The following is a 57,303-nucleotide window of genomic DNA, read 5'->3' as shown; positions in this document are numbered from 1 at the left end:
TTCATTGCGTTAATTTACCGGGCGTTTCTCCGGGATACTCCGGGGTGTCCCATTCACGGCCGGCTCCGGCGTGCAGTTCTCGTCGGCGATCTCGCGCATCGTCGACGAGAACTGCGCATCGGCCGGCGGATCGCCGCTCAGCTGCCGGTGGCGATCTCCCGCTTCGGGTCCGCCGACCACTGCGACCACGAGCCCGGGTACAGCGCGGCGGCGATGCCCGCGATCTCGAGCGCAGCGATCTCGTGTGCGGCGTTGATTCCCGATCCGCAGTACACGGCGACGTCGGTGCGCTTCACGCCCAGCTTCGAGAAGCGGTACGCGATCTGATCCGCGGGCAGGAACGACCCGTCCTGACGGAGGTTCTCGGTGGTCGGCGCGCTGACCGCCCCGGGGATGTGGCCCGCCCGGCGGTCCACCGGCTCCTCGTCGCCGCGGTACCGCGCGTGGGCGCGCGCATCGAGCAGAACTCCGTGGGACGCGTAGGTCGCGGCCTCGTCGGGACCGATCGTGGGCATGTGGCCGGGGCTCAACGTCACGTTGCCGGGCTTCTTCTCGCCGCCCGGTCCTGCGGCGAGAGGGTGCCCACCGGCGATCCACGCCTGCAGTCCGCCGTCGAGCAGCCGCACCTCGGAGTGACCGGCCCAGCGCAACAGCCACCACGCGCGGGCTGCGGCCAGATCGCCGCTGTCGTCGTATGCGACGACGAGAGCACCGTCGTCGATCCCCCACCGGCGTGCGATGGCCTGGAAACGGTCGATGTCGGGCAGCGGATGACGGCCGAGCTCGGGCGCGGGCGGATCGGCGAGATCCTCGTCCAGGTCGACGTAGACCGCGCCGCTGATGTGTCCTTCGAGGAATCGGTCCCGCCCGTGTCTGTCACCGAGCGCCCAGCGGACGTCGAGTATCACCGGCGACCGGCCCTGCTCGATCATCTCGGCGAGTTCGACGGTGGAGAGGAGAACGGGAGTATCGGACATGATCCGATCCTGACACGAACGGCACACGCCGTTCCGGCTTTGGGGCGACACGCCGTGCGTGCCGGGACGACCCCGGCAAGCGGACACGCCCTGTGCACGTCCGATTCGAGGGTTTTGCGTCTCGGTTCGGGATTGGCGTGGGGGTTGGTCTGATTTGACGTGCGGAGAGCACTATCGTCGAGACGTGAGCAACCGCCAACCGACGAGCCCAGCCGCCCCGCCTGAGCCGGAGCAGTTCCCGGTGTTGTGGCCCATGCAGACGCGTTGGGCCGACAACGACCATTACGGCCACGTCAACAACGTCACGTACTACTCGTACTTCGACTCGGCGGTCAACGGGTGGCTCATCTCCACCACCGGTGTCGACATCCGCGAACTCGACGCGATCGGGGTCGTGGCCGAGACCTCCTGCCGCTATCTCGCCGAATTGTCCTTCCCCGACCGCCTGCAGGTCGGACTGGCGGTCGAACGTCTGGGCACACAGTCGATCACCTATTCGCTCGCAATCTTCCGGGAGGCCGACGACACCCTGATCCCGGCGGCGACCGGCCGGTTCGTCCACGTCTACGTCGATCCGCAGACGCGCCGCCCCGTCCCGATCCCCGATCAGATCCGCAAGGCCGCCGCCCAACTGGCCACGCCGAACGCGGGCCGCTGACGCCCTACGTCGCGTCGTCTCCGCTGCGCCCGGCCGCCCGGGCCAGCAGCGGAGCCGTCCGCTGCGGGACGAGGTCCTGCATGACCAGCGACATGTCCGTGCGCTCGACGCCGCGAATCTTCAGGATCCGGCCCGCGAGCCGATAGAGGTCGTCGGCGTCACGGGCGACCACCTTCACCGACAGGTCGATCTGCCCGGTCAGCCCGTAGACCTCGGTGACCTCGGGGATCTGTGCGAGTTCGTCGACGACCTCGTCGAGACGGTGCTGATCGACCCGGGTGGCCACGTAGGCGGCGAGCGGATAACCCAGGCTGACGGGATCCACCCGCCGGTCGAACGAGGCGAGCACGCCCTCGGCCTCCCATCGGGCGAGACGCGCCTGGACGGTGTTGCGGGACAACCCGAGACGCTGCGCGAGTTCCACTCCCGTGGCCCGTGGTGTGCGCGTGAGTTCGAGCAGCAGACGCGCATCGGTGGCATCCAGACTGGTCATTCTTCGCAGTCTGCCAGCTGAACGCACCCTGAAACCGTGCTTTCTGCACGGTCGGGGGCGGATCGATTGCGCACGCGCGATTTGCCCGGATGATGTGATGTACGGCACACATCATCCGGTCGGGCCTCACGAGGGCACGCCGGATCCGCACCGACGAGGTGATCAGATGGTTGTACCGACCGCCTATCCGGTCCAGTTGATCCAGCCCGACGGGCGACGCGTCCTCGACACCGAGTACGGCCCACTCGTCGCCGACGTCGGCCCCGACGAACTGCGCGGGCTCTACCGCGACATGGTCGTCGCGCGACGCGTCGACGCGGAGGCCACGGCCCTTCAACGGCAGGGCGAGCTCGGCCTCTGGGCGCCGCTCCAGGGCCAGGAGGCCGCGCAGGTCGGCTCCGCCCGGGCACTCGCGCCCGACGACTACGTCTTCACCAGCTACCGCGAGCACGCCGTCGCATTGTGCCGCGGCGTCGACCCCGCCGACATGACCCGCCTGTGGCGTGGGTGCGGCCTGTCCGGATGGGATCCGCAGACGGTCGCCACCACCAACCCGGCGATCGTCGTCGGCGCCCAGGGCCTGCACGCCACCGGTTACGCGATGGGCGCGAAGCTCGACGGTGCCGAGATCGCCACCGTCGTGTACTTCGGCGACGGCGCCACGAGCCAGGGCGACCTCTCGGAGGCCATGGTCTTCTCCGTCAGCTGGGGTGTAGGCGTGGTGTTCATCTGCCAGAACAACCACTGGGCGATCAGCGTGCCCACCCATGTGCAGAGCCCGGTCCCTCTGGCCCGGCGCGCCGCCGGATTCGGGATGCCGGCCGTGCAGGTCGACGGCAACGACGTCCTCGCAGTCCTGGCGGTGACCCGGCGCGCCGTCCGGCATGCCCGCGAGGGTGCCGGACCGTTCTTCATCGAGGCACTCACCTACCGCATGGGCCCGCACACGACCTCCGACGACCCCACCCGCTACCGCACACCCGCCGATATCGAGGAGTGGAAGGCACGCGACCCCATCGATCGGCTGCGACGACTGCTCGAACGCGAGGGGCACGCGGACGAGGACTTCTTCGACGAGGTCCGGTCGGCCGCCGACGATGCCGCGATGCGGCTACGACGCGGCACGCTCGGGATGCCCGACCCCGAACCCGACGCCCTGTTCGACCACGTCTACGCCACCGAGCATCCGCTCGTCGAACAGGAACGTGCGGACTACGCCGAGTATCTGGCGAGTTTCGGCCCCACGGAGGAGGCGCGACGATGACCACCACGACGATGACCCTCGGCAGTGCCCTCAACGCCGGACTCCGCCGCGCACTCGAACGCGACCCCAAGGTCGTCATCATGGGTGAGGACGTCGGCACCCTCGGTGGCGTCTTCCGCATCACCGACACCCTGCAGAAGGATTTCGGTGAGGGTCGCGTGATCGACACTCCCCTCGCCGAATCCGGGATCGTGGGAACGGCCTTCGGGATGGCGCTGCGCGGCTACCGGCCCGTGTGCGAGATCCAGTTCGACGGCTTCGTCTATCCGGCCTTCGACCAGATCGTCTCGCAGGTCGCGAAGATCCACTACCGCACGGCCGGTGCCGTGGTGGCCCCGCTGACCGTCCGGATTCCCTACGGCGGCGGCATCGGTGCGGTCGAACATCATTCGGAATCACCGGAGGTGTACTTCACCCACACCGCGGGTCTGCGTGTCGTGAGCCCGAGCACCCCGTCCGATGCGTACTGGATGATCCAGCAGGCCGTCGCGCTCGACGACCCGGTGATCTTCCTCGAACCGAAGCACCGCTACTGGGAACGCGGTGAGATCGACACGGAGACCGCACCCGACCTGCCGCTCACGTCCGCGCGGGTCGTCCGGTCCGGTTCGGACGCAACGATCGTGACCTTCGGTGCGCTGGTCGCCACCGCGCTACGCGCAGCCGAGATCGCCGAGACGGAAGGACATTCGCTCGAGGTCGTCGATCTGAGGTCGCTGTCCCCCATCGACTTCGACACGATCGAGGCGTCGGTGCGACGGACCGGCCGGCTCGTCGTCGTGCAGGAGGCGCCGGTCTTCTGCGGTATCGGCGCGGAGATCGCCGCCCGCACAACCGAGCGGTGCTTCTACCAACTCGAGGCACCGGTCCTGCGGGTCGGCGGATTCGACATCCCCTATCCCCCCGCCAAACTCGAATCCCACCACCGTCCCGACCCGGATCGCATCCTCGACGCGGTCGACCGCGCACTCGCGGCGTGAGGCGCACCGATGACGAATCCCACACGCGCAGTACAGGAATTCCGTCTCCCCGATCTCGGTGAGGGACTCACCGAAGCGGACTGGGTGCACTGGGCCGTCGCGGTCGGCGATCGTGTCGAACTCAACCAGGTCATCGGGGAGGTCGAAACCGCCAAGGCCACGGTGGAACTGCCGTCGCCCTATGGCGGCACGGTCGAGGAACTGCTGGTCGAGCCGGGACAGACGGTGCCGGTCGGGGCGCCCCTGCTGCGGATCGCCACCGAGGACGGACCCGCCGAGCCGACCGGTGACAGCGGCGGCCCGTCCCGACCGTCGGTGCTCGTCGGCTACGGACCCGGCGACGCCCCGCAGAGCAGACGCGCGACCCGCCGTGCCTCGGCGGACGCCGGTCGTGCCCGTGACGGCGATCCCCCTCCCGCACGACCCGACGCGAAGCCCGGCGCACGCAAACTCGCCGCCCTCCTCGAGGTCGATCTGGAGACGGTGACGGGCACCGGCCGCGGCGGTGTGATCACCCGCGACGACGTGCGGCGCACCGCCGGACACGGCGACGAACCCACCGCCGGACACGGCGACGAACCTACCGCCGAACGACCACACTCACCCGCCCCTGCGCCCTCCCCCGAACGGACCACGCGGATACCCGTCGGAGGGGTGCGCAAGCGGACCGCCGAGGCAGTCTCCCGCAGCGCCTTCACCGCCCCGCACGCGAGTGTCTTCCTCACGTGCGACGCGACCGCCACCGTCGATCTGGTGTCGACCCTGCGCGCGTCGCCGGCCTTCGAGGGTGCCCGTCCGACGGCGCTGAGCGTCGTCTCCCGGGCGCTGTTGCACGCGATCGCCGACGAGCCGTCGCTCAATGCGCACTGGGACGACGACACGGGCGAGATCGTGCTCCATCACGACGTGCATCTCGGGATCGCCACCGCGACCTCCGACGGCTTGAAGGTCCCCGTGGTCCGGGAGGCCCAGCGCCTGTCGTTGCCGCGCTTGGCCCGGTCGATCGCCGAGGTCGCCGACCGTGCGCGGACGGGCTGCTCCACGCCGTCCGAGCTGACGGGTTCGACGGTCTCGGTGACGAACGTCGGGGTGTTCGGGGTGGACGGGGGAACACCGATCCTCAATCCCGGCGAGTCGGCGATCCTCGCCGTCGGAGCGATCTCCGACCGCCCGTGGGTCGTGGACGGTGCTCTCGCGATCCGGAAGGTGGTCACGCTGTCGCTGTCGTTCGATCACCGGCTCGTCGACGGGGAGCAGGCGGGACGGGCACTCGCGACGATCGGTGCGTTCCTGGGCGATCCCGTGCCCATGCTCCTCGCCGACAAGTAGGTGAGCGCGGCCGCCCCGACGCCGACGGCGCCCACGCGGTGATCCGCGTGGGCGTCGTGACGGAGCAGCGACAGGTCCGGAAGGCCTACAGGGCCTTGAGTTCCTCGGTGACCTCCGAGACCATCTTCTTCGCGTCACCGAACAGCATCGAGGTGTTGTCGGCGGTGAACAGCGGGTTGTCGATACCGGCGTAACCGGAGCTCATCGAGCGCTTGAGCACGATGACCGACTTCGACTGGTCGACGTTGAGGATCGGCATGCCGTAGATCGGGCTCGTCGAGTCCAGGCGGGCAGCCGGGTTGGTGACATCGTTCGCGCCGATGACGATGGTGACATCGGTGCGGCCGAACTCGCCGTTGATGTCGTCCATCTCCTTCATCGCGTCGTATTCGACGTCGGCCTCGGCGAGCAGGACGTTCATGTGGCCGGGCATACGACCGGCGACCGGATGGATCGCGTACTTGACCTCGACACCACGGTCCTCGAGCAGCGCCGCCATCTCCTTGACGGCGTGCTGCGCCTGGGCGACGGCCAGACCGTAGCCGGGCACGACGATGACCTGGTTGGCGTACGCCATCTGGATGGCGGCATCCGAGGCCGAGGTGGCCTTGACCGTGCCACCCGACGCCGAGGCCACACCGGCCGCCGCCTCGCCACCACCGAAGGCACCGAAGACGATCGCGGGGATCGACCGGTTCATGGCCTTGGCCATGAGGTTGGTCAAGATGGTGCCCGAAGCACCGACGATCATGCCCGCGACGATCATGGCCTGGTTGTTCAGTGCGAGACCGGCAGCTGCTGCCGACAGACCCGTCAGGGCGTTGAGCAGCGAGATGACGACGGGCATGTCGGCGCCGCCGATCGGCAGCACGACGAACAGACCCATCAGGCCGGCGGCGACGAGCAGCGCCAGGATCCACCACGAGGCCAGCGGATCACCGTCGGCGCTGATGCCGATGTAGACGGCGATGGCGATCGACGCGAGGACGAGCACGATGTTGGCGAGCTGGAACAGCTTCGCCGACGCGACGAGCTTGCGCTCGAGATTCTTGTTCAGCAGTTCCTGCAGCTTCGCGAAGGCGACGAGCGAACCCCAGAACGAGATCGAACCGATGATTGCGGCGAACAGCGAACCGACGATCATGACCACGGTCGGGTCGTCGTCGAGCGTGGTGAAGCTGGTGGACTCGAGATATTCGGCCCACGCGATGAGTGCGACGGTGCCACCACCGACGCCGTTGAACAGTGCGACCAGCTGCGGCATGGCCGTCATCTTGGTCTTCAGTGCCGGCGGGACGCCGAGGATGATGCCGACGGCCAGACCGCCGATGATCAGACCCCAGTTCTCCGTGTCACGAATGTCGATGAGCACCGCGACGACCGCGATGAACATACCGACGGCGGCGATGTAGTTGCCGCGGACTGCGGTCTTCGGGCCGGTCAGACCCGACAGACCGTAGATGAACATCGCGAAGGCGATGATGTACAGGACCGAGACGAGGTAGCCCATCAGGCGTCAGCCCCCTTCTTCTGTGCAGCCGGGGAGTCCTTGCGCTGCTTGAACATCCCGAGCATGCGGTCGGTGACGACGAAGCCACCGACGACGTTCAGGGTGCCGAAGACCAGAGCGACGAACAGGATGATCTTGATGCCCCAGTGGGCATCACCGGGCAGATGACCGAGCACGACGAGAGCGCCGAGCACGACGATGCCGTGGATCGCGTTGGTGCCCGACATCAGCGGCGTGTGCAGCGTGTTCGGCACCTTGGAGATGACGGCGAAACCGACGAATCCGGCCAGGACCAGAATCGCGATGTTCGCGAGTAGTTCGTTGTACATCTAGGAGTTCTCCTTCGAACGCGTCACGCAGGCGGCCTCGAGGATCTCGTCCGAGAAGTCCGGGGCCAGGGCACCGGACTCGTCGAGCAACAGCTCGATCAGCGCGTACACGTTCTTCGAGTAGAGCTCGGAGGCATGCTCCGGCATCGTCGCGGGCAGGTTGAGCGGCGAGCAGATGGTCACGTCGTGCTTGACGACGGTCTGCCCCGGCTCGGTGAGTTCGCAGTTGCCACCGGTCTCGCCGGCGAGGTCGACGATCACCGAACCCGGCTTCATCCCCTCGACCGCGGCGGCGGTCACCAGGCGCGGCGCCGGGCGGCCCGGCACGAGCGCGGTGGTGATCACGACATCGAAGCCCTTGATGGCGTCTTCGAGCGCCTGCTGCTGCTGGGCCCGCTCGGCCTCGGTGAGCTCGCGTGCGTAGCCGCCCTCACCGGCGGCGTCGATGCCGAGGTCGAGCCACTGGGCACCGACCGACCGGACCTGGTCGGCGACCTCGGGACGTACGTCGTACCCGGTGGTGCGGCCACCGAGACGCTTCGCCGTGGCCAGCGCCTGCAGACCCGCGACGCCCACACCGAGCACCAGCACGGTCGCCGGCTTCACGGTGCCGGCGGCGGTGGTGAGCATCGGGAAGAAGCGGGTGGATTCGCTCGCCGCGACCAGTACGGCCTTGTAACCGGCGACGTTCGCCTGCGACGACAGGGCATCCATGACCTGTGCGCGGGAGATACGCGGAATGGCCTCGACGGCGTACGCCTCGACTCCGGCCTGCGCCAGGGCGCCGATCTGGTTGTCGGCGTTGCGCGGGGCGAGGAAGCCGATCAGGCGCTGACCGGACTTCAGGTGGGCGATCTCGGCGTCGCTCGGCGGAGCGACCTTGACGACGATGTCGGCGGACCAGGCGTCGCCGACGGTCGCGCCGGCTTCCTTGTAAGCCGCATCCGGAATCAGCGCGCCCTGGCCGGCACCGGACTCGACGACGACGTCGAGACCCTTGCCGATCAAGGAGGGCACGATCTTCGGTACGAGCGCTACCCGCCGTTCCCCGTCGTTCGTCTCACGAACCACGCCGACGGTCGGACGGCGGTGCGCTCCGCTCCCCGTGTTCGATCCTTCGGTACTCAATTCTTGACTCCTGCGTCGATGAAAGTGCGCGTCGTGCCGCGATCGGCGGCGAAAGATGCGTTATCGAAGGCCATGTGACGGCCTGTCATGCACTGAAAGGCTTAAGCAGACCTACCGTGCCCTCCCGTGACCTCGCAACCTGGTCAGATCATCTGAATCGAGTCCGAACAGCAAGATGGCGCAAGTTTGTGAGGCAGCTCACCTCACAAATGCCATTTTCCTCCGGTGAGCAAGACTGTGTAGGACGATCGGAATCGGGCACGGAAACGGCCCGGTGAACGGCCTCCGATGCGAAAGAAGGCGGTGTGCAAACAGATTCGTTCCGTGTGTACCGAACGGCGGTGTGTACCGATTCAGAACACCTCGGAATCGATTCAGATACCCGGTCGCCGGACCCGACCTTTGCGCTCGTCCGGCAGCCCGCGTAGAGGGGCGTCCATGACACACGAATCCCGGAAGGACCCCGCGAACGACACGCCCGTCGACTTCACGGTCGACGACGACCCCGGCACGGCCGACCTCGGCGGCGACCCGGTCTGCTGGCTCCATCTCCTCTGCCCCGACTGCGGGGCGATGCTCACCTCCGAGGAGGAGCCGTGCCCGCGATGCGGCAGGGAGCACTCGATCCCGGATCCCTCCTGACCCGAGCACCTAACCTGGCCTCATGAACGTGCCGGAACCCGTCCTCGACCTCGCCCGCTCGGCCCGCCGCGTCGCCGTCCTCACCGGTGCCGGGATGTCCGCCGAGAGCGGTGTCCCCACCTTCCGCGACGCGCAGACCGGGCTGTGGGAGAACTTCGACGCCACCGCCCTCGCCACACCGGAGGCGTGGGCGGACGATCCCGCGACGGTCTGGGCCTGGTACCAGTGGCGGGTCGCGCTCGTCCGGCGCGTACAACCCAATGCCGGACACCGGGCCCTTGCCGACTGGGCACGGGCGGCGCACGTGCAGATCGTGACGCAGAACGTCGACGACCTCCACGAGCGGGCCGGAAGCCACGAGGTCACCCATCTGCACGGGAGCCTGTTCGCCCCGCGGTGCAGTCGGTGCGAGCGTGCCGTCGACCTCCCCGATCCGCCGGAGGATCCCGTCGCCCGTCTCGATCCGCCGTCGTGCCCGGCGTGTGGAGGCGACGGCCGGCCGGGCGTCGTGTGGTTCGGCGAGATGTTGCCGCAGGAGCCGTGGGAGACCGCGACCGAGTCCCTGCGCGAGGCCGACCTGCTGCTGGTCGTCGGCACCTCGGGTGTCGTCTACCCGGCGGCCGGCCTGCCGTCGCTCGCACGCAGTCACGGTGTGCCGGTGGTGCAGATCGATCCGCGCGAGACCGATCTGAGCGATCAGGTCGACCACGCCTGGCGCACCACGGCCGCCGTGGGTCTTCCCGCCCTCGTCGACGCGCTGAGGATCGGGACCGACACACCGCGTTAAGGTGACCCGGTGAGTTCCTGTGTGTTCTGCGCCATAGCCGACGGCAGCGGTCCGGCGACACGGGTGTACGAGGACGACGAGGTCGTGGCCTTCCTCGACATCCGGCCGATCGCGCGCGGGCACACCCTCGTGATCCCGCGCGTGCACGCCGCACGCCTCGAGGACCTCGATCCGGCGTCGGGCGCGGCCGTCTTCCGCGCCGGACAGCGGATCGCCCGGGCGATGGCCCGTTCCGAACTCGCCACCGACGGAACCAATCTCGTCCTGAACGACGGACGGGCAGCGTTCCAGACCGTCTTCCACACCCATCTGCACGTCCTGCCCCGCTGGGAGGGCGATCGTGTGCGGATGGGTATCGGTCTGGTCCGCCGTCGACCCCACGACCCCGAGACCACTGCGGCACTCATCCGCGCCGGTCTCGAACGTCTCACCGCCGAGGAGCACCAGTGACATCGCAGCCCGACACCACCCCCGACACCTCCGCTGCCGAGTTCCCGATCGACACGATCCGGCCGCTGCTGCTCGAGCAGTTCGCCGTGCTCGACGACCTGCTCTCGGGACTGACCGAGGACGAGTGGACCACCGCCACCTGCCTGCCGGGATGGACCATCAAGGACATCACTGCGCATCTCATCGGCACCGAGTCGATGCTCGCGGGCATCGAGACTCCGCGCGTCGAACGCGACGTGCGCTCGTTCGACCACGTGCGCAACGACATCGCGGCCTTCAACGAGCTGTGGGTGGAGTCGCTGCGTCCCGTCCCCGGCGCGGACGTGCTCGAGCGCTACCGGGAGATCGTCGCCCTGCGCACCGAGCAACTCGGCGCGATGACCCAGGAGGACTTCGGGAAGCAGTCGAACACTCCCGTCGGGCCGGCGCCCTACGGGCGCTTCATGCGGATCCGCGTGTTCGACTGCTGGCTCCACGAACTCGACATCTGCGACGCGCTCGGCAGGACGGGCAGCGAGGGCGGCCCGCGTGCCGAACTCGGATCCGCGGAGGTCTTCGGTGCGGTTCCGTTCATCGTCGGCAAGCGCGGCAAGGCCCCCGAGGGAGCGCGCATCACGCTCGAACTCACCGGTCCCCTCGCGCGCACCATCCACATCGAGGTGCACGGACGGGCCACCGAGGTGCCGGCCCTGTCCGAACCGGTCACGACCACGATCGCGATGGACTCCGGGTTGTTCGTTCGGCTCGCCGGTGGACGCGTGCGCGCCGAGGACCGGATCGAGGAGATCTCCCTCGGCGGCGACACCGAGGTCGGACGCCGCATCGTCGACAACCTCGCGTTCACGATCTGACGTCGTGCGGCTGTTCCTGTCCTCCTACCGGTTCGGCGCCGACCCGGACGCCTTCGTCCGTCTGGTGGCGCCGGGCCGGATCGCGGTGATCGCGAACGCCGCCGACGCGTGGCCCGCCTCCGCCCGCGCGGCGGCGGTCACGAGCGAGATGGGCCCGCTGCGGTCGCTCGGATTCGAGCCGGAGGAGGTGGATCTGCGCGATCACCTCGACGATCCCGACTCGCTGCGGCGGCGCCTGTCGGACTTCACGTCCGTGTGGGTGCGCGGCGGCAACACTTTCGTCCTGCGAGCGCAATTGGCCCGCAGTGGAGGCGACGCCGTGCTCACCGATCTGGTGCGCGACAACCGTCTCGTGTACGGGGGATACAGCGCCGGGGCCTGTGTCGCGACACCGTCGCTGCGCGGCATCGAGTTCTCCGACGACCCCGACGAGGTCGCCGCGACCTGCGGTGTCCCGGTGGTGTGGGACGGACTCGGCTGGGTCGATCACGCGATCGTGCCCCACGCCGGCGACTCGCTGCTGGCCGACGACGGGATCCAGCGGACCCTGCGCTACCTGCGCGAGCACGGCGTCGAGCACGTGGCGTTGACCGACGACGACGCGATCGTCGTCGACACTCCTCCCGGTCACGCCCCGAGTACGGTGAGATCATGACGCAGAACATCGACGGCACCGAACCCCGGATCGAGCACGACGCCGACAAGGCCCGTTTCGCGCTCTATCTCGGCGACGACCTCGCGGCCTACGCCGACTACACGCAGCACGGCGACCTGCGGGACTTCGACCACACCGTCACCGACCCGCAGTTCCGCGGCAAGGGCCTCGCCGGGATCGTGGTGAAGCACGCCCTCGACGAGACCAGGAAGCAGGGACTGAAGATCGGTACGTCCTGCTCGTACGTCGAGAAGTTCGTCTCCGAACATCCCGAATACCGCAATTGATCCGTCACACCTGCACGTCGCGGCGGCGGAAACCGACGATCGCCGCTGCGACGAGCAGCACCGCCGCAACCGCCGGGACGATCAGCGGCATCACCGTCACCCCCTCTGCGGGCACCAGCGGGACATGCGAGAACGGCGACAGTGCGACGAGTTCGTCGGGGAGGTTCAGCATCTCGCCGAGCCACGCGACGAACACCATCCACACCACGAGCACCCACACGAGCCCGGTGGCACGCGGCACGCAGCCCAGCAGCGCGAACGCCACGGCGACCACGAGGATCGCAGCCGGCGCGTAGGCCAGGGACGCCGCGATCATCCGCGGCATCCACCCCCAGTCGCCCACCGCGAGCGCGACCCCCAGTCCGGTCGCAGCACCGGAGACGAGCAGCGCCACGACCAACTGGACGACGATCACGCCGAGTGCCGCGAACAGCCATGCGCTGCGCGCCGTTCCGGTGACGATCACGAGACCGGAACGTCCACCGTCCTCCTCGCTGCGCATCCGCATCACGCCGGACACACCGAAGGCGGTGGCGCCGAGAGCGAGGAACATCAGCATCATCCCGGAGAATGAGGCGGTGAGGGCGTCGGGGTCCACGCCGACCATGTCCAGCACCTGCGGCATCTCGTCGATGAGGTCCTCGACGGAGCTGGCGAGAGCGCCCATCGCGACGCCGAACAGGACCAGTCCCGTCAGCCAGCCCACGAAGGCTCCGCGCAGCAGGCGGCGGATCAGACCGACCGGACCGAGCAACGCGGAATTTGCCTCGGCGGGTCCGGGTTTCGGTGCCCGCAGTCCGGCTCCGAGGTCGCGGCGCCGCGACAGTGCAACGGCGACGGTGAGCAGCACGACCGTCGTGGCGACGGACAACAACAGCGGCCACCACCGCTCGTCGACGTAGAGCCGGGTCTGCTGGGCCCAGGCGATCGGCGAGAGCCACGACAGCCACGAGCCGGTCGACTCGATGATGTCGCCGGCGCCGCGGACGAAGAAGGCCGCAGCGAGCACTGCGAGCGCGGTACCCGTGGCCGAGCGGGAGTGTTCGCCGAACTGGGCGGTCACTGCCGCGACCGCACCGAAGAGCACCCCGGTGACGGCGGAGGCCACACCGAAGGCGACCGAGCCGACGACATCGAGCCCGCCGGCGATGAGCGCGACGGTGATACCGGTGCCCACGATGAGGTTCGCGACCGAGACCAGCATCAGGGCGGCCGCCGGCGGAGCATAGGCCCCGACGGGCAGCGCCCGCAGAAGTTCGAGCCGGCCGGATTCCTCCTGCGCCCGGGTGTGCCGCACGACGAGCAGGATGCTCATGATCGCGGTCGCGACGAAGACGGTCAGGCTCAGTTCGTTCGCGGTCATCGCCCCGAGCGTGTAGTTGTCGATCCCGTAGGCCGGGCCCGTCATGAGTACGGCAGCCGGATTCTCCAGCAGGGCAGCACGGGCCTGACGGGAGGCCTCGTCGGGATAGACCGCGGCCAAGCTGAGGACGGTCGACCACACCGTGAAGGCGAGCGCGAGGGTCCAGACGGTGATGCGCACGCGGTCCAGCCGCAGGTAGAGCCGCAGCAGGGTGCCGAGCCCGGTGAACGGTGCCGCGGACGTCGCGGAGGTACCGCTCGGGGTCGGTACAGCTGTCGGTGTCGTCGTGGTCATCGTGAGGACACCTCCTCCACCGCACCGGCGCCGTTCCCGTCACCGGTGTCGAAGGTGTCGCCGTAGTGCCGCATGAACAGCTCTTCGAGCGACGGGGGCGTGATGGTGAGGTTCTCGACGCCGAGTCCGGCGAGTTCCTGCAGGACCGGGGCGAGGGCGGTGTTGTCGACGTCGAACGCGAGCCGGCCGTCGTCGGCGTAGAGGTCGTGGACCCCGGAGAGACCGGCCAGACGCTCGGCAGGGGCGCTCGTGGTGGCCCGCACGGACGAGCGCGTCAGGTGCCGCAGTTGCGCGAGGGTGCCGGTCTCGACATCGCGTCCTGCACGGATGATCGTCACCGTGTCGCAGAGCTTCTCGACCTCGGCGAGGATGTGGCTGGACAGCAGCACGGTCGCGCCGAGGTCACGGAGCCCTCGCACCTCGTCCGTGAACACCGCCTCCATGAGCGGGTCGAGACCCGAGGTGGGTTCGTCGAGCAGGTAGAGCTCGGCGTCCGATGCGAGTGCGGCGACGAGTGCGACCTTCTGCCGGTTGCCCTTCGAATAGGTGCGGGCCTTCTTCGTCGGGTCGAGTTCGAACCGCTCGAGGAGTTCGGCGCGTCGGCGCGTGCGGACCTCTCCCCCGCGGATGCGGGTGAGGACGTCGATGATCTCGCCCCCGGTGAGGGTGGGCCACAGGTTCGTGTCGCCGGGCACGTACGCGAGCCGGCGGTGGATCGCGACGGCGTCGGTCCACGGGTCGAGTCCGAGGACACGGGCGGTGCCGGAATCGGCACGCAGCATTCCGAGCAGCACCCGGATCGCCGTGGATTTGCCGGCGCCGTTCGGTCCGAGGAATCCGGCGACGGTACCGCGTTCGACGGTCATCGAGAACCCGTCGAGGGCTCTCGTGGTTCCGAATGTCTTGACGACGTCGCGGATTTCGATGATCTGGGTGTCCATCTTTCCTCCGTCAGGAGTCGGGGGGTGCCTCGCGCACTGCCAGATAGGCGTCGAGAAGGGTCGAGTCCGTCAGCAACGGCTCGGTGTAGAGCTCGAGCATCGGCAGCATGAGGCGTTCGGTGTAGGAACGCAGCCTGGCAGGAAACGTCTCGAGATCGAGGTACTCGTCGGGACCGGGAAGGTCCATGAGCACGGCGCCGACGCTGAACGAGATGAGGGCGCGTGCTCGTTCGGAGGGGAACCGGCTGGGCCGCACGGTTCCGGCAGCCACCGCCTCTTCGAGATATGCCTCGGTGTCGGCGACGAGTCGGTCGAGGAAGTCGGCGGCGGGTGCACCGCCGGCCCGGAGGGTGCGGAAGAGATAGGCGACCGTGGTCGCGTAGTTCTCGATGTGCTCCATCTGGTCGTTCAGCGCGGCCGGCCCGGCCTGCGGGTCGAGGACGGCACTCTTCGCCTGCCGGATCCCGTCGAGCACGTACCGGTCGCAGTGTTCCTTCAATCCGGCGCGGGATCCGAAGTGATGCACGATCAGCGAAGCGCTGACGCCGCACTCTGCGGCGATGGTGCGTAGTGGCACGCCGACGCCGTACGCGGCGATGCACCGGATCGCGGCGTCGCGGATCCGTGCACGGGTGGTGAGGTCGTCACCGATGGCGGTTGAACGCACGTTTCAAGCGTTGCACATGTGTTCAACCCGATCAACGCACCGTATGTGTCATCTGCACGGCATGTGCCATCGGAGCACGTGCCGCACCGGTGCGCGGGCGCGCTCAGGTGAAGGCCATGACCTCGGTACCCCAGACCCGGCGCATCTCGCCGTCCGGATCCGACTCGACCCTGTCCGTGGAGTCGATGAGCAGGGTCGAGCGTTCCTCCACCTCGTACTGCGGCCAGTGCTTCGAGCCGTCCAGCGCCGCCGGCACGCCGTGGTGCGCGAACGCGAGCCAGCGCCGCTGCACACGCCCAGAGACCTCCCCGGCGGACCTGCGGCCGCCGAGCCAGAAGGTCGGATCCCGACCGAGGGTGCCGAAATTACCGAATACGTAAGGTAATTCGGTTGCGTGCCCGGCACCGATCCGCGCAGCCTTGAGCATCGGGGTGGCGTGGTCGAAGCGGTACACCCAGGTCGGCGAATGCGCGCTGTGCGCTTCGGCGACCCACAGCACCGGCATCCGGAAACCGGCATCGCGCGAGAGTGCCATCGCTCCGGCGGGTTTGGGCAGGTCGGGATACGCCGCGACGATCTCGGCGAGACGCTCGGGAGGCAGATCCGTCCGGTCGTCGGCCAGCGCCTTGAACATCGCTTGCACGGCCGTATCGTTCACGGGCATCAACGGCGACTTCATGAAGCGGAAGATCGACGGCTCGTCCTTGTTCGAGCCGATGATCAGCGGGATCCGGTGCGACAGCCCCTTCTGGAAGGCAGCGACCGGATACTTCGGCACCAGGGCGCGATCGACGACCGGGGTCATGGCGAGCGTTCCCGGCACCTTCGTGGGGGTCTCGGCGACGAGCACTTCCGACGCCTCGACCAGTGTGTCGGTCGACATCGTGTGCAGTTCGGCGGCTCGGGACGGCGGTAGGTCGAGGATCTCGAGGAAGCGCTGCGCGACCGTCGCGGCACGTTCGCTGCCGTACACCGAGGTGGCGGGCGGCGACTGGGCGATCGCGCGATGGAAGAGACCCTCGGCCTTCGGAACCGTCATGAGCGTGGTGATCGACCCCGCACCCGACGATTCACCGAAGAGCGTCACGCAGTCCGGATCGCCACCGAAGTCGGCGATGCAGTCGCGCACCCATTCGAGGGCGGCGATCTGGTCCCGGAGACCGACATTGGATTCGAAGGTGACCTCGGATGTGGAGAAGGACGACAGATCGAGGAAACCGAGCGCACCGAGCCGGTAGTTGATCGTGACGACCACGACATCGCCGCTCTCGCACAGGATTCGGCCGTCGTAGATCTTCTGACCCGAGTATCCGATGATGTAGGCGCCCCCGTGGATCCAGACCATGACGGGGCGGCGGCGGCCGTCGGGCGGCGGCGCCCAGATGTTGAGCGAGAGACAGTCCTCGCTCAACGTCATCTCGGGTTCGATCCCGATCGGACTCTGCCGACTCTGCGGAGCGATCGGTCCGAATCGTGCGCCGTCGAGGACGCCGTCCCACGGTTCCGGTGGTAACGGCGACCGGAACCGCCGGGAACCGGTCGGGGCCGCGTACGGGATGCCCTTCCAGACGTAGACCCCGCCGTCGCGATATCCGCGGACCTCGCCGTATTTGCAGGCGACGGTGAGCGTGTCGTCCTCCACGTGGCCTCCCACCCCGGTCGGTACCGCCGTGCAGTACCGTTCACTTCGTTCGTCGACCTACCGATTCGATGATGGTGGATGCCGGGTCGGTTGTCAGCCGGCTGCGGAGAGAGGTTCGGGGGCCACACAGTCGACGAGATCGATCACGAGTGCGTCGAGTACGTCGCGCAGGTCGCCGCGCGCCGAGTCGGCGAGCGCCGGGAAGACGGTCGCGAGCGCGATGGGCACGAGCGAGGCCTTTCCGAGCAGGATCCCCATGGCCGCATCGAGCTTGACGACCTCGTCGTGCAGCCGGGCGTAGGTGGTGGTGTCCACGCCGTGCGCCACGGCGATCCGGTCGGGCTCGCATGCCGCGGCGTCCGCCACCATCCGGGGCAGGTTCTCCGCGGTGATCTCGTCGGCACTCATGCTTGCAACGTCGAATTTACGCAACATCTCGCCTTCGTTCGTCCCCCAGGAGCGACGCCGGGCCGCGCGCCGCAGTCGAAACATACAGTCAGTGTGGCCCGAAAAGTACGGAATGTGTAGAAGGTCCGGAAAACTTTTTGCACTGCCGGTACCTGACAGAAGGTACATCGCCGAGAACCCACCTTCACCCGGAATCATCACCCTGAGACCAGGACCACAACGATTGCTCCGCGAACCCTCGCGACCTGGATGAACGGGCGTATCCTCGTAAATCCGAAGTCCGTGCAGCCACCCCGACCGGGTCCGACCACGACTCCGGGCAGACCGAGGAGGTGCCGGTCGTGAGCGTCGCCCACGCCGAGTTGCTCCCTCTGCCCGCGCACCGCGCCACGACGCGCGAGTTCGCGGGGGTGAGCACTCAGTCCCGTGCCCTGTCCTTCTCCGTGCGTCGTACCGTGCGGCCGTTCATCGAGGCGTGGTCGTACGCGCCGACCCTCCCCTGGCCGGCGTCGGTGATCGACCGCCTCGCGTTCCCACTCGTGCCGGTACCCGGCACACACCGCCGGCGGGTCGATCTCCCGACGTGCCCGGCGGAACTGCTGTGGGCTCCGGGTGCCGCACCCCCGGCCGCACAGGTCGGTACGGACGGCACCGCCGTCCGGGCCAATATCGACAGCACCGCCGTCCTGTACCTGCACGGTGGCGCATTCCTGTGCTGCGGGCTCACCACGCACCGCCATCTGGTCTCCCGCATCTCCGCCGCAACCGGCGCGCCGGTTCTGGCGGTCGGTTACCGCATGCTGCCCCGCCATCCGATCCGGCGCGCGGTCGAGGACGGGCTCGACGGATTGCGCTGGCTCGTGGCACACGGCTACCCGGTCGAGCGTGTCGTGATCGCCGGGGACTCCGCGGGTGGCTTCCTCACCTTCGCCGTCGCCCACGAAGCCGTACGCCTCGGCATCGGCCGTCCGGCCGGCACCGTCGCCCTGTCACCCCTCACCGATCTCGACCCGCGGGGCAAGCTCGACCATCCCAATTCGCACCGGTGCGCCGTCTTCCCACGACGCGCCGTCGGCGTCCTGTCGACCCTCGTCGATCGCGCCGAGCGCCTCGGTGACGAAGGCGCCGAGCCGGTCGCCTCCCCCGTCGATCTCGACCTGTCCGAGATGCCTCCCGCACTCATCCAGACCGGATCCGAGGAGATGACCTACGTCGACGCCGAGCTGATGGCCCGGCGGCTGCAACTCGCCGGCGTCTCCACCGAACTCCAGGTGTGGGAGAAACAGGTGCACGTCTTCCAGGCCGCGGCGGGGATCGTCCCGGAGAGCGGCCGCGCGCTCGCCGAAATCGGCCGCTTCGTGCGTGAACTGCGGTGAGACCCGCCTCCCGACGCCATTGCCCTCGAGCCCGCCCCGGCGAGCACGGTCATATCGAGACCCGGATCGCATAGTCCGCCACGGCATCCGTGGTGCATTCGGGTGTTCCGGCCGGTACGACGACGGGCCACACGGACGGATCGGCCGACCGTCCTGCGGGGATGCGGGCCGGCAGGGTCCGGACGAGACGGATGATGGCGTCGATCATGCGTCGATGGTCGGGCACCTCCGGACGGATCGACACGGTTTCGTTCACCGGGATCGGAACACCTCGGCGGGCCGTCGCAGGCCGAGAACCGTGCGCTTGGGCAAGCCGTCGCTCGTGCGACCCAGCGGAGGAATGCCTGTCGGTGCCGGCGACTAGTCTTTCTCTCGGCTCGACCGCACAGAGAAGGGGGTCCGATCATGGCCGACGCGCAGACCCGGTTCGACCAGGACGTCGACGCGGCCTGGCGCGAGTTCCGCACGCGCCTGGCCGACCATGTCGCGGCCATGTGCGACGGCGACGGCCTGGTCCTCGAACCCTTCACCGACGAGGCCGGTGGCCCTGCCGGGCCGTGCGTGCAGTTCTACGCGTGGGGAGACCGGCTCGTCCGCTGCGAGGTCCCGTCCAACGCACACCTCGCCCCCGACCGGCACCTCACCCCGGTCGACGAGCAGATGCTCCTCGAACTCGGGCTGCAGGCGCCCTCCCGCGGACCGGACGATCCGGAGGACGGCGGATCCCCGGCGTTCTGGATCGATCGTCCTGGCAGCTGGGCCGATCAGCTCGCCGTCATCGCCGTGCGTGCACTTCGTTCGGTGTGGGGTGTTCCCCACCCCCTCTTCCTGCGGGCCGAGACGTTCGGAACGGAGCGCTCGGTCGCCGAGCTCACCTCGTTCCTCGTGCCCGAGACACCCCAGGCGGACCGCACCCAGGCCCCGGAGGTCCCGCTCGCGGTCGTCCCCACCGGCGACGACCATGTGCGCGAACTGATCGAATCCACCCTGCACGAGCAGATCGACGATCTTCCCGCCTGGGACGAGGACGGCGATCTCGTCCTGCGGATCGCCGGGGTGCTGGTGTTCGTCGGTGTCGGCCCCGGTGGTGGCACCGTCGACCTGTTCGCACCGATCGTCCATTCCATCACCGGACGTACGCGGGCCGCCGAGATCTGCGTCGATCTCAACCGCCGGTGGCCGCACCTGAAGTTCGTGCTGGTCGACGACCGCCTCGCGATCGTCGATCATGTTCCGGCCGCGCCGTTCGCTCCGGCGCACCTGCTCGGATCGCTCGAGACCATCACCCAGTTCCTCGACACCGTCGACAGCTCGTTCGCCACCCATATCGGTGGCTCGCTGCTGCGCGATCAGGGATTCGACGGTGCGACGGGCGGGGCGGCCGATCCTCCCTGGGGCGACGTCTCGCAGTTGCCCGACGCCGAGGACGATCTTCCGGTGGCCCTGCTCGCGGTGCGCGACTTCCATCTCGACGGTGCCGCCGACGTCGCCGCCAGCACCGTCGCGGCGATCGGCGATCGCAATCCCGAGCAGTTGCGACGGTTCCTCACCATCAGCACCGAGCTGCAGGTGTGGTGGGACGGTGAGTCGCAGACCCGCGAGGCGGCGCTCAACACCGACGGTGCTCGCGAGGCACGGGCGCGGGCACTGGAATGGGAGGCGACGAGCCGTTCGCTCGCGGAGGCCCTCCAGTTCCTCGAACAGGGCGAGGGGACCGATTCGGCCGGATCACGCGCGTCGCGCTCGAGCGCCGGCCGGGAGGCGTCGCCCGAGCAGCCCGCGCTGTTCGACAACCCCGACGAACCGACCCTCTTCGACGGCTTCGGCGACTATTCCTGAACCGATCACGTCCGGGAGACGGCGCGCCGGAGAGCGTCGACGGCGGCGTCGCCGAACCCGACGAGTACGACGGTCTCCACGTCCGTCTGCGTCTCCCGGATCGTCGTGACGGCCTGCAGGGCGGCGTCGTCGAGGGGCCAGCCGTAGATACCGGCCGAGACGAGCGGGAACGACACCGTCCGGGCGCCGAAGTCCTGCGCGACGAGCAGACTGTTGCGGTAGGCCGAGCGCAGAATTCCGGAGCGGTCCTCGTGCGCCGACCACACCGGGCCCACGGTATGGATCACCCGCCGCGCCGGGAGGCGACCGGCGGGCGTCGCCACCGCACGGCCCGGTTCGAGTCCGTCGGGTAGCGAGGTCGCGCGGAGTTCGCGGCATGCGGCGAGGATCTCCGGGCCGCCGGCCCGGTGGATCGCACCGTCCACTCCCCCGCCTCCGAGCAGGGAGGAGTTCGCGGCGTTGACGATCGCATCCACCGCGATGGTGGTGATGTCGCCGTGCGCGATGTCGAGAGCGGTCACCCTGTCGACCATATGGTCCGCGCGCTGCCCCCGAGTCGTTTTGCTGGCATGATTCAGGACCGTGACGTCCTCGGCGAAGCTGCGCGAACTGGCCGGAAAGCACGGCATCACCACCACCTACACGGGGTGGGGTGGACGCGACCACGATGTCTCCGACGAGACGTTGCGGCGTGTACTCGCCGCGCTCGACGTCCCTGCCCGGACGGACGACGAGGTCGTGGAATCGCTCGCCGACGTCGACGACCGTCCGTGGCGCAGCATGCTCCCGCCCGCGCTCGTGGTCGTCGAGGGCGAGAACCGGACGTTCCCGGTGCACGTGCCGCACGGCGACCCGGTCGCGGTGTGGGTCGTCACCGAGGACGGCGAGGAGGTCGACGTCGAGCAGCGCGACGTGTGGGTGGACCCGCGGACCGTCGACGGCCGGCTCGTGGGCCGCGCGACCTTCGCCGTTCCGCGCCTGCCCCTCGGTTGGCACGTCGTGCACGCCCGCAGCAACGACATCGAGGCCACCGCGGTCCTCGTGGTGACCCCGCGCCGGTTGTCCACCGCCGACCGGCTGCTCGAGAAGAAGCGCTGGGGCCTTGCGGCCCAGATCTATTCGGTGCGCAGCCGCCGGTCGTGGGGCATCGGCGACTTCGCCGACCTGGCCGATCTGGCGGCGATCACGGCCGGTTACGGCGGCGACTTCGTCCTCATCAACCCCGTGCACGCGGCCGAACCCGTGCCCCCGCACGAACCGTCGCCCTATCTGCCGTCGTCGCGGCGCTTCGTCGACCCGCTGTATCTGCGGATCGAGGACATCCCCGAGACGGCCTATCTGCCCGCCAAGCACCGCAAGGAACTCGACGATCACGCACAGCGCGCGGCGAAGGCGAATCGGAAGGCGCGTCGTCTCGACCGGGATGCGACCTTCCGCGCGAAGCTCGACGTCCTCGAGCGCGTGTACCGGGTGCCGCTCGGCCCCGCCCGACGCGCACGGTACGAGGCGTTCTGCGCCGAGGGCGGGCAGGCGCTCGACGACTTCGCGCTGTGGTGCGCGCTGTACGAGAAGTTCGGCGACCGCGCCGACCGGTGGGCGTCGCGCGCCCCGAGTCCCGACGACCCGAAGGTCGCCCGGTTGCGCGAGCGGCTCGCCTCGCGGATCGACTTCCACCGGTGGCTGCAGTGGTTGTGCGACGAACAGCTTGCCAACGCCCAAACCGCTTCGCTCGCAGCAGGTTCCGATATCGGCATCGTGCACGACCTCGCCGTGGGCGTCGGTCCGCACGGCGCCGACGCCTGGACGCTGGGCGATGCGTTGGCGTCGGGCGTCACGGTGGGTGCCCCCGCCGACGACTTCAACCGCAACGGCCAGAACTGGAATCAGCCGCCGTGGCGGCCGGATCGCCTCGCGGAGCTGGGATACATCCCCTTCCGCGATGTGGTGCGCTCGGCGTTGCGGCACGGGGGTGGTGTCCGGGCCGATCACATCCTGGGACTGTTCCGCACCTGGTGGGTGCCGGAGGGGATGTCACCGGCCGACGGCGCGTACGTCCGCAGCGACCACGAGGCACTCGTCGGCATCCTGGCGCTCGAGGCGCATCGCGCCGGTGCCGTGGTCGTGGGTGAGGACCTCGGGGTCTTCGAGGAGTGGGTGCAGGAGTATCTCGCCGAGCGCGGCATCGCCGGGACGTCGATCCTGTGGTTCGAACGCGACGAGGACTCCCCACGCGGTCCGGAGACCTACCGTTCCCTGTGCCTGACCTCGGTGACCACGCACGACCTCGCGCCCACCGCGGGATACCTTGCGGGCGACCACATCCGGCTGCGGTCGGAGCTCGGTCTGCTCGAGGGCGACCTCGACGCCGAGCTGACCGATGCGGCCGCCGAACGCGACTCGGTTCTGGCGCTCGCGGTGGAGCGGGGACTGCTCGACGAAGGCGAGACCGACGTCGATCGCCAGGTCGAGGCGCTGCACCGGTTGATCGCGGCGAGTCCGTCTGCGCTGCTGGGCGTTTCGCTGGCGGATGTGACCGGTGAGCGTCGCAGCCAGAACCAGCCGGGCACCGTCGACGAGTATCCGAACTGGCGGGTTCCGCTCGCCGATGCCCGCGGCAAGGTCGTGCTCGTCGAGGATCTCGTCGACCACGACGGATTCGCGAGACTGGCCCGCGCCGTCTCCGGAGACACCTCGCCGGTGGAATGACACCCCACCAACGCTGCGACCGCCGACCCGGATGCCGGATCGGCGGTCGCGGCTCGGGTACGCGCCCCTAGGGCATCACTTCGCGTACAGGGCGTCGATCTCGTGGGCGAAACGCTCGGTGACGACGTTGCGCTTGATCTTCAGCGTCGGCGTGAGCTCGCCGGACTCCTCGGTGAGATCGCGGTCGAGGATGACGAACTTCTTGATCGCCTCGCTGTGCGAGACGAGGGTGTTGGCGTCGTCGACGATGGTCTGCACCGCGTCGCGCAGTGCGGGGTCGTGGCGCAGGTCCGCGATCGTCGCACCGGTGGGCTTGCCGTTCTCGTTCTTCCAGTTCTCGAAGACCTCCGGATCGACGGTCACCAGAGCGGTGACGAAGCTGCGTCCGTCGCCGACGACGACGGCCTGGGAGACGAGGGTATGCGACCGCATGCGGTCCTCGATCGGCCCGGGTGAGACGTTCTTGCCGCCGGCGGTGATGATGAGGTCCTTCTTGCGCCCGGTGATGGACAGGTAGCCGTCCTCGTCGAGCGAGCCGAGGTCGCCGGTGCGGAACCAGCCGTCGTGGAAGGCACCGGCAGTGGCCTCGTCGTTGCGCCAGTAGCCGTCGAAGACGACCATGCCGCGCAGCTCGATCTCGCCGTCGTCCGCGATGCGCGCCGAGTTCCCGCCCATGGGACGCCCGACGGTGCCGATCTTCTGCGCGCCGGGCGTGTTCACGCTGTGTGCGGCCGTGGTCTCGGTGAGGCCGTAGCCCTCGTAGATCGGTACGCCGACGCCGCGGAAGAAGTGACCGAGGCGGGGGCTCAGGGCACCGCCGCCGGAGATCGCGTACCAGCACTCGTTGCCCATGGCCTCGCGCAGCTTGGAGTAGACCAGCTTGTCGGCGACGGCGCGCTTGGCCTTCAGCGTCAGGGTGGGGCCGCCCTGGTCGAGCGACTCGCTGTAGGCGATGGCGGTGCGCTCCGCGAAATCGAAGATCGCCGCCTTGACCGGTCCGCCGGCCGCCGCCTTGCCCGCTGCCGCGTCGCGCACCTTCTCGAAGACGCGCGGCACACCGAGGATGATGTTCGGCGAGTACCGGGCGAACTGCGCGGAGACGGTCGAGAAGTCCGCCCAGTGAGCCTGCGCCGTGCCTGCTTCGAAGAGCGCGAGCGACACCGCGCGCGCCAGCACGTGCGCGAGGGGCAGGAAGGTCAGGCCGCGGTTGCCGGGCTTGGCGACGATACCGATGTCCGAGGTGAGGATGGACCGGACCTCGGCGAGGAAGTTGCGGTGGGTGAGCATGCAGCCCTTGGGTCGCCCGGTGGTTCCCGAGGTGTAGACGAGGGAAGCCAGGCCGCCGGAACGGATTCCGGCCAGACGCGTGGTGATCTCGGCGTCGTCGACCTCGGCACCATCGGCCGCAAGCGTGTTCACCGCGCCGTCCTCGATCTGCAGGATGCGACGGAGGGTGTCGGGCATGTCGACGAAGAGCTTCTCGTGCCGCGCGGTTTCGACGACGGCGAGGACGGCCCCGGAGTCCTGGAGGATCCAGCGAATCTGCTCGGTGGACGAGGAGTCGTAGATCGGTACCGACACCGCGCCGGCCGTCCAGATCGCGTAGTCGAACAGCGACCACTCGTAGCGGGTGGCCGAGAGCAGCGCGACACGATCACCGGGCTGCACACCGTTGGCGATCAGGCCCTTTGCGACGGCCTTCACCTGGTCGGCGAACTGCTGCGCAGTGACCGCGACCCAGTCGTCACCCTGCGGCCGGGAGTACATCACGCGGTGCGGAGTCTTCTCCGCATGGGTGAACACCGTGTGGACGACCGATTCGTCGTCACCGATGGTGAACGGGGCCGGGGTCGAGTACTCACGCACTGCAATCTCCATCGTTCTGGTCGGGAGTCCGGTCGTCGGAATCGATTCCTGCACGGAAGCGGCGCAGGAGATCCACGAAGCGTTCGAGTTCGTCCTCGTCCCAGCCCTCGAGGCCGGCGCGGACGTCGTCGAGACGACGCACGACCGCACCTTCGAGAACTGTCGCTCCGTGGTCGGTGAGCCGGAGAGGATGTCCGGCACGTGCCGGACCGGTCCCCGCCTCGACCCAGCCCGCATCGACGGCGTGACGCAGTTGGCGCGACACGGTCGAGCGGTGGACACCGAAGACCTCGGATATGTCGGTGGCGCGGCAGCCCGGATTTCGGGAGATGAAGCCGAGAAGCGAATGCTGGACCAGCGAGAGTCCGTTGTCCTGCGCTCGTGCTCCGGACGTCAGGAAGCGCACGAGAAGCACGAACTCCTCGTATACGCGGCCAACGCCGTCCGCGGACGGCCGCCGGGCCTGCCGATTGTGTTGCACAGGGCAACTATAAACGCGAGTGAGGCACGGCACGAATCCGCGCGGTGTCCTGCCGATTCCCGGTCTGTCTCTTCACAGCCCGTGCGCACCCGGTGAACTCGCCCACCCCGCTCGGCGTTCACCGGGCTAGCCTGTCTGTCCGTACGGCGTCAGCACTCGGGAGAAGAGGTCGGATGGGCGAACACATCGGTCGCGACCTGTTCCGTCATCTCGTCGCCGACGAAGCGGACGAGTACCTCGCGGTGATGGACTGCTTCACCGACCTCCTGCTCGCCGATCTGTCCACCGACGATATCGCGGTCTCGTGTGCGCGGCGCGGCGTGGCGCTCGACATCACGGTCGTCGCCGCCCGGTGCCGCAGCCTGGTCCGGTGGGGCAATCTCGCGCTCACGAGCGGCGGAACCGACGGCGGTGGCACCGGCGGCGGTTCCCACCGGCGGAGCGCCCCCGAGACCGCCTCGACCGAGAGCCTCGCCCGGTACCGGCCGACACCCGCCGGGCTGCGGGTGCACCGCGAGACCGGCAGGCTCCTCTCCACCTCCGACGACGTGCGCGGCGTGGCACGCGAGTCGCTCCGGTGTGTCGCGGACGGGCTCGCCCGAATCGAGGAGCTGCTGGTGGACGACGGGAGCGTGCTCGACCGGGACGAACTGGCCGCCCACGTCACCGCCCTGTTCTCGCACCACCGGTCGTTCACCGACAGCGTCGCCGATTTCTACGCGCACCTCGCCGAGATCCTGAGGCGTCTCGAGCACTCCGGCCGTCTCGGACACTCATCCGAGCGCGAACACGCCGGGGTGGTCGACGACTACGCCGAGACCAAGAACCTGCTCCTCGACTACGTCGACGTCATCGGTTCGGACGTCGAGCGTCTCGCCCCTCTCATCGCCGGCAGGCTCGACCGGATCAGGTCGCGTCTGGACTCCCTGATCGCCGCGTTGCGCGAGTCCGGCCTGCCGAACACCGTGCCTACGAACACAGTGCCCGGCCGGTCGCCCGGTCGCCGTCGCATCGACTGGGACGAACTGGCGCAGTGGTACGCCGAGGACGCCGGCCCGCGCCGCATGCGCGAGGCAGCGGCGGCGGCGCTGAACCGGCTGCTCGTGCGCACTCGGCGGATCACGACGAGCACGTCGGGCTTCTCGCACCGCGCAGATCTCCTGCGCCTGGCCCGGTGGTTCACCGAATCGTCCGACGAACAGGCCCACCGGTTGTTCGCCGCGACCTTCGGTGCCTTCCCGAGCCGGCACCTGCTGCTCGGCCCCGACGAGACCGACCCGCGAGTGGGTGCGGGCACGTCGTGGTGGCGGGCCGATCCCGTCGTCGTGCCCGTGTCGTTGCGCGAACGCGGCGACCACACGTCCCGCGGGGCCGTCGGCCGACTCCCCGATTCGCTGCCCGGCCGGGTCCGGGCCGACGAACTCGCCCAGCGCGAGTCGCGCCGCCGTTCCGACGCCGTCGCCGAACTGGGTGCGGCGGGCGACCTGCACGGAGCGGACCTGTCGACGGAGGCGCGCGACATCCTGCTCGACGTCCTCGCCGCTGCGCTCGCGGGCCACCGCACCACCGACGGTCCGATGCATGTGGACGATCGCGATCTCGGGTTGTCGCTGACGGCGGAGCCCGGCGCCGACACCGTGGTGCACTCCCCCGACGGCGATCTCACCGTGCACGGCTTCTCGCTGCACATGTCGGTCACGACATCGCTCGACCACAGTGCGGTGGCGCCGTGAGCACCTCGTACGCGAGCGCGGTGTCCGGCGACGTCTCCGGTCGGCGGGACGCCGCACGGGCGCTGCTGCAACAGCCGATCGTCACCGCCGCGACCGATCGGGAGACCTTCGACCTCGTTCGGTGTCACGCCCCGGCTCTGAAGTCGATGTTCGCCGACCGCCTCGGATACCGGCTCGTCGTCGAACCGACCTTCGCCCGCCTGATCAAGGCACCGCTCGGTCCCACGTCACCGCACCGTGCTCTCCGCCACGCCGACGGTTCCGAGTTCGGCGCGATCACCTATGCGTGTCTCGCGCTGGTGTGCGCGGCACTGATCGAACCCGGGACCGGCGAGAGGGTGTCCGTCGACGACCTTCTCGAGCAGGTACGCGCCGACGCGCGCGAGAACGGGATCGTGTTCGGCGACCCGGTGTCCGAGGAGCGGAACTTCGCCGCGGCCCTGCGCGTCCTCGAGGAATGGGGCGTGATCACCGAGTCCGCTCGCGGGGACGAGGCGAGCGGCGACGAGCCGCATCTCGACGTCCACCGCGACCTGCTCCCCCATCTGCTCGACACTCCCCTGCACGAGATGCCCGGTCCTGCAGCGGCACTCGCACGTCACGAGCACGAACCCGCCGCCCGCCGCCTGTACCGCAGGCTCGTCGAGGATCCGTTCGTCGCGCGTGACGAACTGGACGACGAGGCGGCGGCAATCCTCGCCCGCGACCGGCACGAGCTCGCCCGGATGCTGGAGGACGACTTCGGTCTCGTGCTCGAGGTGCGTACCGAGGGTGCGCTCGCGTACGACCCGGCCGGCATGCTCACCGACGAGGCGTTCCCGGGGTCCGGCACCCTGAAGCACGCCTGCCTGCTGCTCCTGACCGAACTCACCGAGCAGTTCGGTGCCTCGGCGGCGACCACGCTGCACGTCGACGTCCACACGCTCGACTCGGTTCTCGCCGACCTCGCCGCCGCACGTTCCCGCACCTGGAAGAGCATCTACGTCCGCGATCTCGCACTCCTGCGCCGGGACGTGGTCGCACTGCTCGTCCGGCTCGGGCTGGCGCGCCCGCACGAGAACGGATTCGAACTGACCGCACCCGCCGCCCGCTACCGCCCCGTCCCCGCCGAAAGCACGTGTCGATGACCCACTCGTCCGATCCCTCCGCCCTCGACGAGATTCCTCCACCCCGTTTCCCGGATCGCTGGCGTCTCCACCGCGCCGGCATCGTGAACGTCTGGCACTACCTGGACGTCGAGTTCGTCCTGTCCGGTGGGCGGATGATTCTGCGCGGCACCAACGGATCGGGGAAGTCCCGCGCCCTCGAGATGTTGCTGCCCTTCCTGCTCGACGCCGACCGCAGGCGCATGGACGCGACGGGCGCCGCGAAGGTCGATCTGGACGAACTTATGCGCACCGGGGCGTCGGACACCACCGACCGTGTCGGATATCTGTGGCTCGAACTGGCGCGCCCCAGCGGACATCTCACCGTCGGAGCACAGATCCGGCACCGCGCCGACGCCCGTCGCAGCGACGTGCACTTCTTCACGACACCCCGCCGTGTCGGCACCGACCTGCACCTCGTCGACGACGCCCGTATCCCGCTCTCACGGGAGCGACTCGCCGACCTCGTCGGAGCCGACAATCTCACCCGTGATCCGGAGCGGCATCGAGAGACCGTGCGGAGGCTGGTGTTCGGCCTGCACGGGGAGACGGGACGCGAACGCTACGACGGCCTCCTGCAGCTGTTGCACACCCTTCGCTCACCCGATGTCGGCCACCGCATCGACGAGGGGCGCCTCCCCCAGATCCTGTCGGACGCGCTGCCACCGCTGACGGAGAACATGCTCGCCGAAGGGGGAGGTCGCCTCGACCTGCTCGGCGACACCCGCCAGGAGCAGCTCCGTCTCGAAACGGCGCATGGACACGTGCTGCAGTTCCACGAGGTGTACCGGCAGTACGCGGCGGATCTGCTGCGCGCCGACGCCGCGACCGCCCGCGACCTCGCACAACGGGTCGTCGAGACGCGACGCGCACTCACGGTCGCGGAAGCCGAGGCGGCCGACCTCGACGCGCAGGCCGCCGCGGCGGACACCCGCCTGAAGGAGCGCCGCGACCAGGTCGCCGAACTCGACCGCGCGATCCGCGGACTCGAGACCCACGCGATGTTCCGGTCCGCGGACGATCTCGCGCAGCGCCAGCTCGCCGTCGATACGCTCCGGCGCGCCGCCGACCACGCGGCCGCTGCCGCCGATCGCAGCCGTCTGCGGGAGCGGCGCGACGCCGACCACGCGGTCCGCGTTCTCGACGACCTGACCTGCTCGATCACGCGTGCCGCGCGACGGCTCGTGACGGCAGGTCGCGAGCTGCTGTCGGTGGGTCTTCCGCACGACACCGTGCCGACCACGCTGCACTTCTCCGTCGACCGTCCACCCGCGGTGCTCGAACCGGTGCGCACCGGCATCGACGACACCACCGAGCAGGTGGTGCGGCCGGTCGTCGCGACGGTCTCCCTCGGCGCCGGGCACGTCGACGAGGTCCGGGATGCGGTCCTCCGTGCCGCCGAGGCGATCCGCCGCCGACAGGACCAGGCGGGTCGGCGACTGCTCGAGGCGCGTCGTCTCGACGCGGCCGCGCACGCCGTCCAGGAAGCCGAGGCGGCGGCCGACCGCGCGGCCCGCGACGCCGAGCAGCGTGCCGTCGACGCCGCTGAGACGGATGCCGGTGTCGGTGCGGCCGCCGCCGGTCTGCAGCATCGGTGGCGCGAGTGGATCACCGCCGACCGCACGACGGCTCTGCTGCCGGAACTCGACCGGGATCGGGTCGTCCTGATGCGCCGACTGTCCACGCAGCTCGACGCACTGATCGATGCCTCTCCTACGGATCCTGCCGGCTTTTCCGGCCCCGCCGGCCCCGCAGACACGGCCTCCGAGGACATCGACCTCGATTCGGCACTCGCGGAGCTGGACTCGCTGCCCGCAGCGGCCGCTCGATCCGCCCTGAGCGACCTCGACAGTGCCCCCGCCGAACGGGAGCGCCGTGAACGCGAGGCGCGGACCGCGCGTGAAGATCTCGTCCGGGAGCAGGCGGTCCTCGAAGCTGGCGGCGAGGGACCGGAGCAGGCGCCCTGGCACGTTCGCACCGACGGTGTTCCCCTGTGGCGGGCGGTCGAGTTCGTCGACACGCTCGGGGACGACGACCGCGCCGGGATCGAGGCTGCGTTGCTCGCCGCGGGTTTCCTCACCGCAACGGTCGACGGCGAGGGCCGCTTGCGCGCACTGGGCGGCCAGGTCCTCGTCTCGCCGCGCGGCGAACCACCGTCGCAGCCCCTGTCGACGGTCCTGCGCCCGGACCCCGAGGCCGACGTCCCGCGCCCGGCGATCGAGGCGGTCCTCAGCACGATCGGATTCGAGGACGCCACAGCGGTGGCCTCGGTCTCGCGGGACGGCCGCTGGCACAACGGTGTTCTGCGCGGACGTCACACGGCCGAGACTCCGCGTTGCATCGGCAGGCCGGCCCGGGAGGCCGCGATCGCGGCCCGTCGTGTGCGTCTCGACGAGATCCGCGCCGAACTCGCCCGGATCGACCTGGCGGTGGACCAGTTGCGCGTCGACTATCCGGACGCGGCGCACCGGCGGGCGGAGATCGACGCGCATCTGTCGACCGCGCCGACCTCGCATGCCATGCGCGCCGCGCTCGAACGACGTCGGTACGCGCACGCGCGTGTGCGGTCAGCGGCGAACACCGCGGTGGAACTGCGCGAGCGGGCGACGACCCTGCGTGCTCGCTGGACCGCCGAACTCGACGCCCACCGCACAGCGTGTGAGCACTTCGGCGTGCCCGGCGACGTTCCGGAACTCGAGGCGCTGGTCGCCGGCTGTGCGTCCGCCGACACACTGTGCACCGAGCTGGCACGCGACCTCGGTGACGTCCTCGCTGCCCACGCCAGGTTCACCGATGCCGCCGAGCGGTGTGCGCAGGCCACCGCCGAGCGGGTCGACGCGGAGGAGATCGCCGAGTCGTGCCGCTACGAGTGGCACGCGAAGGCCGCGGTGGTCGCGGCGCAGACGGCGGCCGTCGACGTCGACGCCGCCGATCTGGCGCAGGAACTGCGCGATTCGGAGGCCGAACGGGCACGCGCCGACGAGCAGTACCGACGCACGGTCGCCCATCGCGACCATCTCGGCCGTGCCGTCGCCGAGGTGCTCCAGCGGTGTGCGGCCGCACGCGAACGGCTCGACCGCGATCGTCACGAACTCGCCGCGGCCGCCGAACTGCTCGCCGCTCACCTGCAGCTGCCCGAACTGCGCGCTGCGCTCGAGGAGGATCCCGACCCGGACTCCGCCGCGTCTGCCCCGGCGCTTCTACCTCCCGTCCACCTCGAGGATCCGGATCACGTGCTCTCGGTGGCCCGTACCCTGCTGGCCGCATTGCCGCCGCGCACGGGAGTCGACGAGAACGCGATGCTGGTCGCGCTGCAGCAGTTCGATCGCGACATCACGGCCCGGTTCGACATCGAGCACACGGTGACGCACGGCGCCCATCGCGTCCGGATCGCCGGGGCGGGCGACGACACCACGCCTGCGGGTGTCGCGGTCGCCCTGACCCGGCAGGTCGAGGACGGCCGACGGGCACTGTCGCAACGCGAGCACGACGTGTTCACGGGATTCGTGCTCGGCGGTGTGGCCGACGAACTGCGTCGGCGGATCGAGCGGGCGCGACAGGTGATCGCCGCGATGAACGACAGTCTCGCCGACAGCCGCACGACGCACGGGATCGGCGTGCGGATCGAGTGGCGACCCGGCGGCGAGGACGCCGACGCGGCGCGGTTGACGCAGCTGCTCACCGCCACCGAACGGTCACCCGAGGATGCGTCCGACCTGGTCGGGATGCTGCGGCGCCGGGTGGAATCCGCTCACGCCGCCGATCCGTCCGCCGGCTACGCGCAGCACCTGTCGCAGGCACTGGACTACCGGCGCTGGCACGAGGTCGAGGTCACCATCCTCGGCCCCGAACCGGGCCGGGAGAGACGGATCTCCGCGCGCGCCAAGATATCCCAGGGTGAGACCCGGTTCGTGTCGTACGTGACGCTGTTCGCGGCGGCGGACGGTTATCTCTCCGGCCTCCCCGACACCGGCACCGCACTGCGGCTCGTGCTGCTCGACGACGCGTTCGCCAAGATCGACGACCCAACGATCGGTGAACTCATGGGCCTGCTCGTGCGGCAGGACATCGACTTCGTCATGACCGGGCACGCACTGTGGGGCTGTGTGCCCGAGGTGCCCGAGCTCGACGTCTACGAGGTCCGGCGACTCGCCGACGGCGCGGCCGTGACGACCCGCGTGCACTGGGACGGCCGCGTCCGGCAACTCCGCCCGCTCACCGAGCTGCAGACATGACCGAGCTGCAGACATGACAGTGGCGGGAGCGATACGTATCGCTCCCGCCACTGTCAGGCCTTCGAAACCTGCCCGGATCAGGACACGCGGCGCAGCAGCGCGGCGAGTGCCTGTCCGCCACCGATGCACATGGTGACGACGCCGAGTTCGAGATCGCGGCGGATCAGGTCCTTGGCGACGCGCAGCGTCAGGATCGCGCCGGTCGCGCCGACCGGGTGGCCCAGGGCGATCGCACCGCCGTAGGGGTTGGTCTTCTCCGGGTCGAGCTTGGCGTCGCGCGCCACCGCGAGGGCCTGCGAGGCGAAGGCCTCGTTGAGCTCGACGGTGTCGATGTCGGCCGGCGTCAGGCCGTTCTGCTCGAACAGCTTCGCCAGCGCGAGGGTCGGGGCGTAGCCCATCAGCTCGGGCTCCATCGCCGCGGTGACCACCGACTCGAGTACGACGGAGGCACCGAGGCCGCGTTCGCGGGCGACCGACTCGCGGGCCAGGACGAGCGCAGCAGCGCCGTCGTTGATGCCGGAGGCGTTACCGGCGGTGACGGTGCCGTCCTTGATGAACGCCGAACGCAGCTTGCCGAGCACCTCGAGGGTGGTGTCGGGCTTGGGGTGCTCGTCCTCGGTGACGGTGACAGGCTTGCGGCCACCGATCTCGACCGGGGTGATCTCCTCGGCGAAGGCGGCCTTCGCGGCGTCGGTGGCGGCGCGGCGCTGCGATTCGAGGGCGAACTCGTCCTGCTGCTCGCGGCTGACGCCGTACTCGCGGGCGACGTTCTCGGCCGTGACACCCATGTGCTGTCCGCTGAACGGGTCGGTGAGCATGCCGACGGTGCCGTCGACGAGTTCGCGGTTGCCGAGCTTGTAGCCGTTGCGGGCACCGAAGTCGTAGAACGGCATGCGCGACATGCTCTCGTCGCCACCTGCGACGGTGATCTCCGCGGCACCCCACCGGATCTCCTGGGCCGCGGACCACACGGCCTGCAGACCCGAGCCGCACAGGCGGTTGACGGTCAGGGCCGGGGTGGAGACGGGAAGTCCGGCGGCGAGGGTGACACGACGGGCGTTGTAGGCGTCGGCACCGACCTGACCGATGCAGCCCATGACGACCTCGTCGATGTCCTCACCTGCGACACCCGAGCGCTGCAGCGCCTCGCGTACGGCGGTGGCGCCGAGTTCGTGCGCGGGTACGTCCTTGAGTGCGCCGCCGAAGCTGCCGACGGGGGTGCGTGCGCCGTCGACGATGACGATGCGTTCCGGAGCGGTCATTTCTCGTCCAATCTGGTCGAACACCTGGGGTCCACGCGCCGGCACCGCCGAGCGCACGGATCTTCGGGAAGGCGTCCTCCCGAAGCGTCTGACTCGATGCTACGGCACCGAGTGCCGCGATCGCGATGGCCCGAACACACGTTTCAGGAACGGGAACGGAAATGCCATTCTACAATACCGACTACGCCATTTTCACTCGTCGTCGACCGTGAACGGAGGACCCTCCGCGAGACGTTCCGCAGCCGCCGGTGTGCCCAGTTCACGGCGGTGGCGAGGATGCTCCACATAGAACTCGAGGAAGCGGTACAACTGCACGGGATCGACAGCCAGATGCCGTGAGTCCACCTCGATCCGGGGTTCGGGCGGCAGGCGCTCCAAGAGGAACACCCGACTCGTGCGTCGACGCGCCCACGCCGCCGACCCGTGCCCCTCGATCCAGATCTCCGGGAACCCCCGGTCGACCGCACGGAGACCCCGCACCGAGACCCACGGCAGGTAGGACTCCACGAACCAGCCGCGCAACCTGATCCCGTCCGGTCCGAGAACGAGCGAACCGGCCCGGATGCGCCCGAGTGCCACCTCCACGAGGAAGGCCAGGCACACCCCGGCGACGAGCGCCAGCACCAGCGCCACGAGGGGTAGCCCCTCGTTCCCGACCACGATCTCCACGGCGGCGCCGAGCGAGAGGAACGTCCCACACAGCACCATCGCGAGCAGCAGACCGAAGACGGGACGGCGGCCCCCGATCTCGGTACCGCCGCGACCGGCCGTCTCGAGGTACCGAACCCGCGGTGTGCGACTCGGTGGCGACGACGGCGGTCGCCGACCCCCGGATCCGGCAGGCCACCAGAAGGTGGCGCCGAAGGCCGCCGTCAGCAGCATCAGCAGCGCCAGGATCGAATAGAAGCGGTCGGCACCCACCGAACCGGTGCTCCACGCCCCCGCTCCGCGGGCCGCGGCGAAGACCGCCACGAGCACCGCCGCGCCGGCCGCTGCGTACACGTGCAGATTGCGCGTGCCGTGCTGCCATTCGCTCGGCGGTTCGGTGTCGGACGTCGGTTCGGTGTCGGACGTCGCATCGGTGTCGGAAGTCGCAGCCTCCGTGCCGCGCCCACCCCACGGGACAACTGGTCGTCGCATCGGTCTCCCCTCCCGGCGTACCGAGGAGCCCCGACGTCCTCGACCCTGCCGGTCGGCCGGAACGCTACCTCGAGCGGCGGACCCGATGCGGACCCTTCGGGCGCGATGTCACCGACGGGCACACGAGTTGGCACCGGTCGGTGTGACAATTAACATACCCCTCGGTCATCAGAGTGTTGAACCAGGTCACGGCCGTTTCTGAAGGGACAGGACGCGCATGGGAGAGTCTCGCGAGAATTTTTCCCTACGTGTCGGTAACACCTATAGGCGTGAGCACGACACAATCTGTGACGATTCAGACGAGACCGGAGGAGTCTGCATGACTGTCCAGCTTGATTCGCCTGGCATCGCGTCCGTCGGCGAAGCTTCGTCGGCCGAGGCAGAGCTCGGGGAGCTGTTCGAGCAGATCAAGGAGCTCGACGCTCAGCTGCTCGCGGTGATCAAGCGGCGTTCGGAGCTCGTTCAGCGCGCCGGAGCATCCGCGAAGGGCACCGACGCGAGCCGCGAAGCACAGGCCGAGGAAATGGCCGTCCTGGGACGCTTCGCCGAACTCGGCACCGACGGCAGCACGCTCGCGATGACGCTGCTGCGCCTCGGCCGCACCCGCAAGGCCTGAGACCTACAACCGACGGCCCCCGCACCACACGGTGCGGGGGCCGTCGCCGTACCCGGGGCCGTCCACCGATTCGCATCACCCCGGTCGCAAACGTGGCCGCCCGCTCCCAAGTCGGCATACCGTCGGGACATCCCCGAAGAACGGACAGGAGCAGCATGGATCTCGGACTCACCGCGAAGAGGGCCATCGTCACCGGCGGTAGCCGCGGCATCGGCTATGCCATCGCGCGGGCACTGGCCACCGAAGGCGCCGACGTGGTGATCGCGGCCCGTACCGCGGCCGATCTCGACATCGCAGCGAAGACCCTCTCGGAGGAGACCGGGCGACGAATCGTTCCCGTGCCCACCGACACCGGCGACCAGGCCTCGGTCGACGCGCTGGTCGCGCGGGCCGTCGCCGAACTCGGCGGGGTCGACATCCTCGTCAACTCCGCCGCCACTCCCTGGAGCGCCAACAAGCCGACGGACTTCGCCGCGACCACCGACGACGTCGTGCGCAACGAGGTCGAGATCAAGGTCCTCGGCTGTCTGCGCACCGCACGCGCCGTCGCCCCCTACCTGATCGAGCAGGGCTGGGGCCGGATCATCAACATCAGCGGCCTCGGCGCGCGCAGCGCGAACTCCATCGCCCAGACGGTCCGGAACGTCAGCGTTGCGGCTGTGACGAAGAACCTCGCCGACGAACTCGGCCCGCACGGCATCAACGTCACCGTGGTGCACCCCGGTCGGACCCGCACCGAACGGCTGGCGGCACGACTGGCCGAGGAGTCGGCCGAGACCGGCACACCGATAGCCGAACTCGAACAGCAGATCGCGAAGAACTCCGTGAACCGCCTCATCGACGCGAGCGAGGTCGCCGACGTCGTCGCGTTCCTCGCGAGCCCGCGCAGCATCGGCATCACCGGCGATGCGATCGCCGTGGGCGGTGGCGTGCCCGGCGCGGTCTACTACTGAGCAATCCCCCGAAACGCAATCCCCCCGAAACGCTGCGGCACCGGCCGGGAAACCCCGACCGGTGCCGCGTACGTCCGCCGTCAGCGCAGAATCGACGGCACCACCGTCAGCGCAGAATCGACGGCACCACCGTCAGCGCAGAATCGACGGCACCACCGTCAGCGCAGAATCGACGGCACCACCGTCAGCGCAGGATCGTCTTGATCTCCAGGAACTCCTCGAGCCCGAAGACACCGGCCTCGCGTCCGATACCCGACTGCTTGTAACCACCGAAGGGTGCGTCGGTGTTGAAGGCGCCACCGTTGATGTAGACCTGGCCCGTGCGCATCCGACGGGCCACGGCCTCCGCTCGCGCCGGATCGGCAGACCAGACCCCGCCGGACAGGCCGTACTCGCTGTCGTTGGCGATGCGCACCGCGTCGTCCTCGTCCTGGTATCCGATGATCGACAGCACCGGCCCGAAGATCTCCTCGCGGGCGATCGTCATCTCCGGCGCGACGTTCGTGAACACGGTCGGGCCGACGAAGTAGCCGGTGGTGAACTCGGTTTCGCGTCCGTCGAGCACCAGTTCGGCCCCCTCCTCGACGCCCTTGTCGATGTACGCCTTCACCCGTGTCTGCTGCGTGCCGCTGACGAGCGGGCCGAGCTTCGACGACGGATCGTCGGGCAGCCCGACGGTGTAGGCCCGCGCGACCTGCTCGGCGATGGCGGTGGCCTCCTGCAGACGGTCGGCGGGGACGAGCATGCGGGTCAGTGCGGTGCAGGTCTGGCCGGAGTTGAGGAAGCACTTGCCGACACCCTCGGTGACGGCGGCGGTGAGGTCGGCGTCGTCGAGGATGATGTTGGCCGACTTGCCACCGAGTTCGAGCGCGACCTTCTTCACCGTTTCCGCAGCGACGACCGAGACACGCTTGCCGGCGCGCGTCGAGCCCGTGAACGACACCATGTCGACGTCGGGGTGCGCGGCGATGGCCTCGCCGACGACCGGCCCGTAGCCGCTGACGAGGTTGAACACGCCCGGCGGCAGGCCGGCCTCGTCGACGATGTCGACGAGCGCGTAGGTCACCAGCGGGGCGACCTCGGTGGGCTTGAGCACCACGGTGCACCCGGCGGCGAGCGCGGCGAAGACCTTCAGCACCACCTGGTGCAGCGGGTAGTTCCACGGGGTGATCGCCCCGACGACCCCGATGGGTTCGCGTACGACGAGGGCGTTGCCGATCTCCTGGTCGTCGAAGTCGTACGTCCCGGCCAGCGACGCATAGCTCGCGATGTTCTTCAGCGGCATCCCGACCTGGATGGCACGTGCGAAGTGGGCGGGCATCCCCATGTCCTGCGAGACGACCCGCGTGAGCTCGTCGGCGCGCTCGTTCGCCAGCGAGGAGACCTTCTCCAGGTAGGCGGCGCGCGACGCACCACTGAGCGCGGACCAGGCCGGGAAGGCGGCCTTGGCTGCGGCGACCGCCCGATCGACATCGGAGGCGACACCCTCGGCGACCACGGCGACGACCTCTTCGGTCGCCGGATTCACGACCTCGATGCGGCCGCTGCCGTCGGAGTCCACCCACTGTCCGTCGATGTAGATCTGCGTACGGTCGAGAATGTCGGTCATATCGCTCTCCCCTGCTCGTAGGCCGGCCTGTCGACGCCGTTGGGCGCGAGCGTAGCGAAGACCCCTCCCGCAATACAGCGTTTACTCCCGGCGGGTTGTGATGTATCCCGCCGTCATCGGAGTTAACACGTGCGCTACACTGGCGATTGCTGCTCGCGCGCTCCACCGTCGCAACGCACGGCGCATTCGGACAAAGACGTCTGCATTCACCTATATCGTCTCCGGCACACGTCTATGCACTTCAGGAGCTGCGCCTTCCCACGCGTTCCCCTTCTTCGCATCGTCACTGCCGGTCGACGCCGAATTCGATGCACCGAGGAGGACGTCCGTGACGCACGCCAGTGACACCGGCCTGTACGACAGCACGCTGGACAAGAGCAGTTGTGGTGTCGGTTTCATCACCCGCAAGGACGGCGTGCAGACCCACGACGTGCTCACCCGCGGCCACGAGGCCCTGTGCGTCGTGCCGCACCGCGGTGGCATGTCCGCCGAGGGTGTCGGCGACGGAGCCGGCATCAACGTGGACCTGTCGGTCGCCTTCTTCTCCGAGATCACCGGAAAGCCCTTGCAGGAAGGGCACTTCGGTGTCGGAAACTTCTTCCTCCCCACCGATCCCGCGGCGCATGCCGATGCCGAGGAACTCGTCTCGTCGGCACTCGCCGGAGCCGGGGTCACCGTGCTCACGGTGCGCGACGTTCCCGTCGACGACAGCGTGTTGCGTCCTGCCGCAACGAAATACCAGCTGCCGATCCGTCAGTGGATCTTCACCCGGCCCGACGCGTGCGAGACCGTCGACGAGTTCGACCGACTGCTGCACGACGTGCTCCTCGAGGTCGAGGCCCGCGCCTACACCGAGCCCGAACTGGGCGGGCTGTACCCCCTCTCGCTCAGTGCACGCACGCAGGTTCTCAAGAACCGCTTGAACTCTCACGAGGTCATCCCGTACTTCCGCGATCTCACCGATCCGCGGCACGCGGTGCACACCCTGTTCTTCCACACCCGGTTCTCGACGAACACCGATCCGCATCCGACGATGGCTCAGCCGTTCCGCCTCATGGCGCACAACGGCGAACTGAACACCGATCGCAAGAACCGGCTGTTCGAGGGCGCCCTCGCCCGCGCGATGGGCCGCGACATCATCCGCCCGCCGGGACAGTCCGACAGCTGCCGCTTCGACCAGACCCTGGCCTCGCGCATCGCCCACAACGACCTCGACCTCGTCACCGCCGTCGTGCAGATGATGCCGCCGGCCTGGGAGAACGACACCGAGCTGTCGCCGCCGGTCCGCGCGATGCTCGAGTTCTTCTCGCTGTACGAGGAGAAGAACGACGGTCCCGCCGCGCTGATCTTCGGCAACGGCACCGTCGTCGGCGCGCGCCTCGACCGCCTCGGCCTGCGCCCGCTGCGCACCGTGGAGACCGAGGAGTACCTCGCCGTCACCTCCGAGGCCGGTCAGTTCGATTTCGCGCCCGAGACCGTGCTGCGCCGCGGCCGCATCGAGGCCGGCGGCATGCTGTACTTCGATCACCGCACGCGCCGCTCCTACGGAACCGTCGAGGCACTCGAACTTCTTGCTGCCCGGCAGGATTACGCGTCGCTCGTCGACGAGGCCCGCCGCGATCTCGATGCCCTGCCCGAGGTTCCCGCCGAGAAGGCCGGTTCCCCGCTGCGCTACAACGGCGATCTCGAGCGTTACCAGCGCTACGTGTCCTACAGCATCAACCAGGAGTCCTTCCGGTTCATGCTCGACCCGATGCTCGCGTCGGGTCAGGAGCGCATCTCCGCGATGGGCTACGGCAACGCCATCAATGCGCTGTCGGATCAGGAAGGCGGTGTGGCCAAGTACTTCTCGCAGCGCTTCGCCCAGGTCACCAACCCGTCGCTGGACTCGATCCGCGAGGCGGACGGCATGACCCTGCGCGTCGCGCTCGGCGCTCGCCCCGGTAGCGGTGCTCCCGCCTCGTTCGCGACCCAGATCGTGGTGCCCACCCCGATCCTCACGCACCTCGACATGCTGCGTATCCGCGAGCAGTCCGACACCCCGGTGCGGCGTTTCGAGATGCTGTACTCCCCCGTCTTCGACGACGCCAAGGCGAACGCGGCCGCACTCGCCGCCGCGATCGACGGTACTGCCGAGGCCATTGCCGATTTCGCCCGCGAATCCGGTGGCATCGCCGTGCTCACCGACCGCCACGTCTCCACCGACCGCGCCGGACTGCCGATGGTACTCACCGTCGCCGCCGTCAACCAGCGCCTGATCGACGAGGGACTGCGTCTGCGCGTGTCCGTCATCGTCGAGTCCGGACAGCTGTTCTCGTCGCACCACATCGCTGCGACCCTCGGTTTCGGTGCCGCTGCGGTGTATCCGCTCACGGTGCAGATGCGCGCCGAGGAGAAGTTCGGCGACGATGCCGACGCGGCCTTCCTGAAGTTCCGCAAGGCGGCCGAGAAGTCGCTCATGAAGACGATGGGACGCGTCGGCCTGTGCACCGTCGAGTCGTACATCGGCGGTGAGTTCTTCGAGCCGAGCTATCTCGACACGAGCGACGAGGTGCTCGCGCGCTGGTTCCCGAACGTGAAGTCCCCGGTCGGCGGTGTCGGCTTCACCACCCTCGCGCAGGCCGTCGCCGACTGGCACCGTCGCGCTCTCACGGTCGAGACGGAGAAGGACGTCCCGCTGCTGGGTCTGTTCAAGGAGCGCGCCGAGGGCGCCGGTCACTCGTTCGGCACGACCGCCGTGCGCGGCTTCGTGGACATGACCGAGGAGCCGTTCACGCTGCCCGTCGAGAAGGAGGCCGAGCCGGATCTGACCGACGCGCTGCGTCTGCTGCCGCTGCACCGCCTCTCCGACGCGCACGGTCTCGACGACGCGTCGTACCGCTACGGCGGCTTCCGCGCCCTGACACCCGCCGAGATCGATGCCTTCGAGATCACCCCGGGCTACCGCGCGTTCGCCCGCACGATGGCCGACGAGCGCGCGCAGCGTCCCGCGGCGTTGCGCGACGTGCTCGCCCTGCCGGCCGACGTCACCTACGCCGTCACCGCCGAGGACTTCACCAAGGAGATGGGCCGCTTCGCGCGGTTCGGCAACAACTCGATGCTCGTGCGCGGGATCTCCGCAGCTCGGGTCGGTGAGAGCGAGTTCGTGCTGCGTCTGACCGGTCCGCTCGCCGACGACCACCGTCGTCCCGATGCGCTCGCGGCCTCGCTCGTCGCCCGCTTCGGGGACGCCATCGTCTCGCACCGCTGCTACGGCGACACCCTGACCGTGCACGCGATCGGTGATGCCGCGCGCTATCTCGAGCAGGTCCGTCAGGCCCCGCTGAGCGTGCGGCTCGACCGGGTGCAGCCGGCCCACGAGATCACCCCGGCGCTCGCGTCGGGTGCGATGAGCCACGGCGCGCTCAACTCCAACGCCCACGAGGCCGTCGCCCACGGCACCAACATGGTGGGCGGCATGTCGAACTGCGGTGAGGGCGGCGAGCACATCTCCCGCTACGGCACCATCCGCGGCTCGCGTATCAAGCAGTTCGCGTCCGGCCGCTTCGGTGTGTGGGCCGGTTACCTCGCCGATCCGATGCTCGAGGAGATCGAGATCAAGATCGCGCAGGGCGCCAAGCCCGGCGAGGGCGGCCAGCTTCCCGCCAAGAAGGTCACCGTGGAGATCGCCGCGGCACGTGGCGCCACGCCGGGCGTCGAGCTGGTCTCGCCGCCGCCGCACCACGACACCTACTCGATCGAGGACCTCGCCCAGCTCATCCACGACGCCAAGGCGGCGCGGGTGCGGGTGATCGTCAAGCTCGTTTCCTCGGAGGGCATCGGCACGATCGCCGTGGGTGTCGCGAAGGCGGGCGCCGACGTCATCAACGTCGCCGGCAACACCGGCGGCACGGGCGCCGCCTCGGTGACCTCGCTGAAGTACGCGGGCCGGTCCGCGGAGATCGGTGTCGCCGAGGTCCACCAGGCCCTCACGGCCAACGGTCTGCGCGACAAGGTCGTGCTGCGCTGCTCGGGTGCGCACCAGACCGCGTCGGACGTCATCGTCTCCGCGCTGCTCGGCGCCGACAGCTTCGAGTTCGGCACCACCGCGCTGATGATGCTCGGCTGCGTCATGGCGAAGAACTGCAATGTCAAGTGCCCGGCAGGTCTGACCACGAATCCCGAAGTGTTCAACGGTGATCCGCGGGCGATGGCCCAGTACCTGCTCAACGTCGCGCACGAGACCCGGGAACTGCTCGCCCGCCTGGGTCTGCGGTCGCTGCGCGACGCGCGTGGCCGCGCCGACCTGCTGCACCTGCTCGACCACCCGTCGAGCGTGGGCCGGCTGGATCTGCGGGCGATGCTCGCGGTGCTGCCCGAGGTGCACATCGACAACCCGGTCTACATGGAGAAGGACTACTCGCTCGACGACGCGTGGGTGGCCCGGCTGCGCGAGGCCCTCGTCGATGCGAAGGAGCTCACCGTCTCGCTCGGCGACGGCGTGCAGCTGACGAACAACAACAAGAGCGTCGGCGCGCAGCTGGCGATCGACATCGAGCGCATGCTCAACCACGAGGATCTCGGCGCCCTGCCGGCCGTGCTCGACGACGAGCGTGGACGCCGCTGGTTGCGCGACGGCACCGTCACCATCACCACCTCCGGTTCGGCGGGCCTGTCCTTCGGGGCGTTCTGCAACGACGGCATGCACATCGTGCACACCGGTACCGCCAACGACGGCGTCGGCAAGGGCCAGTGCGGTGGGCAGATCGTGCTGCGCTCCCCCGGCGGCGGCAGCGACGATCGCGGTGGCAACGTGCTCATCGGCAACTTCGCACTCTTCGGTGCGACCGGCGGTCGCCTGTTCGTCGAGGGCGAGGCCGGCGACCGCTTCGCGGTGCGCAACTCCGGTGCCACCGCCGTCGTCGAGGGTGTCGGCGAGTTCGCCTGCGAGTACATGACCAACGGTGCGGTGCTCAACATCGGCGAGTTCGGCAAGGGCTTCGGCAACGGCATGTCGGGCGGGTTCGTCTACCAGTACGACCCCGAGGGCCTGCTCCCCCGCAAGGCCAGCGCCGACTCGATCGTCCTCGGGTCGATCACCGGCGACGACCCGCAGGCCGCGATCCACAACGCCGCGGTACTGCAGCTGCTGCACCTGCACGTCGAGGCGACCGGTTCGGTGAAGGCCCGCTTCCTGATCGACAACTGGCAGGTCGAGCAGCACCGCTTCGCGTACGGCATGCCGCGCGCGCTGCTGCAGTACCAGGACCTCGGCGAGATCCTCGCCGCAGCGTCGCGCAAGGACCTCGCCGCCGAGGTCGCCACCGCGCTGGTCGCGCACCAGGTGCGCAAGTTCAAGGAGAACTACCGCTCGGGTGTTCCCGTCGCCGGTGGTGTCACCCCGGACGCGACCGACACCGAGGCCATGTACGCGCTGCTCAACAACTACACGGTGCTCGCCGCCGCGCAGGAGATGGCGCTGCAGAAGGTCCCCGGCGCCACCGACGTGTCGGATCCGGCGGTGCAGAAGGCCGCACGCAATCTGCTGCTCACCGAGGACTTCTTCCTCGTCGCGAAGCTCGAGCGCTACGCCCTCGCGGCGATCGCCGACCACACCGACGAGCAGCTCGCGGCGCTGGTCGCCGACAAGCGCCTCAACGACTACAAGCAGGCCCTGGCCCTGCGCAACGTCCGCTCGGTCGATGCGCCCGGTACCTACGGCTGGATCCTCTTGCAGAGCCGCAAGAATCTCGACGCCGCAGGTCGCCTGCCCGGTTACGAGGAACTGTTCGCACGCAACGCCGTCCCGAACGTCCTCACCTCCACGATGGGAGTCTCCGCGTGACCACCACCGGCCCGTTCATTCCCCTCGACGCTCCGTTCACCGCCGATCAGCGGTCGTGGCTCTCCGGCTTCGTCGCCGGGATGCAGACCCGCCTGTTCTCCGGTGGTCCCGCCGACGATGCCGGGACCGCCGGCTCGGCACCCGCTCTGCACGTGCTCTACGGCTCGCAGACCGGCAATGCCGAAGCCGTCGCCGAGGACGCCGCGGTCGCGGCGCGTGCCCAGGGCTTCGCGCCCGTCGTGTGTGCTCTCGACGACATGGACCTCGACCGGTTCGCCGGTCTGGGTCAGGTCCTGATCGTCACGTCCACCTACGGCGAGGGCGAGATGCCCGACAACGCCGAGCTGTTCTGGGAGGCACTGTCGGCCGAGAGCGCCCCGCGTCTCGACGGCATGAACTTCGCGGTGCTCGCCCTCGGCGACACCGGTTACGACGGGTTCTGCCAGGCGGGCAAGCTCATCGACATGCGGCTCGAGCAGCTCGGTGCGCAGCGCATCGTGCCGCGGGTGGACTGCGACGTCGAGTTCGAGGAGCTCGCCGCGACGTGGATCGCGGAGACGCTGCCGCTCGTCGCGGCCGTCGAGGGCATCGTGGGCGACGGCGCTCCCGCCCCCGCGGCACCGGCGGCACCGGCCCGGGCGAAGTCGCAGTGGACCCGCAAGAATCCCTATCCGGCGGTGTTGACGTCGAACGTGTTGTTGTCCGGGGCGGACTCGGCCAAGGAGATCCGGCACTACGAGTTCGCGCTCGCCGATTCCGGTCTCGAATACGAAGCGGGCGACGCGCTGAACGTGGTGCCCGTCAACGACACCGAACTCGTGCACGCGATCCTCGGTCGGCTCGGTCTCGACGGCGCGACCGTCCCCGAGGGTCACGACGACACGCTCGAGCATCTGCTCACCTACAACTACGAGATCACCGCTCCGTCCGTCGATCTCCTCGAGGAGATCGAGAAGCACACGGGCAACGAGGAACTCACCTACGTGCTGCGGCACGGCGACAAGGCCGCACTCGACGAATGGCTGTGGGGCCGCGACATTCTCGACGTGCTCCTGCTCGATCCCGCGCCCGAGCTGTCGGCCGAGCAGTTCCTGGCGCTGCTGCGCCCGCTGCAGCACCGGGCGTACTCGATCTCGTCGAGCCCGAACGCGTGCGACGGTTCGGTGCACCTGACGGTCGCGGCGGTGCGCTACGGCACCGACGGCCGCGAGCGTCGCGGGGTGTGCTCGACCTTCCTCGCCGATCGTGTCGGTGAGAGCAGGGTCGGCATCTTCGTGTCGAAGAACAAGGCCTTCCGCGTCCCCGCCGACGACACCGCACCGATGATCATGGTCGGTCCGGGCACCGGCATCGCGCCCTTCCGCGGCTTCCTGCAGGAGCGGAAGGCGCGGGGAGCGACGGGGAAGAACTGGCTGTTCTTCGGCGACCAGAAGCGCGGCTGCGACTACATCTACGAGGACGAGCTGACCGAGTTCGCCGACTCGGGTGTGCTCACGCGCCTGGACCTGGCGTTCTCCCGCGATCAGGCCGAGAAGATCTACGTGCAGACCCGCATGAAGGAACACGGCGCGGAGCTGTTCGCGTGGCTCGAGGAGGGCGGACACTTCTACATCTGCGGCGACGCGTCGCGGATGGCGAAGGACGTCGACCGTGCACTGCACGAGATCATCGCCGAGCACGGCGGCATGAGCGACGAGCAGGCCGCCGAGTACGTCACCACCCTCAAGCGCGAGAAGCGGTACGTGCGCGACGTGTACTGAGCAGGCCGGGGTACGCATCATCACGTCGAGGCTCGCAACACCATCGGTCACCGGTGGCGTTGCGAGCCTCGAGCGCGTGTTGCGATCCTCCCCGGAGGCACCATCGGAATGCCTTAGACTGTGCTGCAGGTCACACGAGGGAGTAGCTCGATGCCCGATCGCTCCGCAGCACGCAGCCGGCAGGCACCGACCGCCGACAGTCCCGACCGGATCCGCAACGTTGCCCTGGTGGGGTGCAGCGGCTCCGGGAAAACCACCCTCACCGAATCCCTCGCCGTCGCAGCGGGCGCCGTCGGGCGCGCCGGGCGCGTGGCCGAGGGCACCACGGTGTCCGACTACGAGGAGATCGAGCAGCGCCACCGCCGGTCGGTGCAGCTGTCCGTCGTGCCCCTCGAATGGAACGACATCAAGATCAACCTGATCGACACACCGGGACATCCCGACTTCGACGCCGAGGTCCGCGCGGGTCTGCACGCTGCCGATGCGGCGATCTTCGTCGTCTCCGCCACCGATCCCATCAGCGCCGCGACCCGCGCGCTCTGGCGCGAATGCGACGACGAGGCGATCCCCCGCGCGATCGTGGTGAACAAACTCGACGTCGCCCGGCACAGCTTCGACGACATGCTCACCGACTGCCACGACGCATTCGGATTGGGACCGGACACCCTGCGGGCCATGTTCTATCCCGTCTACGACGGCGACCGCCCGATCGGGTCGATGGGTCTGCTGACGGGCCGCAGCTACGGCGAACCCGGTCCGTGCCCGGTGTCCACCGAAGCGCGCGAGAGCCTCGTGGAGGCCATCTCCGGCCAGGACGACACGCTCATGGAACGGTTCATCGCCGGCGAGCAACTCGACACGGCCTCCCTGCAGGAAGGACTCACCCGCGAGATCCTGGCGTGCACCCTGCACCCGGCCGTCCCCGCCGACGAGACAGGGATCGGCGCCGTCGAACTGCTCGAGTTGATCACCACCGGATTCCCCGCACCGACGCAGCGCGGTCGCGGGGCACCGCCGTGCGATCCGGACGGTCCGCTCGCCGCGCAGGTCGTGCGCGTGGCCGGCGACTCCTATGTCGGGCGGATCAGCCTGGTGCGCGTCTACTCCGGCACGCTGCGACCCGACACGATCGTCGCGCTGGCCGACGGCGACCGCGACAGCCGCGAACGCATTCCTGCCCTGACGAGCCCGTTCGGCAAGCAACAGCGCCCGGTCGGCGAGGCCGTGGCGGGAGACATCGCCTCCGTCGGGAAGCTCGCGACGGCACAACCCGGCGACGTCCTGTACGACCCCGACCATCCGGTCCCACTCGACCGGTGGCCCACCCCGACTCCTCTGCTCCCCGTCGCGATCGAGGCACACACCCGCACCGACGACGACAAGCTGTCCCAGGCCCTGTCGCGCCTCGCCTCCGAGGATCCCGCGCTGCGCGTCGAGCAGAATCCCGAGACCCACCAGCTCGTGCTGTGGTGCACGGGTGAGGCGCACGCCGAACTGGTCCTCGAACGATTGCGCACCCGGCACGGTGTCCAGGTCGACACGGTCGAGCATCGGGTGCCGCTGAAGGAGACCTTCGCCGGCCCCGCGAAAGGCCACGGCAGGCTCGTCAAACAATCCGGCGGGCACGGCCAGTACGCGGTCGTCGACGTCGAGGTCGAACCACTGCCGGTGGGCAGCGGGGTCGTCTTCGCCGAGAAGGTGGTGGGCGGTGCGGTTCCGCGCCAGTTCATCCCGTCCGTGGAGAAGGGCGTGTACGCGCAGGCCGAGAAGGGTGTGACGACGGGATATCCGCTCGTCGACGTGCAGGTCACCCTGGTCGACGGCAAGGCCCACTCCGTGGATTCGTCCGACGCGGCCTTCCAGGCCGCAGCCGGGCTGGCCCTGCGGGATGCGGCCGCGCACAGCACCGTTCGCGTACTCGAACCGGTCGCCGCCGTGCGGGTGATCGTGCCCGAGGAGTATCTCGGCGCGGTCCTCGGTGATCTGTCGGCCCGGCGCGGACGGGTGCTCGGCACCGAATCCCCCGAGCCGGGTGTCGCCCTGCTGCGCGCGGAGGTTCCCGAACTCGAACTCGGCCGCTATCCGGTCGAACTGCGGGCCATCACGCAGGGCACCGCCGATTTCGCCCGCCAGTATCTGCGGCACGAACCGATGCCCGAGAACCTCGCGGCCCGCTACGGCGAGTCGGACTGACCACTGCAACGGACGGGCAGCGTGTCAGCATGAACGCCATGAGCGTTCTGCTGTGCTTCCACGCACACCCCGACGACGAGGTGTTCCTCACCGGTGGCGTGATGCGCCGGGCCGCCGACGCCGGGCATCGCGTCGTGCTCGTCGTCGCCACCGACGGTGCCCGCGGCGAGTATCCCGACGGGCTGCTCGCGCCCGGCGAATCCCTCGCCGCCCGCCGCACGAAGGAACTCGAGGAATCGGCCCGGGCGCTGGGTGCGGCACGGGTGGTGCCCTTCGGATACGGCGATTCGGGGATGGCCGGCACCGCCGGCAATCACGATCCGAATGCTTTCGCCAATGCCGATCCGAGCGAGGTGGGCGCCAGGCTGGCCGCCGTGATCGAGCAGGAACGCGCCGATGTCGTCACGATCTACGACGCGCACGGCGGGTACGGCCATCCCGATCACGTCCAGGTCCACCGGGCCGGGGTCCATGCCGAACGGATCACCGGGCACGACGCCGTCTACGAGGCATCCACGAACCGGGACCATCTGATGCGGCTGCTCTCGGCGCTGCCGGACACCCCCGGCGACGTGCGCCCACCGGACCTCGAGACCTTCGGCCTGCCGGAATCGGAACTGACCACCGCCGTGGACGTGGCGACGGCGCTGGGCGCCAAACGCGCAGCCATGGTGGGCTACGAGTCGCAGATCGGCGACTTCGGGCCGATGCTGAACATGCCCGAGGAACACCTGCGCGCCGCCTTCGGTGTCGAATGGTTCCGGCGACGCAGTCTTCCACCCGGGCTGCAGGAGACCGAACTCCCACTCTGAACTAGGCGGCGGGCACGGTCTCCTCGAGCTTGCCGGTGGCCACGTCGAAGACGAACCCGCGCAGCGAGGTGGTCTTCGTGACGAACGGGCTCGTCTCGATACGGCGCAGCGACTGCGCACGTCCTCGTGCGGGTCGCGGAAGGACTCCGGTGCCCAGGCCGGGCGGATACCGATCTCGTCCTGCACCGCGCGCGTGAACTCGTCGTCGGTGAAGGTCAGCATGCCGCAGTCGGTGTGGTGGACCAACACGATCTCGGTGGTGCCGAGCAGTCGCTGGCTGATCGTGAGCGAGCGGATCACGTCGTCGGTCACGGCTCCGCCGGCGTTGCGGATCACGTGGGCCTGGCCCTCCTCGATGCCGAGCGCCCGGTACACGTCGAGCCGGGCGTCCATGCACGCCACGATCGCGATGTGCTTGCTGGGCGGAAGCGGCAGCGGGCCGGAGAAGCCGGCCGCGTAGGTCTCGTTGTTCTTCAGTAATTCCTCGGTGACGGTCATCCTCGTCCCCCTTCGTCGTCGGACAGGCCGCCCCGATGATCGCCCGGATCGGCCCGCCCGTACAGGGTGCTGATCGGCGTGAGCAGAACCGTTGCCCGTTTGACGGTTCCGGCGCTCGGGTACCGCTCCCCTGCACCCTACGAACGAAGGACGGACGTCGATGGACAACGCCCCCAAGCACGGTTCGGGCCGCCCCGAGGACAACGACGACCTCACCGGCCAGAAGATCAAGCATCTCGTGGACAAGCTCGAGCAGAAGGTCGAGAAGGAACGCGAGGAGGAGGGTGCGCCCGGCAACGTCGCGGACCGGGTGAGGACGGAGAAGGTCGAGCCCGACGATCAGGCTCCCGAATGAGCCGCCCTCAGCCGTAGATCCGCCCGTAGAGTTCGCGGATCTCGTCGGCCGTCGGGATCCTCGGGTTGTTGTTCGGGGATCCCGACGCCAGCGCCTGCTCGGCCATGACCGGGACCCTCTCGTCCCAGGCCTGCTTGTCGATGCCGTACGACTTCGGTGTCGGCACCTCCACGTCGCGGCACAATTCCTTCAGTGCGACGACCAGGTCGGCGGCGGCGGTCGCATCCGAGGCGTCCGCCGAAGCCGCGCCGAGGGCACGGGCGCAGTCGGCATAGCGGGACTCGGCGGCATCCACGGAGAATTCGGTGACCGCGGGAAACAGCATCGCGTTCGACAGTCCGTGCGCGACGTGGAAGTGCGCGCCGATCGGCCGGCTCATGCCGTGCACGAGCGCGACGCTGGAGTTGGAGAACGCGATGCCCGCCTGCGTGGCGGCCAGCATCATCCGCTCGCGCGCCTCGGCATCCTGCCCGTCCGCATAGACGCGTCGCAGCACCTGTCCGATGGTGCCGATCGCGACGAGCGCGAGGCTGTCGGAGAACGGGTTCGCCTTCCTGCTGACATAGGCCTCGATGGCGTGGGTGAGTGCATCCACGCCGGTGTCCGCGGTCAGGCGCGGGGGCATCGTCAGGGTGAGCCGGTAGTCGACGATCGCGGCGACCGGCAGGAAGGCCAGACCCGGGCACAGCATCTTCTCGTCGGTCTCACTGTCGCTGATGACCGTGAACTGGGTTGCCTCCGAGCCGCTTCCCGCCGTGGTGGGCACGGCGATCACCGGTAACGCCGGACCGATGTTGTTACGCGGCGCCTTGTAGTCGCGCATGTGGCCGCCCTGCCGGGCGAGCAGGCCGAGTGCCTTGGCCGTGTCCATCGGGCTTCCCCCGCCGAAACCGATCACGCAGTCGGCGTCGTGCTCGGCGACCGCCGCGACACCCGCGTCGAGCGACGCGGTGGTGGGGTCGGGCACGGTCTCGGCGAAGACCGCGGGGTGCAGTCCGGCGGCCTCGAGCTGCGCGACCATCCGATCCACCGCACCCGTGCCGACCAGGAACTTGTCGGTCACCACCAGCGGCCGGGCGAGTCCGAGTCCGGCGACGACCTCCCCGATCTCGTCGACGGCGCCCCCGCCGACGCGCATGATGCGTGGAAGTGCGATGGAAGCCACGTGCGATCCCTCCTCGAGTATCCGGCCGACGGCTCGTGTCTACCGCATCACAGCCGCGAGCGGAGGCATCCGGCGGATCTCGGGAAGTCTCACCCCTCGACGACCCGCAGTGTCACCCCGCCTTCCCGGAGGAAGGCCGTGTCACCCCACCTTCCCGGAGGAAGGCCGTGTCACCCCGCCTTCCCCGGAGCCCTTCCGCGCGGTGAGCAGACCGAGGCGCTCGAGGTCGTCCGCGCGGTAGCCCGGCCATCCGTGCAGCATGCGACGCCACCGCTCGGGCACCGCGGAGGCACCCCACCGGGCCCCGAGCAGTCCTCCCGCGATGGCCGCGACCGTGTCGGTGTCGTTGCCGGCGCGCACGGCGAGTTCGAGTGCCTCCGGCAGGTGTCCGGGGCCGTCGGTGCGGGCATGCGTGATCGCCCACCACGCGGCCTGCAGGGCATGGACGACCCAGCCGTTGTTGTCGAACACGCGCGGGCTCGGCGCGGTCTCGGCCTCGTCGAGCAGCGCCGTCCACCGCTGTGCGGCGGGCCGCGGCAAGTGGGTCAGCGCGACCCGCACCCCGTCGAAGGTGCCGTGGAGGACGGCGTGACGGATCGCGAACGACCACAGCCGGCATGCCTCGGAGGCCTGCTCGTCCGCGTGGGTGAGGCTGCTGATCGCATGTGCCGCGGCCAGGCACCGCTCGGCGTCGTCGAGGTAGGCGAGCCCGACGGGTGCGGTGCGCATGAGCGATCCGTTGCCGCCGGTGCGCCCCGGGAGGCTGCGGGCGCGCGCCGTCATGGTGGCGGCGGTGGGGCCCGCCTCGCGCAGGACGGCACGCGTCTGGTTGCCGATGTCCTTGGGGTTCGTGGCGTACCAGCGGAGGAACTGCGCCGCGACCGCGTCGAGTCCGGCGCCCTCACCGATGTCGACGCCGGTCGCCGAGACCTCGGCGATGGCGAGGGCCATGGAGGTGTCGTCGGTCCACTCACCGGGCGCGAACGGCCCGAGACCGCCGCCGATCATGTCGATGGGCGTGGCGTCCGTCGGATAGGTGAATTCGTATCCGGCCCCGAGTGCGTCGCCTGCTGCGGTGGCGAGCAGGACTCCGGCGGCCCGGTCGTTCTGTGCTGCGGTCGTTTCCATGAACCCCTCTATTCGATCAAGTCTGCGCTAACGTTAGCGCATCAATGATTGAATGTCCACCATGGGCACACCGACCGACTCGACCGGCAGGTCGCTCACCGACTACCCGCGCCCCTCGGTAGCCGTGGACGTCGCGGTCCTCACCGTCGACGAAGTACTGAAGGTGCTGGTCGTCGAACGTCCCGACGGCAATTTCGCCCTCCCGGGCACCTTCCTGCACCCCGGTGAGCGACTCGCCGAGGCCGCCGAACGCGCCCTGCGCGACAAGGCCGGACTCACGGGCGTGGACTTCTACCAGCTGGCCATGCTCGACGATCCCGAGCGCGACGACCGCGGGTGGGTGCTGTCGATGGCCCACGGCGCCGCGGTGCCGGTCGCCGAGATCCCCGCCGAGGCGCACCTCGTGCCGACGACCGAGACCGCCGACCTCGCCTTCGACCATGCCGAGATCGTCGACCTGGCCGTCGCCGACCTGCGCCGCCGGTACTCCGCCGAGGTCGATCCCGGCAACTTCCTCGGCGAGCAGTTCACCGTGCTCGACCTGCGTCTGCTGTACGAAACCGTCTATGCCCGCAGCTATCCCAAGGACACATTCCGCAGGCACCTGCTGCACGGCCTCGAACCCACGGGCGAACTGCGCAGGGAGGGCACGGGCCGGCCCGCCGAGATCTACCGCCGGCGCGGCACTCCCCTGCCGTCGTCCACCGCCGCCTTCCTCCTGCAGTGAGGAATCAGGCCGTCGGCTTGCAGTGAGAAATCAGGCCGTCGGCCTGCAGTGAGAAATCAGGACGCCAGCGCGTGCGCGATCTCCGCGGCGACCGCGACGTTCCCGTGATAGACCGCGACATTCGTCTCGAGCGAGCGTCCCTCGGTGGCCCGGTGCATGTGGTCGAGCAGGAACGGGGTGATGGCCTTCCCCCGTGTCCCGGCCTCCACGGCCGCGCGTTCGGCCTCGGCGAGCACGCGGTCGTGCAGTTCCGGATCGATCTGCGCCTCGGCCGCCACCGGATTCCCGACGAGCACCGCCGACCGCAGACCGAGCCCGTCCCGAGCCCGGGCCACCTCCGCGGCCTGCTGCGCCGACTCCACCTCGTCGACATCGCAGCCGCTGTCGCGCACGTAGAAGCCGGGAAAGCGGGTGGTCCGGTAGCCGACCACGATCACCCCGAGCGTCTCGAGCCGTTCGAGGGTCGCGGGGATGTCGAGGACGGACTTGACACCGCCGCACACCACCACGATCGGAAGTGTCGCCAGCGCAACGAGGTCCGCGCTCTCGTCGAAGGTCGACGCAGCCCCCCGGTGTACGCCGCCGAGCCCACCCGTGGCGAACACGTCGATCCCGGCACGATGCGCGAGCAGCGCCGTCGCCGACACCGTCGTCCCGCCGTGCAGCTGCTTGGCCGCTGCGACCGGCAGGTCGCGGATGCCGAGTTTGACGACCGGGACGTCCTCCGCGCCGAGCATGCGGATCTGCTGTTCCGACAGACCCACCGTGGGTGTCCCGTCGACGACCCCGATGGTCGCGGGCAGCACCCCGGAATCGCGCAGACGTTGCTCGGTGTCGAGCGCGACCTCGACGTTGCGTGGCCGGGTGAGTCCGTGCGTGAAGATCGTCGATTCGAGCGCCACGACCGGCCGCCCGGCCGCGATCGCCTCGCGCACGTAGTCCGCGACGCGGATCGTTTCGCTCATACGACCGACGATAACGCGGCCTAACCGATCGACGCGGCCGTGCGGCGCCCCATCTTCGCGAGGATCCGGCTCGTACGGTCCGCGTCGTCGGGAGCCGGCACGGCCGGAGCGCAGACACCGTCCATGTAGAGCGCGTCGCCGAAACTGTCGGCGCCGGCCTCCATCCGGTCGAGTTCGGCGTCCGAGAAGGTCGCATCGATCCCGGCGCTGCGCGCGATGTCCCAGCGGTGCACGAGCATGTCCCAGATGTAGAACTGCTGGAAGGTCGCGCCCACCGTGGTCGGCCCGAAGTATCCGTCGTAGGTCGTCGAGACGAGTGCGTCGTCGGCGAGGATCTCGGCGATTCGTGCCGTGTGCGTCCTCCACGCCTCGGCCGGGCGGTCGGTATCGGGCCGCTCGCCCGGGTCGACGCCGCGTCCGGCGAAGAAGTCCCGCTGCGTGTCGATGATGTGGGCCAGGACGTCGCGTGCCGTCCACCCCTCACACGGCGACTGCGCGTCCCAGTCGGTGTCGCGAAGCGACGAGATCACGTCGGTGAGCGGCTTGTCGGCCTCTGCGTGTCGCAGTGCTGTTGTATTCATGACTCGATACTGACGACCGGCAAGGACGAGGTATTGATGAAACCCGACGGCGGCGATCCCCTCGGCGGTCGCGACGACACCGAACGCGTCGGCGGTCGCGATGACATCGAACGTGCCCACCTGAAGGATCCGCACGACGCCTCGCACACCATCCACCGCTATCCCGCCGCGCCCGACCTCACGGATCTGATGCAGCGGTACTGGATTCCCGTCTGGTCGGTGCCGGCCGGCCGGGAGGCACCCCAGCGGGTGCTGCGCTATCCCGTCTGCCAACTGGTGGTCGCGCACGACTACGCGCGCTTCTACGGTGTCGAGCACGGACTGTCCACGGTCACCCTCACCGGCGAGGGCTGGGCGGTCGGGTCCATGCTCAGCGCGGCGGCCGGTGCCCTGATCACCGGAACCTCGCTCGCGGCGTTCACCGACCGGGCCGTCGACCTCACCGATGTCCTCGGCGATGCCGGCGCGCGTCTGATCACGCGGGTTCGGGAGGCGATGGCACACGGCCCGGACTCTCGCGAGTCGCACCGCGCCGCGACGGAGGCGTTCGACGACGTGCTGCGCGCCCATCTGCCGATCGATGAGGAGGGGCGACTGGTCAACCGGGTGGTGGCGTTCGTCGAGGAGAACTCCGACGTCCTGCGGGTCGAGCAGGTGCGCGCGGAGTTCGGTCTCGGCGAGCGCGCGCTGCAACGCCTCGTCCAGCGACGGATCGGGCTGACCCCGAAGTGGCTGATCCAGCGGCGGCGACTGCAGGAGGCCGCCGGTCGCCTGCGCGAGAAACCCGGTTCGTTGTCGGAGGTCGCCGCGGTCCTCGGTTACGCCGACCAGCCGCATTTCGTTCGGGATTTCGCGAGGGTCGTGGGCATGACGCCGGGCGCGTTCGCGGCTCGCTACGGCGGTGGATGACCGCCCTCGTCGGACAGTTCCCTCGGATTCGGGCGGATGTACCACATAGTGGAACGTCCTAAACCTGCGACGCTTCTCGATCAGGTAAATGTAACGAAGCACACAGTGACGACGACCTACCTGTCGAAGCACGAGAAAGAACGAAGGGGTTCATCGTGGGACACGACCGCCTACTTTTCATCGGACGTCCGGATGCGGACGAGGTCGCGCACTGGAGCACTCTGCGCGAACTTGCTCCTCAGCGAGGATGGAAGCCCACCCGGACGTTCGAGCCCGGCGAAGTCGCCTGGGCCGTCGCCGCCGGCAGCGCCTTCGAGCAGTCCGGACCGACCGCCGAGGTGATCCATTCGCTGCAGGAAGCGCACATTCCCTGCACCAGCGCGCTCGACGCGATCCGCCACGCGTACTCGACCTCGCGCCTGTCGGTCTGACTCGCAGGCGGGTGGCCGCGCCTCGCCGTCGCGGTGCGACAAGTCGGGCACCGTCGCGGTGCGGCCACCCGCTGTGCGTTCTGCCTTCGGGCTAGCCGAAGGGACTGACGTCGAGCCAGGACGCCAGGAACCCGGAGTCGCCGAAGACCTCCACGTCGGCTGCGTCCACAGCGCGCCGACGATAGAGCACCAACAGCAATTCCGTCAGCGGTCCGCGTACCGCGACGGCACTCTTCTCATGGGCATGCCGCCACGCGAAGTCCTCGCCGGTCAGGTCCACGACCCACTCCGCCGACGTGTCCGTCGCGTGGAAGTGCAACGTCCGGTCGGGTCCGTGCAACGCGCGGTGCCGTTCGACATCGAGTCGGGGCCAGGTGACCACCGCCAGGTCGAGCCATTCGTCCACGCAGTCCACCGCGAGATCGTGAGCCGGCTCGAAGTCCGCTCCCAGTGCGAGCGCGGCGTCGGCGCGATGCACCACGGTCTCGTGGGCGAAGCGTCTGGCGAAGAACTCCGGGGTCTTCTTGCCGCCCGGGATCGGTGTCCACACCCGCATGTTCGGACCGACCTCCCGCAGCGCGGTGTCGAGTTCGCGCGCTCCTTCCCGCAACCACGGAATCAGTTCGTCCGGATTCTCGTCGACGTAGTCCGACAGCTCCCTCATCGCGCGGTCGGTGCGCGGCATCGCCCCTTCACCGCGGACCGCCTCGCTCGCCCAGCGGTGGCCGTAGCCGATGTGCCGCGCGAGCTGACCGACGTTCCATCCCGGGCACGACGGCACCGGTGTGGTCATGTCCTGCCCGGCCAGTGAGTCCACCAGCAGTTCCGTCTGTTCGACGATCTCTCCGCAGTAACGCGCGTAGTCCAGCATGCCTGCCCTTCGTGCTCGGCTCCGGTACCCGCCCCGATTCTGCACGGTCGGCCGTAGTCTGGGCGCCATGCCGGCCGACGAGAGTGCACTCGAAGCCCTGTTCCCGCCCACCGGAATCGCCGCGCTCGCGACGATCAAGCGCGACGGACGACCCCAACTGTCGAACATCACCTACCGGTACGAACCCGCGACCCGCACGTTCTCCGTCTCCATCACCGACGATCGGGCGAAGACCCGGAACATGCGCCGCGACCCGCGTGTGAGCCTGTTCATCGACTCCGACGACAAGTGGTCCTACTCCGTCGCGGAGGGCGAGGCCGACCTGACGCCGGTGGCGACCGATCCCCACGACGACACCGTCGAACAGCTCGTCGAGTTGTATCGGGCGGTGCAGGGTGAGCATCCGGACTGGGACGTTTTCCGGGCCGCGATGGTCGCCGATCGCAGGTTGCTGCTGCGTGTGCGGGT

50 protein-coding genes and 1 pseudogene (1 of these 51 only partly in view) are annotated in these 57,303 nt (G+C 69.3%); 27 read left to right on the top strand and 24 right to left on the bottom strand.

The window, feature by feature from the left end:
* Both ACPCXD_RS17695 and ACPCXD_RS17690 read right to left on the bottom strand, forming a co-directional pair.
* Window positions 1-5, bottom strand: the beginning of a protein-coding gene (locus ACPCXD_RS17695) for a DUF5995 family protein (RefSeq protein WP_423660555.1). Its footprint begins 847 nt before the window's first position; 5 of the gene's 852 nt are visible here — the first part of the coding sequence; the start codon lies at window positions 3-5; the stop codon falls past the left edge of the window.
* Between the two features lie 132 nt (window positions 6-137).
* Entirely contained in the window at window positions 138-977 is an 840-nt protein-coding gene (locus tag ACPCXD_RS17690; RefSeq protein ID WP_423660553.1) for a sulfurtransferase, read from the bottom strand.
* 184 nt (window positions 978-1,161) lie between these two features.
* On the opposite strand from ACPCXD_RS17690, the gene ACPCXD_RS17685 reads away from it, so the two are divergent.
* Window positions 1,162-1,635, top strand: coding sequence for an acyl-CoA thioesterase (locus ACPCXD_RS17685; protein ID WP_024103679.1), 474 nt, complete (start codon window positions 1,162-1,164; stop codon window positions 1,633-1,635).
* Window positions 1,636-1,639: 4 nt separating this feature from the next.
* Here ACPCXD_RS17685 and ACPCXD_RS17680 read toward each other — a convergent pair whose 3' ends face one another.
* Window positions 1,640-2,128 carry an Lrp/AsnC family transcriptional regulator gene (locus tag ACPCXD_RS17680; protein ID WP_016693767.1) on the bottom strand — a complete coding sequence of 163 codons (489 nt, stop codon included), beginning with the start codon at window positions 2,126-2,128 and terminating at the stop codon, window positions 1,640-1,642.
* A gap of 166 nt (window positions 2,129-2,294) precedes the next feature.
* On the opposite strand from ACPCXD_RS17680, the gene pdhA reads away from it, so the two are divergent.
* Genes pdhA through ACPCXD_RS17665 form a run of 3 tightly spaced genes read left to right on the top strand, consistent with a single transcriptional unit; the run spans window position 2,295 to window position 5,701 of the window.
* Complete coding sequence (pdhA, locus tag ACPCXD_RS17675) at window positions 2,295-3,392, top strand: pyruvate dehydrogenase (acetyl-transferring) E1 component subunit alpha (protein ID WP_088899337.1); 1,098 nt, start codon at window positions 2,295-2,297, stop codon at window positions 3,390-3,392.
* The gene (locus ACPCXD_RS17670; protein ID WP_258260455.1) at window positions 3,389-4,372 is read left to right on the top strand and encodes an alpha-ketoacid dehydrogenase subunit beta; all 984 of its coding nucleotides are present in this window, start codon (window positions 3,389-3,391) and stop codon (window positions 4,370-4,372) included. The genes pdhA and ACPCXD_RS17670 overlap by 4 nt, the downstream gene beginning before the upstream one ends.
* Before the next feature lie 9 nt (window positions 4,373-4,381).
* The gene (locus ACPCXD_RS17665) at window positions 4,382-5,701 is read left to right on the top strand and encodes a dihydrolipoamide acetyltransferase family protein (protein ID WP_423660550.1); all 1,320 of its coding nucleotides are present in this window, start codon (window positions 4,382-4,384) and stop codon (window positions 5,699-5,701) included.
* Window positions 5,702-5,786: 85 nt separating this feature from the next.
* On the opposite strand, the gene ACPCXD_RS17660 is transcribed toward ACPCXD_RS17665, so the two are convergent.
* The 3 genes from ACPCXD_RS17660 to ACPCXD_RS17650 are packed head-to-tail and all read right to left on the bottom strand — an operon-like array spanning window position 5,787 to window position 8,668.
* Complete coding sequence (locus ACPCXD_RS17660) at window positions 5,787-7,211, bottom strand: NAD(P)(+) transhydrogenase (Re/Si-specific) subunit beta (protein WP_271047120.1); 1,425 nt, start codon at window positions 7,209-7,211, stop codon at window positions 5,787-5,789.
* A complete protein-coding gene (locus ACPCXD_RS17655) occupies window positions 7,211-7,540 on the bottom strand; it encodes an NAD(P) transhydrogenase subunit alpha part 2 (RefSeq protein WP_006552916.1) in 330 nt (109 codons plus the stop codon). Before ACPCXD_RS17655 ends, ACPCXD_RS17660 begins: the two co-directional genes overlap by 1 nt.
* A complete protein-coding gene (locus ACPCXD_RS17650) occupies window positions 7,541-8,668 on the bottom strand; it encodes a Re/Si-specific NAD(P)(+) transhydrogenase subunit alpha (RefSeq protein WP_120282079.1) in 1,128 nt (375 codons plus the stop codon). It lies immediately after the preceding gene.
* 438 nt (window positions 8,669-9,106) lie between these two features.
* Between ACPCXD_RS17650 and ACPCXD_RS17645 the strand changes: the two genes are divergently transcribed.
* The 6 genes from ACPCXD_RS17645 to ACPCXD_RS17620 are packed head-to-tail and all read left to right on the top strand — an operon-like array spanning window position 9,107 to window position 12,340.
* Window positions 9,107-9,310, top strand: coding sequence for a hypothetical protein (locus tag ACPCXD_RS17645; protein WP_277371367.1), 204 nt, complete (start codon window positions 9,107-9,109; stop codon window positions 9,308-9,310).
* A 22-nt stretch (window positions 9,311-9,332) separates the two neighbouring features.
* Window positions 9,333-10,097, top strand: a complete 765-nt coding sequence (locus ACPCXD_RS17640) for an SIR2 family NAD-dependent protein deacylase (RefSeq protein WP_277371366.1) — start codon at window positions 9,333-9,335, stop codon at window positions 10,095-10,097.
* A 9-nt stretch (window positions 10,098-10,106) separates the two neighbouring features.
* Window positions 10,107-10,547 carry an HIT family protein gene (locus ACPCXD_RS17635; protein WP_230825156.1) on the top strand — a complete coding sequence of 147 codons (441 nt, stop codon included), beginning with the start codon at window positions 10,107-10,109 and terminating at the stop codon, window positions 10,545-10,547.
* Window positions 10,544-11,398: a maleylpyruvate isomerase family mycothiol-dependent enzyme gene (locus ACPCXD_RS17630; protein WP_423660546.1), complete on the top strand. Its 855-nt coding sequence runs from the start codon at window positions 10,544-10,546 to the stop codon at window positions 11,396-11,398. The genes ACPCXD_RS17635 and ACPCXD_RS17630 overlap by 4 nt, the downstream gene beginning before the upstream one ends.
* A gap of 4 nt (window positions 11,399-11,402) precedes the next feature.
* Window positions 11,403-12,053, top strand: coding sequence for a Type 1 glutamine amidotransferase-like domain-containing protein (locus ACPCXD_RS17625; RefSeq protein WP_423660544.1), 651 nt, complete (start codon window positions 11,403-11,405; stop codon window positions 12,051-12,053).
* Window positions 12,050-12,340 (top strand): GNAT family N-acetyltransferase, encoded by a 291-nt coding sequence (locus ACPCXD_RS17620; RefSeq protein ID WP_059383667.1) that lies wholly within the window; start codon window positions 12,050-12,052, stop codon window positions 12,338-12,340. The genes ACPCXD_RS17625 and ACPCXD_RS17620 overlap by 4 nt, the downstream gene beginning before the upstream one ends.
* A 4-nt stretch (window positions 12,341-12,344) precedes the next feature.
* Here ACPCXD_RS17620 and ACPCXD_RS17615 read toward each other — a convergent pair whose 3' ends face one another.
* The 5 genes from ACPCXD_RS17615 to ACPCXD_RS17595 form a co-directional block, all read right to left on the bottom strand.
* A complete protein-coding gene (locus tag ACPCXD_RS17615) occupies window positions 12,345-13,997 on the bottom strand; it encodes an ABC transporter permease (protein WP_059383666.1) in 1,653 nt (550 codons plus the stop codon).
* Window positions 13,994-14,938 (bottom strand): ABC transporter ATP-binding protein, encoded by a 945-nt coding sequence (locus ACPCXD_RS17610; RefSeq protein WP_160876181.1) that lies wholly within the window; start codon window positions 14,936-14,938, stop codon window positions 13,994-13,996. Before ACPCXD_RS17610 ends, ACPCXD_RS17615 begins: the two co-directional genes overlap by 4 nt.
* Window positions 14,939-14,948: 10 nt before the next feature.
* The gene (locus ACPCXD_RS17605) at window positions 14,949-15,605 is read right to left on the bottom strand and encodes a TetR/AcrR family transcriptional regulator (protein ID WP_423660541.1); all 657 of its coding nucleotides are present in this window, start codon (window positions 15,603-15,605) and stop codon (window positions 14,949-14,951) included.
* Between the two features lie 103 nt (window positions 15,606-15,708).
* Complete coding sequence (locus ACPCXD_RS17600; RefSeq protein ID WP_301848484.1) at window positions 15,709-17,247, bottom strand: carboxylesterase/lipase family protein; 1,539 nt, start codon at window positions 17,245-17,247, stop codon at window positions 15,709-15,711.
* Between the two features lie 93 nt (window positions 17,248-17,340).
* Complete coding sequence (locus ACPCXD_RS17595) at window positions 17,341-17,655, bottom strand: non-ribosomal peptide synthetase (RefSeq protein ID WP_225623759.1); 315 nt, start codon at window positions 17,653-17,655, stop codon at window positions 17,341-17,343.
* Between the two features lie 341 nt (window positions 17,656-17,996).
* Here ACPCXD_RS17595 and ACPCXD_RS17590 point away from each other — a divergent pair, with 341 nt between their 5' ends.
* Entirely contained in the window at window positions 17,997-19,031 is a 1,035-nt protein-coding gene (locus ACPCXD_RS17590) for an alpha/beta hydrolase (protein WP_301848482.1), read from the top strand.
* Between the two features lie 49 nt (window positions 19,032-19,080).
* Here ACPCXD_RS17590 and ACPCXD_RS17585 read toward each other — a convergent pair whose 3' ends face one another.
* Complete coding sequence (locus ACPCXD_RS17585; protein WP_202400096.1) at window positions 19,081-19,287, bottom strand: hypothetical protein; 207 nt, start codon at window positions 19,285-19,287, stop codon at window positions 19,081-19,083.
* 149 nt (window positions 19,288-19,436) lie between these two features.
* Between ACPCXD_RS17585 and ACPCXD_RS17580 the strand changes: the two genes are divergently transcribed.
* On the top strand, window positions 19,437-20,870 hold the full coding sequence (locus ACPCXD_RS17580; RefSeq protein WP_059383661.1) for a TY-Chap domain-containing protein: 1,434 nt from the start codon (window positions 19,437-19,439) through the stop codon (window positions 20,868-20,870).
* A gap of 5 nt (window positions 20,871-20,875) precedes the next feature.
* On the opposite strand, the gene ACPCXD_RS17575 is transcribed toward ACPCXD_RS17580, so the two are convergent.
* A complete protein-coding gene (locus tag ACPCXD_RS17575; RefSeq protein ID WP_258260444.1) occupies window positions 20,876-21,391 on the bottom strand; it encodes an O-acetyl-ADP-ribose deacetylase in 516 nt (171 codons plus the stop codon).
* A gap of 61 nt (window positions 21,392-21,452) precedes the next feature.
* Here ACPCXD_RS17575 and malQ point away from each other — a divergent pair, with 61 nt between their 5' ends.
* Complete coding sequence (malQ, locus tag ACPCXD_RS17570; RefSeq protein ID WP_423660537.1) at window positions 21,453-23,576, top strand: 4-alpha-glucanotransferase; 2,124 nt, start codon at window positions 21,453-21,455, stop codon at window positions 23,574-23,576.
* 75 nt (window positions 23,577-23,651) lie between these two features.
* Here malQ and ACPCXD_RS17565 read toward each other — a convergent pair whose 3' ends face one another.
* On the bottom strand, window positions 23,652-25,442 hold the full coding sequence (locus ACPCXD_RS17565) for an AMP-dependent synthetase/ligase (RefSeq protein ID WP_423660536.1): 1,791 nt from the start codon (window positions 25,440-25,442) through the stop codon (window positions 23,652-23,654).
* Window positions 25,435-25,923, bottom strand: coding sequence for a MarR family winged helix-turn-helix transcriptional regulator (locus tag ACPCXD_RS17560; protein WP_301848470.1), 489 nt, complete (start codon window positions 25,921-25,923; stop codon window positions 25,435-25,437). The genes ACPCXD_RS17565 and ACPCXD_RS17560 overlap by 8 nt, the downstream gene beginning before the upstream one ends.
* Before the next feature lie 173 nt (window positions 25,924-26,096).
* On the opposite strand from ACPCXD_RS17560, the gene ACPCXD_RS17555 reads away from it, so the two are divergent.
* Genes ACPCXD_RS17555 through ACPCXD_RS17545 form a run of 3 tightly spaced genes read left to right on the top strand, consistent with a single transcriptional unit; the run spans window position 26,097 to window position 33,036 of the window.
* A complete protein-coding gene (locus ACPCXD_RS17555) occupies window positions 26,097-27,656 on the top strand; it encodes a DUF2397 domain-containing protein (RefSeq protein ID WP_423660535.1) in 1,560 nt (519 codons plus the stop codon).
* A complete protein-coding gene (locus tag ACPCXD_RS17550) occupies window positions 27,653-28,783 on the top strand; it encodes a TIGR02678 family protein (protein WP_088898724.1) in 1,131 nt (376 codons plus the stop codon). The genes ACPCXD_RS17555 and ACPCXD_RS17550 overlap by 4 nt, the downstream gene beginning before the upstream one ends.
* Window positions 28,780-33,036 (top strand): TIGR02680 family protein, encoded by a 4,257-nt coding sequence (locus ACPCXD_RS17545; protein WP_423660534.1) that lies wholly within the window; start codon window positions 28,780-28,782, stop codon window positions 33,034-33,036. The genes ACPCXD_RS17550 and ACPCXD_RS17545 overlap by 4 nt, the downstream gene beginning before the upstream one ends.
* A 77-nt stretch (window positions 33,037-33,113) precedes the next feature.
* On the opposite strand, the gene ACPCXD_RS17540 is transcribed toward ACPCXD_RS17545, so the two are convergent.
* Window positions 33,114-34,298 carry a thiolase family protein gene (locus tag ACPCXD_RS17540; protein WP_088898726.1) on the bottom strand — a complete coding sequence of 395 codons (1,185 nt, stop codon included), beginning with the start codon at window positions 34,296-34,298 and terminating at the stop codon, window positions 33,114-33,116.
* A 192-nt stretch (window positions 34,299-34,490) separates the two neighbouring features.
* Window positions 34,491-35,438 carry a hypothetical protein gene (locus ACPCXD_RS17535; protein ID WP_160876199.1) on the bottom strand — a complete coding sequence of 316 codons (948 nt, stop codon included), beginning with the start codon at window positions 35,436-35,438 and terminating at the stop codon, window positions 34,491-34,493.
* Window positions 35,439-35,757: 319 nt separating this feature from the next.
* Here ACPCXD_RS17535 and ACPCXD_RS17530 point away from each other — a divergent pair, with 319 nt between their 5' ends.
* Window positions 35,758-36,054, top strand: coding sequence for a chorismate mutase (locus ACPCXD_RS17530; RefSeq protein WP_085469565.1), 297 nt, complete (start codon window positions 35,758-35,760; stop codon window positions 36,052-36,054).
* A 155-nt stretch (window positions 36,055-36,209) separates the two neighbouring features.
* A complete protein-coding gene (locus ACPCXD_RS17525; RefSeq protein WP_085469564.1) occupies window positions 36,210-37,007 on the top strand; it encodes an SDR family NAD(P)-dependent oxidoreductase in 798 nt (265 codons plus the stop codon).
* 184 nt (window positions 37,008-37,191) lie between these two features.
* Here the strand turns inward: ACPCXD_RS17525 and ACPCXD_RS17520 are convergent, their stop codons facing one another.
* Window positions 37,192-38,616, bottom strand: a complete 1,425-nt coding sequence (locus ACPCXD_RS17520; RefSeq protein WP_423660532.1) for an aldehyde dehydrogenase family protein — start codon at window positions 38,614-38,616, stop codon at window positions 37,192-37,194.
* 328 nt (window positions 38,617-38,944) lie between these two features.
* On the opposite strand from ACPCXD_RS17520, the gene ACPCXD_RS17515 reads away from it, so the two are divergent.
* The 4 genes from ACPCXD_RS17515 to ACPCXD_RS17500 all read left to right on the top strand — a co-directional run bounded on the left by ACPCXD_RS17515 (window position 38,945) and on the right by ACPCXD_RS17500 (window position 49,205).
* The gene (locus tag ACPCXD_RS17515; RefSeq protein ID WP_423660530.1) at window positions 38,945-44,440 is read left to right on the top strand and encodes a glutamate synthase-related protein; all 5,496 of its coding nucleotides are present in this window, start codon (window positions 38,945-38,947) and stop codon (window positions 44,438-44,440) included.
* Window positions 44,437-46,200 (top strand): sulfite reductase subunit alpha, encoded by a 1,764-nt coding sequence (locus ACPCXD_RS17510; RefSeq protein ID WP_088898730.1) that lies wholly within the window; start codon window positions 44,437-44,439, stop codon window positions 46,198-46,200. The genes ACPCXD_RS17515 and ACPCXD_RS17510 overlap by 4 nt, the downstream gene beginning before the upstream one ends.
* Window positions 46,201-46,350: 150 nt before the next feature.
* On the top strand, window positions 46,351-48,393 hold the full coding sequence (locus ACPCXD_RS17505; RefSeq protein ID WP_423660528.1) for an elongation factor G-like protein EF-G2: 2,043 nt from the start codon (window positions 46,351-46,353) through the stop codon (window positions 48,391-48,393).
* 38 nt (window positions 48,394-48,431) lie between these two features.
* Complete coding sequence (locus tag ACPCXD_RS17500; RefSeq protein ID WP_423660526.1) at window positions 48,432-49,205, top strand: PIG-L deacetylase family protein; 774 nt, start codon at window positions 48,432-48,434, stop codon at window positions 49,203-49,205.
* A gap of 1 nt (window position 49,206) precedes the next feature.
* Here ACPCXD_RS17500 and ACPCXD_RS17495 read toward each other — a convergent pair.
* Window positions 49,207-49,703, bottom strand: a pseudogene (locus tag ACPCXD_RS17495) (beta-class carbonic anhydrase).
* A gap of 160 nt (window positions 49,704-49,863) precedes the next feature.
* Between ACPCXD_RS17495 and ACPCXD_RS17490 the strand changes: the two are divergent.
* Window positions 49,864-50,058 (top strand): hypothetical protein, encoded by a 195-nt coding sequence (locus ACPCXD_RS17490; protein WP_006552878.1) that lies wholly within the window; start codon window positions 49,864-49,866, stop codon window positions 50,056-50,058.
* Between the two features lie 7 nt (window positions 50,059-50,065).
* Here the strand turns inward: ACPCXD_RS17490 and ACPCXD_RS17485 are convergent, their stop codons facing one another.
* Window positions 50,066-51,196 carry an iron-containing alcohol dehydrogenase gene (locus ACPCXD_RS17485; protein WP_423660579.1) on the bottom strand — a complete coding sequence of 377 codons (1,131 nt, stop codon included), beginning with the start codon at window positions 51,194-51,196 and terminating at the stop codon, window positions 50,066-50,068.
* A 168-nt stretch (window positions 51,197-51,364) separates the two neighbouring features.
* Entirely contained in the window at window positions 51,365-52,351 is a 987-nt protein-coding gene (locus ACPCXD_RS17480) for an ADP-ribosylglycohydrolase family protein (RefSeq protein ID WP_258260434.1), read from the bottom strand.
* A 61-nt stretch (window positions 52,352-52,412) separates the two neighbouring features.
* Here ACPCXD_RS17480 and ACPCXD_RS17475 point away from each other — a divergent pair, with 61 nt between their 5' ends.
* A complete protein-coding gene (locus ACPCXD_RS17475) occupies window positions 52,413-53,078 on the top strand; it encodes an NrtR DNA-binding winged helix domain-containing protein (protein ID WP_160876213.1) in 666 nt (221 codons plus the stop codon).
* A 56-nt stretch (window positions 53,079-53,134) separates the two neighbouring features.
* On the opposite strand, the gene ACPCXD_RS17470 is transcribed toward ACPCXD_RS17475, so the two are convergent.
* A complete protein-coding gene (locus tag ACPCXD_RS17470; RefSeq protein WP_423660523.1) occupies window positions 53,135-54,043 on the bottom strand; it encodes a pseudouridine-5'-phosphate glycosidase in 909 nt (302 codons plus the stop codon).
* 20 nt (window positions 54,044-54,063) lie between these two features.
* Window positions 54,064-54,624, bottom strand: a complete 561-nt coding sequence (locus ACPCXD_RS17465; protein WP_160876217.1) for a maleylpyruvate isomerase family mycothiol-dependent enzyme — start codon at window positions 54,622-54,624, stop codon at window positions 54,064-54,066.
* Between the two features lie 36 nt (window positions 54,625-54,660).
* Here ACPCXD_RS17465 and ACPCXD_RS17460 point away from each other — a divergent pair, with 36 nt between their 5' ends.
* Together ACPCXD_RS17460 and ACPCXD_RS17455 are read left to right on the top strand one after the other, a co-directional pair.
* Window positions 54,661-55,533 (top strand): helix-turn-helix domain-containing protein, encoded by an 873-nt coding sequence (locus ACPCXD_RS17460; RefSeq protein ID WP_423660521.1) that lies wholly within the window; start codon window positions 54,661-54,663, stop codon window positions 55,531-55,533.
* A gap of 155 nt (window positions 55,534-55,688) precedes the next feature.
* A complete protein-coding gene (locus tag ACPCXD_RS17455) occupies window positions 55,689-55,964 on the top strand; it encodes a hypothetical protein (protein ID WP_016692063.1) in 276 nt (91 codons plus the stop codon).
* Window positions 55,965-56,055: 91 nt separating this feature from the next.
* Here the strand turns inward: ACPCXD_RS17455 and ACPCXD_RS17450 are convergent, their stop codons facing one another.
* Complete coding sequence (locus ACPCXD_RS17450) at window positions 56,056-56,835, bottom strand: maleylpyruvate isomerase family mycothiol-dependent enzyme (protein ID WP_088898739.1); 780 nt, start codon at window positions 56,833-56,835, stop codon at window positions 56,056-56,058.
* Window positions 56,836-56,893: 58 nt separating this feature from the next.
* Between ACPCXD_RS17450 and ACPCXD_RS17445 the strand changes: the two genes are divergently transcribed.
* Window positions 56,894-57,303, top strand: a 410-nt coding sequence (locus ACPCXD_RS17445; RefSeq protein ID WP_423660578.1) for a PPOX class F420-dependent oxidoreductase, incomplete at its 3' end; no start/stop codon positions are given.

The organism is Rhodococcus sp. AB351, assembly GCF_049538275.1.
GTDB lineage: Bacteria > Actinomycetota > Actinomycetes > Mycobacteriales > Mycobacteriaceae > Rhodococcus.
This window is presented reverse-complemented; position numbering and strand designations above follow the sequence as displayed.

What these genes read in the sequence shown, in the direction of transcription:
- ACPCXD_RS17690 (WP_423660553.1), bottom strand. Translation starts at nt 977, where the DNA reads ATGTCCGATACTCCCGTTCTCCTCTCCACCGTCGAACTCGCCGAGATG.
- ACPCXD_RS17680 (WP_016693767.1), bottom strand. Translation starts at nt 2,128, where the DNA reads ATGACCAGTCTGGATGCCACCGATGCGCGTCTGCTGCTCGAACTCACG.
- pdhA (WP_088899337.1), top strand. Translation starts at nt 2,295, where the DNA reads ATGGTTGTACCGACCGCCTATCCGGTCCAGTTGATCCAGCCCGACGGG.
- ACPCXD_RS17670 (WP_258260455.1), top strand. Translation starts at nt 3,389, where the DNA reads ATGACCACCACGACGATGACCCTCGGCAGTGCCCTCAACGCCGGACTC.
- ACPCXD_RS17665 (WP_423660550.1), top strand. Translation starts at nt 4,382, where the DNA reads ATGACGAATCCCACACGCGCAGTACAGGAATTCCGTCTCCCCGATCTC.
- ACPCXD_RS17660 (WP_271047120.1), bottom strand. Translation starts at nt 7,211, where the DNA reads ATGGGCTACCTCGTCTCGGTCCTGTACATCATCGCCTTCGCGATGTTC.
- ACPCXD_RS17655 (WP_006552916.1), bottom strand. Translation starts at nt 7,540, where the DNA reads ATGTACAACGAACTACTCGCGAACATCGCGATTCTGGTCCTGGCCGGA.
- ACPCXD_RS17645 (WP_277371367.1), top strand. Translation starts at nt 9,107, where the DNA reads ATGACACACGAATCCCGGAAGGACCCCGCGAACGACACGCCCGTCGAC.
- ACPCXD_RS17640 (WP_277371366.1), top strand. Translation starts at nt 9,333, where the DNA reads ATGAACGTGCCGGAACCCGTCCTCGACCTCGCCCGCTCGGCCCGCCGC.
- ACPCXD_RS17620 (WP_059383667.1), top strand. Translation starts at nt 12,050, where the DNA reads ATGACGCAGAACATCGACGGCACCGAACCCCGGATCGAGCACGACGCC.
- ACPCXD_RS17615 (WP_059383666.1), bottom strand. Translation starts at nt 13,997, where the DNA reads ATGACCACGACGACACCGACAGCTGTACCGACCCCGAGCGGTACCTCC.
- ACPCXD_RS17610 (WP_160876181.1), bottom strand. Translation starts at nt 14,938, where the DNA reads ATGGACACCCAGATCATCGAAATCCGCGACGTCGTCAAGACATTCGGA.
- ACPCXD_RS17595 (WP_225623759.1), bottom strand. Translation starts at nt 17,655, where the DNA reads ATGAGTGCCGACGAGATCACCGCGGAGAACCTGCCCCGGATGGTGGCG.
- ACPCXD_RS17580 (WP_059383661.1), top strand. Translation starts at nt 19,437, where the DNA reads ATGGCCGACGCGCAGACCCGGTTCGACCAGGACGTCGACGCGGCCTGG.
- ACPCXD_RS17555 (WP_423660535.1), top strand. Translation starts at nt 26,097, where the DNA reads ATGGGCGAACACATCGGTCGCGACCTGTTCCGTCATCTCGTCGCCGAC.
- ACPCXD_RS17545 (WP_423660534.1), top strand. Translation starts at nt 28,780, where the DNA reads ATGACCCACTCGTCCGATCCCTCCGCCCTCGACGAGATTCCTCCACCC.
- ACPCXD_RS17540 (WP_088898726.1), bottom strand. Translation starts at nt 34,298, where the DNA reads ATGACCGCTCCGGAACGCATCGTCATCGTCGACGGCGCACGCACCCCC.
- ACPCXD_RS17535 (WP_160876199.1), bottom strand. Translation starts at nt 35,438, where the DNA reads ATGCGACGACCAGTTGTCCCGTGGGGTGGGCGCGGCACGGAGGCTGCG.
- ACPCXD_RS17530 (WP_085469565.1), top strand. Translation starts at nt 35,758, where the DNA reads ATGACTGTCCAGCTTGATTCGCCTGGCATCGCGTCCGTCGGCGAAGCT.
- ACPCXD_RS17525 (WP_085469564.1), top strand. Translation starts at nt 36,210, where the DNA reads ATGGATCTCGGACTCACCGCGAAGAGGGCCATCGTCACCGGCGGTAGC.
- ACPCXD_RS17520 (WP_423660532.1), bottom strand. Translation starts at nt 38,616, where the DNA reads ATGACCGACATTCTCGACCGTACGCAGATCTACATCGACGGACAGTGG.
- ACPCXD_RS17505 (WP_423660528.1), top strand. Translation starts at nt 46,351, where the DNA reads ATGCCCGATCGCTCCGCAGCACGCAGCCGGCAGGCACCGACCGCCGAC.
- ACPCXD_RS17500 (WP_423660526.1), top strand. Translation starts at nt 48,432, where the DNA reads ATGAGCGTTCTGCTGTGCTTCCACGCACACCCCGACGACGAGGTGTTC.
- ACPCXD_RS17490 (WP_006552878.1), top strand. Translation starts at nt 49,864, where the DNA reads ATGGACAACGCCCCCAAGCACGGTTCGGGCCGCCCCGAGGACAACGAC.
- ACPCXD_RS17485 (WP_423660579.1), bottom strand. Translation starts at nt 51,196, where the DNA reads ATGCGCGTCGGCGGGGGCGCCGTCGACGAGATCGGGGAGGTCGTCGCC.
- ACPCXD_RS17480 (WP_258260434.1), bottom strand. Translation starts at nt 52,351, where the DNA reads ATGGAAACGACCGCAGCACAGAACGACCGGGCCGCCGGAGTCCTGCTC.
- ACPCXD_RS17475 (WP_160876213.1), top strand. Translation starts at nt 52,413, where the DNA reads ATGGGCACACCGACCGACTCGACCGGCAGGTCGCTCACCGACTACCCG.
- ACPCXD_RS17470 (WP_423660523.1), bottom strand. Translation starts at nt 54,043, where the DNA reads ATGAGCGAAACGATCCGCGTCGCGGACTACGTGCGCGAGGCGATCGCG.
- ACPCXD_RS17465 (WP_160876217.1), bottom strand. Translation starts at nt 54,624, where the DNA reads ATGAATACAACAGCACTGCGACACGCAGAGGCCGACAAGCCGCTCACC.
- ACPCXD_RS17460 (WP_423660521.1), top strand. Translation starts at nt 54,661, where the DNA reads ATGAAACCCGACGGCGGCGATCCCCTCGGCGGTCGCGACGACACCGAA.
- ACPCXD_RS17450 (WP_088898739.1), bottom strand. Translation starts at nt 56,835, where the DNA reads ATGCTGGACTACGCGCGTTACTGCGGAGAGATCGTCGAACAGACGGAA.